The organism is Thomasclavelia saccharogumia DSM 17460 (genome assembly GCF_000686665.1).
GTDB classification, from domain to species: domain Bacteria; phylum Bacillota_I; class Bacilli_A; order Erysipelotrichales; family Coprobacillaceae; genus Thomasclavelia; species Thomasclavelia saccharogumia.
Window position 1 is genome coordinate 1 of the sequence record NZ_JMLH01000012.1, and the last position, 57,671, is coordinate 57,671.

The 57,671-nt window shown below is 30.5% G+C and carries 39 protein-coding genes and 1 pseudogene (1 of these 40 running past the window's edge); 5 read left to right on the forward strand and 35 right to left on the reverse strand.

Going from position 1 to position 57,671, the window contains the following annotated elements; all coding sequences use genetic code 11:
* From BR82_RS0104160 to epsC, 4 genes are all read right to left on the reverse strand, one after another.
* Positions 1-4,695, reverse strand: a 4,695-nt coding sequence (locus tag BR82_RS0104160; protein ID WP_027089140.1) for a family 20 glycosylhydrolase, incomplete at its 3' end; no start/stop codon positions are given.
* Between the two features lie 359 nt (positions 4,696-5,054).
* The gene (locus BR82_RS0104165; protein WP_027089141.1) at positions 5,055-6,155 is read right to left on the reverse strand and encodes an AI-2E family transporter; all 1,101 of its coding nucleotides are present in this window, start codon (positions 6,153-6,155) and stop codon (positions 5,055-5,057) included.
* A 120-nt stretch (positions 6,156-6,275) separates the two neighbouring features.
* Positions 6,276-6,890, reverse strand: a complete 615-nt coding sequence (locus tag BR82_RS0104170) for a phosphatase PAP2 family protein (RefSeq protein WP_240474508.1) — start codon at positions 6,888-6,890, stop codon at positions 6,276-6,278.
* Complete coding sequence (gene epsC, locus BR82_RS0104175) at positions 6,850-7,392, reverse strand: serine O-acetyltransferase EpsC (RefSeq protein WP_027089143.1); 543 nt, start codon at positions 7,390-7,392, stop codon at positions 6,850-6,852. The genes BR82_RS0104170 and epsC overlap by 41 nt, the downstream gene beginning before the upstream one ends.
* A gap of 596 nt (positions 7,393-7,988) precedes the next feature.
* Here epsC and BR82_RS0104180 point away from each other — a divergent pair.
* Positions 7,989-8,282, forward strand: a complete 294-nt coding sequence (locus tag BR82_RS0104180; protein ID WP_027089144.1) for a hypothetical protein — start codon at positions 7,989-7,991, stop codon at positions 8,280-8,282.
* A gap of 22 nt (positions 8,283-8,304) precedes the next feature.
* On the opposite strand, the gene BR82_RS0104185 is transcribed toward BR82_RS0104180, so the two are convergent.
* From BR82_RS0104185 to BR82_RS0104225, 9 genes are all read right to left on the reverse strand, one after another.
* The gene (locus BR82_RS0104185) at positions 8,305-9,519 is read right to left on the reverse strand and encodes a pyridoxal phosphate-dependent aminotransferase (protein ID WP_034864138.1); all 1,215 of its coding nucleotides are present in this window, start codon (positions 9,517-9,519) and stop codon (positions 8,305-8,307) included.
* A gap of 8 nt (positions 9,520-9,527) precedes the next feature.
* Positions 9,528-10,760 carry a M24 family metallopeptidase gene (locus BR82_RS0104190; protein ID WP_027089146.1) on the reverse strand — a complete coding sequence of 411 codons (1,233 nt, stop codon included), beginning with the start codon at positions 10,758-10,760 and terminating at the stop codon, positions 9,528-9,530.
* 57 nt (positions 10,761-10,817) lie between these two features.
* Positions 10,818-12,482, reverse strand: a complete 1,665-nt coding sequence (locus tag BR82_RS0104195) for a peptide ABC transporter substrate-binding protein (RefSeq protein WP_027089147.1) — start codon at positions 12,480-12,482, stop codon at positions 10,818-10,820.
* Between the two features lie 17 nt (positions 12,483-12,499).
* Entirely contained in the window at positions 12,500-13,474 is a 975-nt protein-coding gene (locus BR82_RS0104200; RefSeq protein WP_027089148.1) for an ABC transporter ATP-binding protein, read from the reverse strand.
* 3 nt (positions 13,475-13,477) lie between these two features.
* Entirely contained in the window at positions 13,478-14,488 is a 1,011-nt protein-coding gene (locus BR82_RS0104205) for an ABC transporter ATP-binding protein (RefSeq protein ID WP_027089149.1), read from the reverse strand.
* A gap of 15 nt (positions 14,489-14,503) precedes the next feature.
* Positions 14,504-15,439: an ABC transporter permease gene (locus BR82_RS0104210; protein ID WP_027089150.1), complete on the reverse strand. Its 936-nt coding sequence runs from the start codon at positions 15,437-15,439 to the stop codon at positions 14,504-14,506.
* Positions 15,440-15,450: 11 nt separating this feature from the next.
* The gene (locus tag BR82_RS0104215) at positions 15,451-16,368 is read right to left on the reverse strand and encodes an ABC transporter permease (protein WP_027089151.1); all 918 of its coding nucleotides are present in this window, start codon (positions 16,366-16,368) and stop codon (positions 15,451-15,453) included.
* A 229-nt stretch (positions 16,369-16,597) separates the two neighbouring features.
* On the reverse strand, positions 16,598-17,131 hold the full coding sequence (locus BR82_RS0104220; RefSeq protein WP_027089152.1) for a thermonuclease family protein: 534 nt from the start codon (positions 17,129-17,131) through the stop codon (positions 16,598-16,600).
* Entirely contained in the window at positions 17,124-17,711 is a 588-nt protein-coding gene (locus tag BR82_RS0104225; RefSeq protein ID WP_027089153.1) for a ribonuclease H1 domain-containing protein, read from the reverse strand. Before BR82_RS0104225 ends, BR82_RS0104220 begins: the two co-directional genes overlap by 8 nt.
* A 122-nt stretch (positions 17,712-17,833) precedes the next feature.
* On the opposite strand from BR82_RS0104225, the gene pepT reads away from it, so the two are divergent.
* Both pepT and BR82_RS0104235 read left to right on the forward strand, forming a co-directional pair.
* Positions 17,834-19,042 (forward strand): peptidase T, encoded by a 1,209-nt coding sequence (pepT, locus tag BR82_RS0104230; RefSeq protein WP_027089154.1) that lies wholly within the window; start codon positions 17,834-17,836, stop codon positions 19,040-19,042.
* Positions 19,043-19,046: 4 nt separating this feature from the next.
* Entirely contained in the window at positions 19,047-19,946 is a 900-nt protein-coding gene (locus BR82_RS0104235) for a diacylglycerol/lipid kinase family protein (protein WP_027089155.1), read from the forward strand.
* Between the two features lie 17 nt (positions 19,947-19,963).
* Here BR82_RS0104235 and BR82_RS0104240 read toward each other — a convergent pair whose 3' ends face one another.
* The 9 genes from BR82_RS0104240 to BR82_RS0104285 form a co-directional block, all read right to left on the reverse strand.
* A complete protein-coding gene (locus tag BR82_RS0104240) occupies positions 19,964-20,695 on the reverse strand; it encodes a class I SAM-dependent methyltransferase (protein WP_027089156.1) in 732 nt (243 codons plus the stop codon).
* Positions 20,696-20,879: 184 nt separating this feature from the next.
* Positions 20,880-21,071 (reverse strand): hypothetical protein, encoded by a 192-nt coding sequence (locus BR82_RS0104245; RefSeq protein WP_027089157.1) that lies wholly within the window; start codon positions 21,069-21,071, stop codon positions 20,880-20,882.
* Positions 21,072-21,200: 129 nt separating this feature from the next.
* Complete coding sequence (locus tag BR82_RS0104250) at positions 21,201-23,873, reverse strand: amidohydrolase family protein (RefSeq protein WP_027089158.1); 2,673 nt, start codon at positions 23,871-23,873, stop codon at positions 21,201-21,203.
* A 5-nt stretch (positions 23,874-23,878) separates the two neighbouring features.
* Complete coding sequence (locus BR82_RS0104255; RefSeq protein ID WP_027089159.1) at positions 23,879-26,905, reverse strand: hypothetical protein; 3,027 nt, start codon at positions 26,903-26,905, stop codon at positions 23,879-23,881.
* Positions 26,906-26,932: 27 nt separating this feature from the next.
* A complete protein-coding gene (locus BR82_RS0104260) occupies positions 26,933-27,748 on the reverse strand; it encodes a hypothetical protein (RefSeq protein ID WP_027089160.1) in 816 nt (271 codons plus the stop codon).
* A 195-nt stretch (positions 27,749-27,943) separates the two neighbouring features.
* Positions 27,944-28,123, reverse strand: coding sequence for a PspC domain-containing protein (locus BR82_RS0104270; RefSeq protein ID WP_027089161.1), 180 nt, complete (start codon positions 28,121-28,123; stop codon positions 27,944-27,946).
* 2 nt (positions 28,124-28,125) lie between these two features.
* Positions 28,126-28,902, reverse strand: a complete 777-nt coding sequence (locus tag BR82_RS0104275; protein ID WP_027089162.1) for a DUF4097 family beta strand repeat-containing protein — start codon at positions 28,900-28,902, stop codon at positions 28,126-28,128.
* Positions 28,899-29,585 carry a DUF1700 domain-containing protein gene (locus BR82_RS0104280; protein ID WP_027089163.1) on the reverse strand — a complete coding sequence of 229 codons (687 nt, stop codon included), beginning with the start codon at positions 29,583-29,585 and terminating at the stop codon, positions 28,899-28,901. The genes BR82_RS0104275 and BR82_RS0104280 overlap by 4 nt, the downstream gene beginning before the upstream one ends.
* Complete coding sequence (locus BR82_RS0104285; protein ID WP_027089164.1) at positions 29,575-29,904, reverse strand: PadR family transcriptional regulator; 330 nt, start codon at positions 29,902-29,904, stop codon at positions 29,575-29,577. The genes BR82_RS0104280 and BR82_RS0104285 overlap by 11 nt, the downstream gene beginning before the upstream one ends.
* A 175-nt stretch (positions 29,905-30,079) precedes the next feature.
* On the opposite strand from BR82_RS0104285, the gene BR82_RS0104290 reads away from it, so the two are divergent.
* Complete coding sequence (locus BR82_RS0104290) at positions 30,080-31,732, forward strand: aryl-sulfate sulfotransferase (RefSeq protein WP_027089165.1); 1,653 nt, start codon at positions 30,080-30,082, stop codon at positions 31,730-31,732.
* A gap of 56 nt (positions 31,733-31,788) precedes the next feature.
* On the opposite strand, the gene pflA is transcribed toward BR82_RS0104290, so the two are convergent.
* Both pflA and pflB read right to left on the reverse strand, forming a co-directional pair.
* Entirely contained in the window at positions 31,789-32,538 is a 750-nt protein-coding gene (gene pflA / locus BR82_RS0104295) for a pyruvate formate-lyase-activating protein (RefSeq protein ID WP_027089166.1), read from the reverse strand.
* 100 nt (positions 32,539-32,638) lie between these two features.
* Positions 32,639-34,891 (reverse strand): formate C-acetyltransferase, encoded by a 2,253-nt coding sequence (gene pflB / locus BR82_RS0104300; RefSeq protein ID WP_027089167.1) that lies wholly within the window; start codon positions 34,889-34,891, stop codon positions 32,639-32,641.
* A 422-nt stretch (positions 34,892-35,313) separates the two neighbouring features.
* Between pflB and BR82_RS0104305 the strand changes: the two genes are divergently transcribed.
* Positions 35,314-35,994 (forward strand): BglG family transcription antiterminator, encoded by a 681-nt coding sequence (locus BR82_RS0104305; protein ID WP_027089168.1) that lies wholly within the window; start codon positions 35,314-35,316, stop codon positions 35,992-35,994.
* 110 nt (positions 35,995-36,104) lie between these two features.
* Here the strand turns inward: BR82_RS0104305 and BR82_RS0104310 are convergent, their stop codons facing one another.
* The 11 genes and pseudogenes from BR82_RS0104310 to BR82_RS0104360 form a co-directional block, all read right to left on the reverse strand.
* The gene (locus tag BR82_RS0104310) at positions 36,105-42,698 is read right to left on the reverse strand and encodes a family 20 glycosylhydrolase (RefSeq protein ID WP_027089169.1); all 6,594 of its coding nucleotides are present in this window, start codon (positions 42,696-42,698) and stop codon (positions 36,105-36,107) included.
* Positions 42,699-42,911: 213 nt separating this feature from the next.
* The gene (locus tag BR82_RS17870; RefSeq protein WP_335324202.1) at positions 42,912-45,992 is read right to left on the reverse strand and encodes an FIVAR domain-containing protein; all 3,081 of its coding nucleotides are present in this window, start codon (positions 45,990-45,992) and stop codon (positions 42,912-42,914) included.
* Positions 45,981-48,251 (reverse strand): annotated as a pseudogene (locus BR82_RS17875) (glycoside hydrolase family 88 protein); the annotation flags it as partial. The gene BR82_RS17870 and the pseudogene BR82_RS17875, both read right to left, overlap by 12 nt.
* 308 nt (positions 48,252-48,559) lie before the next feature.
* A complete protein-coding gene (gene deoC / locus BR82_RS0104325; protein WP_027089172.1) occupies positions 48,560-49,219 on the reverse strand; it encodes a deoxyribose-phosphate aldolase in 660 nt (219 codons plus the stop codon).
* On the reverse strand, positions 49,209-50,669 hold the full coding sequence (locus tag BR82_RS0104330; RefSeq protein WP_027089173.1) for a UDP-N-acetylmuramoyl-L-alanyl-D-glutamate--2,6-diaminopimelate ligase: 1,461 nt from the start codon (positions 50,667-50,669) through the stop codon (positions 49,209-49,211). Before BR82_RS0104330 ends, deoC begins: the two co-directional genes overlap by 11 nt.
* Entirely contained in the window at positions 50,669-51,955 is a 1,287-nt protein-coding gene (gene mtaB, locus BR82_RS0104335) for a tRNA (N(6)-L-threonylcarbamoyladenosine(37)-C(2))-methylthiotransferase MtaB (protein WP_027089174.1), read from the reverse strand. Before mtaB ends, BR82_RS0104330 begins: the two co-directional genes overlap by 1 nt.
* Positions 51,956-51,964: 9 nt before the next feature.
* On the reverse strand, positions 51,965-52,732 hold the full coding sequence (locus BR82_RS0104340; protein ID WP_027089175.1) for a hypothetical protein: 768 nt from the start codon (positions 52,730-52,732) through the stop codon (positions 51,965-51,967).
* Positions 52,729-53,469, reverse strand: coding sequence for an RsmE family RNA methyltransferase (locus BR82_RS0104345; RefSeq protein ID WP_027089176.1), 741 nt, complete (start codon positions 53,467-53,469; stop codon positions 52,729-52,731). Before BR82_RS0104345 ends, BR82_RS0104340 begins: the two co-directional genes overlap by 4 nt.
* A gap of 124 nt (positions 53,470-53,593) precedes the next feature.
* Positions 53,594-54,403, reverse strand: coding sequence for a YihY/virulence factor BrkB family protein (locus BR82_RS0104350; RefSeq protein ID WP_027089177.1), 810 nt, complete (start codon positions 54,401-54,403; stop codon positions 53,594-53,596).
* Between the two features lie 88 nt (positions 54,404-54,491).
* Positions 54,492-55,274 (reverse strand): nitrilase-related carbon-nitrogen hydrolase, encoded by a 783-nt coding sequence (locus tag BR82_RS0104355; protein WP_027089178.1) that lies wholly within the window; start codon positions 55,272-55,274, stop codon positions 54,492-54,494.
* A gap of 132 nt (positions 55,275-55,406) precedes the next feature.
* Positions 55,407-57,671, reverse strand: partial view of an ATP-dependent Clp protease ATP-binding subunit gene (locus BR82_RS0104360; RefSeq protein WP_027089179.1) — the 3' portion only. It continues 300 nt past the right edge of the window; 2,265 of the gene's 2,565 nt are visible here — the last part of the coding sequence; its start codon lies off the right edge, out of view — the gene reads right to left on this strand; the stop codon is at positions 55,407-55,409.

Consider the following 57,671-nt stretch of genomic DNA (forward strand, 5'->3'; position numbering starts at 1 on the left):
TTTATTTGGTTTCAATCTTAATTCTAAGAACGCCTTGATTAATTTAGTATAACTTTCTTCTACTTCATTTTGCATTGCATTTTCATCAGCTAATACATCTTTTGCTTCAGTCAATACTGGTAACATTGCATTCCATGATCCTTCACTATAATCAGCTCTATTTAATGCATCTATCTTGTTTACTAGATCTTGTAATAATGTCTTATCACCTTTGTAGAACTCTAATTTCCACATCACTTGAGCCAAACGATCAAATGCGTTATCTACTGCTTCTTGAGCAGCTTCTTCATCTGCTAATACCGTTTTTGCTTCATCTAAAGCAGCTCTAAATTCATTTACAACAGCAGGAACAACTTTATCCAAATCAGCTTCACTAACTTGACTGGCAATATCTACTGCTATTTCTAAAGCCCCTTTGTTTACTTGATCTTCAATTTTTATTTTTTCAAGAGCTGCCATTGCTGTATTAAGAGCTTTTATAGCTTCTTCTACTTCTTGTAAAGTTGCACTTTCATTTTCATAAACAGCTTGAGAGTTTAATAATACTGTCTGCAAATTTTGATATGATTCTTGAGTATAAAGAGTCTCTTCAATATCTAAAGCTCTTTGAATAGCGGCTTTTAAATCACTTTTATCTATTAATACTTTTTCTAATTTTATAATAGCTTCTTTTAAATTCCATGTTGCTATATCAATATCTGTTTGTGCAATATCATCCTGTTTTAATAATTCTTTTGCTCCATTTAAAGCTTCTAAATATGCATCATAGCTTTCTTTTGTATAGCCATCTTGATCCATAACTTCATTAACAAGATTTTGTAATTCTGTTTTATCAGCTATAATTTCTAATGATTGATATGCTTGACGTAATTGATCGATTATTTGATCAATTTCATTTTGACTAACATCTTTTTCATAAATGTTTTGAGCCATCTGCTTGATTTTTAAATAGTTTTGATAACTTTCACTTGTATATAATTCTTGATTAACTTCTTTATTTAGTTCATTTTCTAAAACCTTTTTATCAATGATAGCTTGCGAATTAACAATTACTTCATTTAAACGCCACCATGCTTCATCATTATCTTGTGTTGCTAAAACTTTTATTCCAAATACATCAACTGGCTGTTGTAAAGTAATCGTTTCATCCGAAATTCCCTGTAATGTTTGAAGAGTTTCAAACGTTTTTCCATCTTTTGTAATTTGTAATTCACCATATTTTAAGATATCTCTATCAGAAATCAATCTAACCGTCTGCAAATTAATTGGTTCTCTAAACATAATTTGTACATAATCACCAGCTTTTTGATAATTATTTTTCCAATACGTTGTCGAAATATCATCATCAAAAGCATAATCAACGTTATAAACATAACCAGTATTAGGATCTTGATACGGATTACCATTAGTCGTTACAACTGCAAATTTTTTCATATATAAACTATTTCTAGCATTCTCTATTTGCAAAACAGCCAAATTAATCCTTGCTTGTGTTGCATAAGTATCATTATAAATAGACTGTCCAATTTGTTTTGCAATATCATAATTTCTCAATGCTTCACTATCATATATAGTTTTATCAATATTTTCACTAAGAAGTTCTTTTAATCTGCTTTTATCTGTCTTTTCTATATCTGTAATACCATTGTATAACTGTTCACTTTGTTGAACGATAATTGTCATCAATGATTTCACTTCATCATATGTACCATCTTGTAAAATAGTTTTTAATTCTTCAACATTCGAACTTAATAATTCTTTAAATACACGATTTGATTCTGTCTCTATAACATCATTTAATGCCTGCTCTGCCAAAACAATAACATCATTAACTTCTGTTTCACGCATTCCAAAAACTTCTAATTCAGAAAAGTTTCCTGAATAATATCCATTTCCAGCCCAAGTAGCACAAAACATCTTTGTTTGTTCGTATTTTACATATCTAATCTGTAAAGCCTTATCTATTTTACATACAACCTTATCACTTGTACCACCACTAAGATTTTCTTGGATATCAACACACTGCCAAACTTCACCATCACTAGATACATACAATCTATAAGCTTCTGGCATTTCTTTAAAATGAATAGCAATGTTCTCTACCAAACACATTTCGCCTAAATCTACTTGTACCCAAGCACTATCATCGCGATTAAGAGAAATTCTATTACTATAATCACCATCAGTTGCATTTTGGGGATCAAATTGTGGATAAACCAAAGTTCCATCATCATTATAACCACCTTCAACACCACTAACTGTTACCGCTTTATCCAAAGCTAAGTTTAATGATGGTACTACTGCAGTAGTTTTGACTTCATTAAAGATAGACATTGATTTTAAATATCCTTTAATTCCTGATCCAATTTTTTCAACCGGCAAAACAAATGTACTGCTAGCTTGTTTACTAGCACTAACTTGATAATATTCACCAGTACCAATAAGTACATTATCTACATAAAGCTGTAAATCAGTATTATTACAAGTCAACGTAAAATTAATCATTGTGTTTTCTGGAATATTATAATCAAATAGATAGACATACCCTTTTCGTTGATATCCTATTTTACCAGTATTATCATAATTATAATACAGTGCCCCATCTTTTCCGCTAAACATTAGGGCATTAGCTGGCGTTGCTGATGAAATCATCATCTCAAATTCAATAGTATAAGGATATCCAATTGAATCAAATGGCAAAGATATATAACCATTACCATCTAATAACAGAGCTTTTTGATCTGAGTCAGTTTTCAAATTTATAATATTTGCATCATAATGATTTTCTGATAAATCTTTAGCTACATTATTTTCTACATTGGCAAAATCATATTTTACAACTACATCACTATTTGATTTAACATAACGCGCAGGATTAGCATTCGGTGCATATTGACCAAATTTTTCAACTCGAGTCATAAATTCTTCTCCAGTTTGGTCTGCAGTTTTTTCTCCATACCAATTTTTCTCAGCCATTAACATTATTTGATCACGATGGCGATCAAAAATATCAAACTGAGAAGCACCAACTTTAATATCATTCCATAAAGCTGCTTCTGTACCTAATAACAACGGATGCCCTGGTTTAATAATTTCATTAGCTGATATCATACCTGCTTCCCATGTATCATATAAATTCTTAATATTCAAGTAATCATGATAGCCAGCAGCTGGTACTATATATAAATATCCATCAATATTATTAATCATTGGATATTCTCCATCTAACATCAATTTTAAATTGGCAAAACTTTTTGACCAAAAATGAAATACAGCTTCATTAGATACTGGTGTTTCTCCACCATAACTGCTGCCTTCTACATTTAACCCTGACCAAAGTCGTGGCTGAACATTTTTTGAGTTTACATATTTGATCATCTCATCCATATAAGCACGCATTTCTTCATTATGACCTGATGGATATTCATCTGTTCCAATATTAAATTTTTGATTTTGAAATACTGGATCATCTCCATCTAAAAATTCATCATACAACGACTTCATAAATGCAATTGCATCACGATTAGATAAATCGATATGATTACCATCCAACATTATAGAAGGATCTACATAACTTATTGAACGACAGTGTGCAGGTGTATCAATCTCGGTTACAACTTCAACACCATATTGATATACTTCTTTTTGATACTGTTTATAAGCCTCTTGCGAATAGATTTCATCTTCTGGTATTCCAGAATTAATAGCTGGATACTTTTTACTTTCTACTCTAAATGCTGTAGATTGTTCTCCACCATCATCATTGATATGAACATGAATCTCATTTAATTTAAAAAATGCTGCGTATTTTGTAATTTCTTCTAAATAATCTAATGGCATATAAAATCTTGCTACATCTAACATTGTAGATCTAACTTGATATTGTGGGTAATCTCTCATTAAGCCTCTAGGCAATGTCAAATTCTGACTGTCCATAAACATTTGAGCTAATGTTGCTCCAGCATATAATAATCCTTTTTCTTCAGGTGCTGTTACTGTTACACTATCAGCTATTTCCATTGAATATCCTTCATTACCAACAGATAAATTTTGATCTAATTCTAATAAAATATCTCCAGCTTGACCCTCACCTGAAATGATTGAAACTTTAGTTTGCGTCATTTTTTCAATATAAAATACTATTTTAGCTGCAACATTTTGCAACGTCTCATCATTTAAAACTATATTACCACTAAATTTAAATGTACCTTGGTTCCCTTTCCATTCCCGAATACCTGGTAAAACTTGTGGTCTATTAATTTGACCATCATCGTATTGACCATTAACTTTAACTATAATAGGATCATCCATATGCAAACTTTCTTTTGTATCTATATTTTCCACCTGATAATATAAGTAAACGATCATATCTTCTAACGGCTGCGTAATTTGACCATCTTTACTGATAACTGCACTATTGCTTGTTCCATATAATGAAATACTGTATTGATCGTCTTCTATTACCGGTAAAATAATTTTTTGACCATCGGAAGATAAAGTTGGCGCTTTATCTTTTACGCTATTAAATATTTCAAGCAGTTTACTATCAGAAGTTATTTTTTCTATCTCGAGTTTAGAATCACTATTCTCTACTTTTTCAATTGAGAGCGACTCTTTTTGGACTGCTGAAACATTTATTATTCCTAATGAACATAACATACTTATACATATTATTACAGCAAATATCTTTTTCATATATCCTCCTTCTTTTTCATATTTAATCTAAGATCCTATTATAATAATTTCAAATTGTTACTTATCATTTATTTTCTTTAATTTTTGCTATTATATTTTTTACCTCCTTTCTTTTTTATTTATCATTTTCATAATAAGCAAAAAAAGCAAGACTCAAAAGAACAAAATGTCCTCTCGAGGTCTTGCCTAATTAAATAGTAACAATCCTATATAACTATATTAACCCCATAATCTAAAAAAAACAAACATTTTTTAACGATTTATGTTAATAATAAACCAACTAAAATTATTTACTTAAAAATATTTTATATCATACTGCTTTTACACAAATAAACTATCATGTTTTAAATATGATGATATCATTTATCCACCATTCTATTTTTTCGATACTTGAGAAAATCATTAAAAAACATTCTAATTATACAAATTAAAGGCACTCCTAAAAACATTCCAATAAATCCAAATAAACTACCAAAAACTGTAATTGAACAAATGATCCAAAACGGTGAAATTCCCACACTATCACCTAAAATTCTAGGTCCTAAAATCAAACCATCAAATTGCTGTAAAGCAAAAATAAAAATTGCTGATGTCAATGCCGGCATAAACCCTTCAATTAATAAAACAATAAAAACAACTGGTATTCCGCCAATAAAAGGCCCAAAATAAGGAATCATATTAGTAATAAAAACAACAAAAGCTAACAATGGGAAAAAAGGCAGCCCCATTAAACCAAAACCAATCAAAGCAATTAATCCAATAATCACTGAATCAACAAATTTACCATAAATAAACTTCCCAAAAATATTGTGTGATTTAAATGCATATTCATGAATTAAATCAAGATTATCTTTTTTAATAAAAGATAACATAAAACGATCAAATATATTTGCAAGTTTGTCTGCTTCAATCAATATATAAGGACAAAATATTAATCCTAATAAAATAGTTAACAATGTACTACCAGTTTTACCAGCAAAAATTATTATTTCTATAAAATCATTACTACTAAAACCTTTTAACGAATCTACAAAAGTACGCTCAAACTGGATAATTGCTTGTGCTATATTAGGATCATCAAAAGTTTTATTAATAGAACTTTCAAATCCTTTTACGTATATATCAATATTCTTAATAAATTCAACTGCATATTCCATTATCATTGGAATCAACCAGGTAAGAAATAATACTACTAACAATACTACAATCAAACTCACTAATAAAACACTAATAATTCTCTGATGTTTAACAAGAAAACTATTTTTACTATTAATAAACAATTTAGAAATCATCTGTACTAAAGGTTCTAAAAAATAAGCTAATATTCCACCAAGTATAATTGGAAAAAAAGCATTTAGTAGAATCGAAAACCACGACGCATCAAACATCTTATAAATCACTATTAAAATAATACCAATTATTAATAAACCACTATACTGTTTCAATTTATTTCCCTGCATGATAATTCTCCTTAAATAACTACTACAATTATACCACAATTATCATTACATTACCCTTTTACGCTAAAAATATTATCATCTTTATTTTTACCAAAACTAAATAACCCCTGCTTTAACATTTTATGCTGCAAAGAAGGGTTTATTACAAAAATATAAAACTATACTTATTGATAGCATCGTTCCACCAAGTACATCACTAAAATAATGCACTCCAAGATATATACGACTTAAATCAACTGCAATAATAATTAATAATGATATTGCAATTAAAACATAACGAAAAGAATAATTACTATGATATAAATAATATATAATCATCGCATACAAACAGCTAACAGCCATTGCATGTCCACTAGGAAAACTATAATTTGTTTCCACAACCAAATGAACGACATCAGGTCTAGGTCTTTTAAAAATAAATTTTAATCCCCTATTTATCAACTGCTGCAATAACGAAAGAAGCAAACAATTAAATGCAATCTTTTTATTAAAAAGGAAAATTAATGCAATTACAGCAATAATTCCCAAAAAACTTCCTAAATTAGTGATCACAATAACTATTTTAGTTATTTCTAAACTCTCAAAACTATGAAGTCCCTCATATATCAACAAGTCTAAAGGAGCAATAAAACCAGTTTGTATTAAAAAACAATCAATTATAAATACTAATAGCGGTATTAAATACAGCCATCGCTTATAATTCTTTATTAACTCTAATGCCATTTTCTTTAACAATAAATGCTGGTACCCCTACAACCGTACAATTATCAGGTACATCAGCTAATACTACTGTTTGTGCTCCTACAATACTATTATTACCAATTGTTACATCTCCAATAACTTTAGCCCCCGCAGAAATCATAACATTATTCAATAAAGTAGGATGACGCTTAACTTTATGTTCACCGGTTCCAACTCCACCTAATGTTACCCCTTGATATAAAACACAATCATCACCGATGATAGTAGTTTCACCAATTACTACTCCCATACCATGGTCAATAAATAACCTTCTACCAATTGTAGCCCCAGGATGAATTTCAATTCCAGTAAAAAATCTTGCAATCTGACTCAATAGTCGCGCTAAAAATTTTAAATGAAGCTTTTTCCATAGAAAATTATTAATTCGATAACAAAACATTGCATGAACCCCAGGGTAATTAATAATTACATTTAAAGCATATCTTGCAGCTGGATCAGTTTCTAAAACTTTTTTTATCAAACTTTTCTCTCTCATATTTTCACTCCTTCTAGTTAATATAACTATTATTTATAAATATTGCAACTAATATATTAATAATTTATGATCATATTTAACTTTGATATAGGTCAAAATATCATGTTTTTATAAAAATTAATCATAAAAATAAACAGAACCCATCCCCTTTGGATCCTGTTTAAAAATATTAGATACTATTTTGTTATAGTGTGTATCTTTCTTCCCCCTATAAATCATTAAATGATTTATAAATAGATTATAATCATTAATTCGTATATGTCAATAAAATAATTGAAATAATCTAATTTTTTATTATTTTTTTAGTATATCGCTAAAGAACATAAAAAAAATATCATATTTGTATACAATTTATTTTATTAATAAAAAACAGTAAATAGCTATTTAGAACAAATAATAAAAGATCAGGCAGCTAAAAAAATTATTGCTTAAAAGTCATGAAAACTACAAAATAAGAAATTATCGACCAGCAAACAAATATTTATTCAAAAAATATTATTAAATGAAGCAAAAATGCAAAACTCAAAGATAGTTGATATTGCATTTAGGACAAATTTATGTTATTTTATTATGGTAAACATTAAAGGAGAATGGGTATGTATTTTGTAATAAATTGTTTTATTAGTGCAGTATGTATTGTTTCATTAATACTATTTACTGAAGTTTTTCCTAAATGGATCAAATTATTGATTGGAGCAGTCCAAGTTGTTACTACTTCATATGCAATAGCTATTTTGATCAAAAAAATTGGTGAATGGACTTCGATATGGTCTGGAGATTATAAGTACATTAATTCTAACTTTTTATGGATTTTACCAATTGTAGCAGTAATAACTATTTTAATTGCATACATCTGCAACAGAAAAGCAAAAAAATCAAAGAAAAAATAAAAACATGAATCAATTCATGTTTTTATTTTATTCCTTTTTCCATACTGATCTGTCTAAGTGTTTTAGCCATCCGCTTTAAAGCATCGACAACCAAATTGTTATCACGATAAACACCCAAAACAATTCGTATGTAACCCATACCGCCAGGACCATAATTTATCCCATCATTTACAGCAACTTTTGCTTCACTTACTAACCTTTTACATATAAGTGCACTATCACCTAATCTACTAACATCCACCCAGGCTAGAAAACCAGACTCTGGCAATTTCATTTTAACGCCTGGAATATCATTTAATATTTCATAGGCAGCATGTCGCCTAAAATCATAGGCCTTTTCAAACTCTTCCATAAATTCTGGATGTTTAAAAGCTTCGATTGCTGCAATTTGACTAACCGTATTTGTTGCTCCAATAACACTTACAGCACAGCCATACATTACATCCATAATTTCATCGCTTGCAATAATATATCCAACACGATATCCACTTAATCCCATTCCTTTTGAAATAGAACAAACTGTAATCGTGTGCTCAAACATATCTGGTAAACTCATTGGTGCAATAAATTCATTTTTAAAAGTAAAATCTTCAAATGCCTGATCACATACAAGAACTAAATTGTATTTTAAAACAACGGTCCTAACTGCTTCTAAACTTTCGCGATTATAAATAGTTGTTGTAGGATTATTAGGATGAGTCAAAACAATCATTTTTGTCTTATCAGTAATCAAAGCTTCTAAAATATCTAAATCAATTTGATAATTATTTTCATCTTTTAGTTCTAAAATCATCGGTGTAGCCTGCATCATCTTAATATTTTGTAAATTATTAGGATAACTAGGACAGGGAATGATAACCTCATCATCTCTTTGCAAAAATGGAAACATTGAAAAAAATAATCCACTATCACTTCCTGGGGTAATAATTATATTACGATCAGGTTTTAATTCCACCCCGTATTTTTCTTTCGCTCTTTTACAAATTATCTCTCTGAGCTCCATATTTCCCGTAGGAGCTGTATAATGACTAGAAACAGGTGAATGTATAGCTTCTATTGTTTTCTCCATTATTGGCTCAGGAATAGAAAAATCAGGCATAAAAGGATCCGCCCATCCCATTAATGCCACCCCATTTTCAGCCATCTTAGTATAACTATCTCCAACATCCGCTTTTTCTACTTCACTAAATAATCCGCCTTCATAGTTTAAAAACTCTTTTTTCATTTTACTTTTCATAATTTTACCTACTTTATAAAATATATATTCTTACGACCAGGATATAAATAAATCAATCCTTTTTTAGTAAATGCCACAGTCTCTTCAGTATAAAAATAATAATCCTGACCAAATACTGTTGCTTTTGTATTCAATTCTAAAGCATACGTTGTATTATATGATATTAAAACATCACCCTTTATAGGAATCTCGCTTTGATTATTCCATAAACCAATTGTTGGTCCAGGTCCATGACCATAAATATTACATGGATGCGAATATAAAACAGCCTCAATTCCTTCACTTTCAGCCTGTTTTAAAGCTTCTTTTAAAACTTCATTACCGCTTTTATTTTCCGCCATACAATTAGCTACGATGTCTTGAAAACGATTATTGATCTTCATCCCTTTCACTAAATCATCAGGTAAACGATCTTCATCATCTCTAGCAATATAAGCTAATCTTTGTGTATCAGTACAAATATTTAAATATTTGATTCCAAAATCACAATGAAGTAAATCCCCCTTTTCAATAACTCCAAAATATCTAGGATCATCTAGACCAGGTCTTTGCAAATCAACAGTAGGTTCAAACCAATAATCTAATCCCAAATCCTTAACCTTTTGCATCATTAACCATTGTAGATCCTCACAAGTCGTAGTACCAGGAATAATATTATCTTTACTAAATGCTGTTTCAATAATTGAAAATGCAACTTTCATTACTTCAGGATGAAGTTCTAATTCAGTCGGAGTTCTTAATTCCATTAATTTAATTGCCAGCATATCATTACGAACAATCCGCTCAACATACTTTTTATCCATTTTACTTGTTATCATTTCATATAATCCCTGGGTCAATCCATCACTGAAGGCAAAATTATCAGAGACATTGACAGCTATACTTTGGGGATCAAATTCTTTACACAAACGATTTAAACAGGACATTTGATCTTCATGATTAAAATCTGTCCAATAACTTACATAATATGGCGCTAACTCATCACTAGGCATACACAATGAAAAACGATGAATATCATCATTATCCTTTACAAACGCAAATAGTGATATTCGTCTAGCTGTAGGATAATCAGCAGGAGTGATTGCATGAAACAAAGGGTCTTCGTTATACTCTTTTGAAGCACTGATCCACATATCAACATTATTTTCTTTCATTACTTGTGGCAAAATAATATCTAAACGTTCTTTTAAGCAAGTATCTTTAATTTTATACTGCTCTTTTATCGATTTTATTTCAATCATTATTTCCCTCCTATTAAAATAAGGTACATTTTAGATGTACCTTATTTCAGTTAAATGTTAATCTGCAATTTTAGCATAAGCTAATTGATAATGACCTTCAGGTGAATGAGTAACTCCTGTTACTTTAGATGATAATAAATATGGTTCAGTATATCCAAATAATGGAATTACATAATGTTGTTCACCAACTAAATAGTTTTCAGCTTCATGTAAAGCATTCATACGTTCAGTTGCATCATCTAATGCATTTGCAGCATTTACCATACTTTCAAATGTTGCATCATCAACAGTATTTCCTAAAGTAGTCTTACCAACATACATTGATAAATAAGCCATTGGATCAATGAAATCAGCAGTCATTGCATGACGACAAATTTCAAAATCACCTTTATCACGTTCATCAAAGAAAGCTTCTTTTTCAGTTGCAACTAATTCAAGATTAATATAAGCTTCTTTCATAGATGCTTGTAATGCTTGAGCAACATTTTTATGCATTGTGTTATCGTTATATTTATATGTTAGATCTAACATATTATCTGCACTATAACCTTTAGATTCCATAATAGCTTTAGCTTCATCTAAATTGTATTCAGCTAATTTTTTAACTTCATCTTGTTCTTCACGGAAGTCACCAGTTGCTCCTGGAATTCCTTTAGGAATTAATCCACTTAATTCATATGCGTTATCACCATATCCTAATGCTTGTAAAACGTTTTCACGATTTACAGATAAACCAATTGCATTACGGATATCTTTATCTTTTAATACTTCATTTGTATTTTCATCACCAGCATTAATTAAAACATAGTAGTTACATACAAATGGATCAATTTTCCATGACTGATCACTTAATTCTTCTTTACTATTGATTGTATCAATGTTACAAGAAGTTGCAAAATCGATTTCTCCACTTTCAAATGCACTAGTTTGAGCATCCATATCAGCCATTACTTTAAATGAAATAGAATTAAGAGATACGTTATCAGCATCAGAGAATTCTTCATTCTTTTCCAATAAAACTTCATCTTTAGTATTTACAGAAGTAACTTTAAATGCCCCATTATAAGGAACATCACTGTTATTTCCCCAAGATGAATCAGTTATATCACCATCTTTAGCGTTATCTTTTAAATAATCTTCTCTAACTGGATAGAATACCGTGTTAGTTAATAAAGAAGTGAAATAAGCACATTTAGCTTTTAATTTAATTTCAATAGTAGTATCATCTAGTGCTTTAGCACCAAAATCTTTTAATTCATCCATAGTAGTATATGGTGTATCAACTTCTACACCAGTGTCTTTATCAGCTACCATGTGAGAAGTACCTTCGATATATTGCCAAATAAATTGTGTGTAGTATCCTTGAGTTGGAACTGCACGTTTCCAAGCATATACGAAGTCTGAAGCTTTAACAGTTTCACCGTCACTCCATTTAGTACCTTCTTTAATTTTAATTGTGTAAGTTAAACCATCTTCACTGATTTCAGGCATATCAGTAGCTAAATTTGGAATAACATTACCATCAGTATCAAGTACATATAACCCTTGATAAACTTGTGCTAAGATGTTAGCAGTGATTGAATCATCTACGATTGCAGGATCTAAATCTGCAGTATCCCCACCAACAGCAACTCTTAAATCAGCTTGGTCTGTACCACCACAACCTGTTAAACAAGTTAAAGCCATTAAGAAACAAAGACCATAAGTTAATAGTTTTTTCATGTTTTTTCCCCTTTCAACTATTTTTCATATAAGAAACATGCCACTTGACGATTACCAATATTTTTCAATACTGGTTTTTCTTTAGCACATCTCTCGGTTGCCTTTGGACAACGTGTCCTGAATACGCATCCACTAGGCGGATTTATCGGACTTGGAAGTTCACCTTCCAATACGATACGTTTTTTAGAACGGGCAGTATCTGGATCCGGAATCGGAACCGAAGATAACAATGCCTGTGTATATGGGTGTAACGGTTCATGATAAACATCATCCGCATTCCCAACCTCAACTATATTTCCTAAATACATTACTCCAATTCGATCTGAAATATGTTTAACCATACTTAAATCATGAGCAATGAACAAATAAGCAATTCCCATTTCTGCCTGGATTTTTTCAAGCAGATTGATAACTTGAGCTTGAATTGAAACGTCAAGAGCTGAAATCGGCTCATCACAAACAATAAACTTAGGATTTAAAGCTAATGTTCTTGCAATTCCAATTCTTTGTCTTTGTCCACCAGAAAATTCATGTGGATAACGTCGGATATGATCTGGTTTTAATCCGACAATTTCCAATAATTCTCGAACTCTCTTTTCACGTTCTTCTTTTGTATCATAAATTCCATGAATGTCCATTGGTTCACAAACAATTTCTCCAACTGTCATTCTTGGATTCAAACTTGCATAAGGATCTTGAAAGATCATCTGCATATCACGACGGAACTTTTTTAACTTAGCTCCCTTGATTTTTGTAATATCTTCACCTTCAAAAATAACTTTACCCGCTGTAGGTTCATATATTTTAACTAAAGCTCTACCTGTTGTACTTTTCCCACATCCAGATTCACCTACTAAACCAAATGTCTCACCTTTAGAAATTTCAAAATCAACACCATCAACGGCCTTAACAATTTGCTTTTTAGCTAAGAAACCGCCTGAAACTGGGAAATGTACTTTAAGCCCCTTTACTTTTAAAATTGGTTCACTCATTTTCTATTCCCCTTTCTTTAAAACTATAGGATTTCCAAGCCAACATGAACAAGTGTGAGTTTTAGAATATTCACGATATTCATCCATTTTAAGTGGGCAGATATTCATCGCATCCTCACAACGATCCACAAATGGACATCCATCAGAAATATTCAATAGATCTGGTGGTGACCCCGGAATTGGATGCAGTTCTTTTTTTTCAGTATCTTCTGGATTTGCAATACATGATAATAATCCTTTTGTATAAGGATGCTTTGGATTATAGAAAATTTCATCCGTAGTTCCCATTTCAACGATTTTACCACCATACATAATTGCAATTCGATCACATATACTAGCTACAACTCCAAGATCATGAGTAATCATGATGATCCCAGAATCGATTTCATCTTTTAAACCACTAATCAAGTCTAACACTTGAGCTTGAATAGTTACGTCTAATGCTGTCGTTGGTTCGTCAGCAATAATAATTTTTGGATCACAAGCTAAAGCAATAGCAATAATTATTCTTTGTCTCATTCCTCCTGAAAATTGATGAGGATATTGACGAATACGACTTTCTGGTGAAGGAATTCCTACCTTTTTCATTAAGTCAATTGCTTTGCTGCGCGCATCTGCTTTAGATATTCCAGGATTATGATTTATAATCGGTTCAATCAATTGAGTCTCAATCTTAAGCGTTGGATTTAAGAAAGTCATTGGATCCTGGAAAATCATCGCCATATCATTTCCACGAATATCATCCATAGTAGTCTCATATTTTTTATTGGAATCAAAACTCAATGGTGAGATTTCCTTACCATCAATTTTAATTGAACCTTTAGTTACTTTACCATTAGCAGCAAGTAATCCCATAATAGAGAACATCGTCTGTGATTTTCCAGAACCTGATTCTCCAACAATTCCTAATACTTCGCCCTTATCTACATAAAATGATACATCTCTTACAGCTTTTACTGTTCCATTTTCAGTACTAAATTCGGTAGTAAGGTCATTAACTTCTAACATTTTCATTTTATAACTTCCCTCCTACTTCTTTTTAGGGTCAAGGGCATCCCCTAAACCATCACCAATAAAATTCAAAGCTAACATTGTTAAACAGATTGCCAAAATTGGCCAAACAACCTGTAAAGGTTGTGAACTGATCATTGCTCTAGCATCATTAGCTAATGTACCCCAGCTTGCTTTTGGGGCTGAAAGACCAATTCCTAAAAAACCTAATGTTGCTTCATAAAAAATTGAACTAGGAACTAACATTGAAAACGATACAATAATTGGTCCCATACTATTAATGATCAAATGTTTTAATAAAATACGCGATTTACTAGCACCTAAAACAAAGGCTGCCAAAGAAAATTCCTGTTCTTTTAAAGTCATGACTTGAGCTCTAACCTGCCTAGCCATTCCCATCCACGATGAAATACAAATTCCAATAATAATCGATAAGAAATTCGATCCCATTACAACTGTGATCATGATCAAATATAACATATCTGGTATTGAATATAAAGCATCGACGATACGCATCATGACCATATCTACTTTGCCACCAATATATCCAGCGATTGCCCCATAAGTAACACCAACCAGCAAAGAAATGATTGCTGCTGAAAAACCTACTGAAAGGGAAATTCTACCACCGTACATAATTCTAACTAACACATCTCGCCCAAAGCGATCTGTTCCTAAAAAATGTTCCATTGATGGACCAGCAAAAGTGTTAGCCATATCCTGTCCATCATAAGTATATTTAGAAAATATTGGTATTAAAATACTGCAAATTGCCATTAACGCCAAGAAACACAATCCAATCAAAGCTAATTTATTAGCTTTAAAACGATTCCAGGCATCTGCTAAATAAGTCTTACTTTCATACGAAATTTTTTCACTATTCTTTTTTGAATCATCTAACTTCTCAAACATATCAGGAGTAAGTTCGATGTCCATAACTTTATTTTCTTCCATCTTGCTCCTCCTTATTTTAATTTAATTCTTGGATCAACTACTGCTGATAATATATCAGTAATAATATTAAATGTAATAACTAAAAAGCCTAAGAAAATCGTAAGTCCCATAATCATTGGATAATCACGAGTTTGAATACTAGAGACCATCTCTCTACCAATCCCCGGAATTGCAAACAATGATTCGATAACAAAGCTTCCTGTAAGCATATACGCAAACGCCGGTCCTGCATATGTAATAACCGGAATCATTGCGTTTTTAAGCGCATGTTTGAGTACCACTTTTTTATATGATGTTCCTTTTGAACGTGCTAAAATGATATAATCTTGTTTCATTACTTCCAGCATACTGCTTCGTGTTAAACGACATATCATTGAAATCGGATAAAACGACAATGCCATTACTGGTAAAACATAGTTAGCTGGTGTAGATAATCCTACAAACGGGAAAAGCTTCAGCTTTACTCCTAAAACAATCATTAACAAAATACCTATCAAAAACGAAGGTACTGAGACACCGATAGTTGCAATAAACATACACAGATTATTTACCCATCGATGTTTTGAAAGAGCCGCTACAGTTCCTAAAGCTATTCCTACGATCAAAGCTGTAGCAAATGCTGTGGATCCTAATCTAGCTGTAACTGGAAAGCTTTGTGTGATCGTATCAGAAACTTCACGTCCTGAACGAACCATACTCTCTCCTAAATCACCATGAATCAAATCACTCATATAAATAGTATATTGCTCAAAAACCGGCTTATCTAAATTATACTTTTTAATTGCCAATTCTCGCTGTGCCTGATTTTTATATTTTTCACCACTAATTGGTGATCCTGGTGTTGCCTTCATCAAAAAGAAAGTTGCTGATGAAAGTAAAAACAGGGTTACAATTCCAATAAGCACACGTTTTAAAACATACCTAAACATCTAATCACCTATTCCTTTACTTTATATACTTATTAGGATACCTTAAAATGTCACAAATTTCAAATACTTTTTTACACACAAACTCCGCATTTATCAATGACTTTAGCCCAAAAACCGCTAATTGTATACGATTATACAGATTTACAAAAAATAAAATTTTTTTTATTTTTTTCTTAAAATCTATTAATTTCGATAAAAAAAATCAAACATGTATTAAAATAAATACAATTTATTCACCCTCATAAATGCCTTTTCCAGTGAGCTTTGCCTCATCATTTGCAACAATTATTTCATTTTTATAAGTATAATCATAACCATAATCATAAAACTTCTCAACCAGTCCCGCTCGCGCCAATTTTTCCTGTAACAACTCACCATCAACAAATACCCACGCAAGCATACGACCATATTTATCCTCCGTCTCACCATCTTCATTTAGTTCCAATTCTATTTTTTTGGCATTAGTCAATTGAGTTTGCGTATAATCACTAGCCTCTTTACCATAAGGCTCTACTTGGTTGGTCGATTCAGGCGTATCAATATACAAAAATCGCACCTTGGTACTTTCACCATCAATATTAAACCACGCTGTATCCCCATCAACACACTTATCCAATGTTACTTCAAAACGCTCGCCTGGAGAAATAGTTTTATGCTCCTGATAAAAATTATATCCAAAAACTATTAAAATCACTATTATTCCTAACCATGACTTAGATAATTTATTACGCTGTGCTTTTGTCATTTTAATTTTTTTAGCCATCTATTCCTACCGCCTTTTTAGCCAGTTTATCAGCTCTTTCATTATAAATATCACCACTATGAGCTAACACTTTAATAAATACAATATCTAATGATTCCCGATACTGAACCACTTTTTTTTGATAATCCTGAGTTTTTATTTTATTAGCTTTCCATGACCCATTAGCCCATTTTTCAATTCCTTCATAATCATAATAAATACATAATTGCAGATAACCATTATCTTTAGCAAATTCCATAGCATAAAGACTGCCCAATATCTCACCAGCTACATTTCGCATTGAAGCATAATCGATATCACTGCCTTTATCATACACTTCCTTGATTACCTGTCCTCCTTCAATCAATACACAACCAAATCCATATTCTTTAGTTTTAGCGTTATAGCTTCCATCAACATAAGCAATCAATCCTTGCTCAAAAACGACCTGCTTTTCCTCGATAAACATTTTTGCCTCATTTTCATTACTAAAAGATTTATAAACTGCCCCGCTATATCTATCAACCTGCATTTTACATTCATCCCACGATAAATAGATTCCTGGTTTTCGTCCTACTTTTACTGCATAATATTTCGTCATAACTACTCCTTATATAAAAATATAATCTATTTTAAACTAGAAAAAATAAATAGTAAAGAGATTGGTTGTCTAATTAATAATAATGAGTATAATTAAATTATTAGAACTAAAGGAGATACGATATGAATATTGAAGAAAGATTTTTGAAATATGTTAGTTTTGATACTCAATCAGACGAGTATTCAAAAACTACTCCATCTACTTTAAAACAATTAGAATTAGGAAAAGAATTGGTTAAAGAAATGTTGGAAATTGGCATCGAAGATGCTCATTTAGATGAATTTGGTATCGTTTATGGAACAATTAAAGGTAACAGCAAAAACGGTGATGTAATCGGTTTTATTGCCCACATGGATACTTCTCCTGATGCTAGCGGTAAAAACATCAAACCACAAAAAATTACAAATTATGATGGTTCTATTATTGAACTTAATAAAAATCTAAACTTATCTTTAGACCCAAAAGAATTCCCTAGTTTAAAGAAAATGATCGGTCATGACCTCATCACTACAGATGGTACTACATTGCTTGGCGGGGATGACAAAGCTGGCGTTGCAATTATCATGGATCTGGCTGATCATTTATCTAAACACCCTGAAATCAAACATAACGACATTAAAATAGCGTTTACTCCAGATGAAGAAGTTGGACGAGGAACTGATAATTTTGATGTAAAAAAATTTAATGCTAAATATGCTTATACATTAGATGGTGGAGATATCGAAGAATATAATTATGAAAATTTTAATGCTTACAGTGCTAAAGTAGAAATCACTGGTAAATCGATTCATCCTGGTGATGCTAAAAACAAGATGGTCAATGCTGCTAATATTGCTATTGAATTCGAAAATATGTTACCAGCTGATCAAAAAGCCTATTATACAGATGGTCATGATGGATTTAACCATTTGCATCATTTAGAAGGCAATTGTGAAAAAGCTGTTTTAGAGTACATAATTAGAAATCATGATTTATCTTTAGCCAAAAAACAAATTGATGATTTTAAAAGAATCAAAAACTATTTAGATGATAAATACGGCTATGAATTAATCAAACTCGATATCAATGAATCATATTTAAATATGGCTGAAGTGATTAAAGAAAATTATTATATTATTGAAAAATTAAAAAGTGCGATGAATAAAGTAGGCATTGAAGGTCATGCCAGTCCAATCAGAGGGGGCACAGATGGAGCAAGATTAACATTTATGGGATTACCATGTCCAAATATTGGTACTGGCGGAGCTAATTTCCATGGTCCATTTGAATATGTTTCACTTACAATGATGAAACAAGCAGTAAAAATATTAACAGAGATCATAAAAGTATAAAATTATGAAACGCTGTTTATTTATTATAAATCCTTCATCTGGACAACGTTCTTTACAAAACAGTTTAGATAAATTAATTGGTCAACTAATTATCAAACAACTAGTAAATCATGTAGATATTTTTTATACCGCTAAAAAAGATGACGGTTACTATAAAGCATTAAAATGTGATGAAAAAAATTATGATTTTATCGTCGTTGTCGGTGGTGATGGTACAATCAATGAAGTAATAAGTGGAATGGTTGAAAGTCATAAAACTATTCCTTTATGTATTTTAGCTGCAGGAACCGTTAATGACTTTGCAAACTATTTAAATTTACCAACCAGCATTAATGATATCTGTGATATGATCAGCAATTTCCATACTGTCTGCTGCGATGTTGGTAAAGTTGATAATCATTATTTTATGAATGTAGCTGCTGGCGGAATGTTTAGTGATGTCTCTTTTACAGTTAGTAAAGCCGATAAAAAAAGACTTGGTCCTTTAGCTTATTACCTTAGTGGATTAACTAATTTACCAAGTCAATTAAATACTAATATTAATCTCAAGATCATCCTTGATGATGTAAATGTAATTGAAGAAGAAGCTAAAATGTTTATGATTACTAACACTAATCGAGTTGGCGGCTTTGAAAACATTATTCCATTAGCTGATATCCAAGATGGATTATTAGATTTAATTATTATCAAAAAATGCTCTGTTACCGATTTAGTTGCCCTATCTAAAGATTATATTTTAAAAAAGCACGCTAATAGCCCATTTATCTCATATTTTCAAGCTAAAAAAATTGAAATATACAGTAAGCAAGAGGTATTGCTCGACATTGATGGTGAACAGGGTTCACCACTTCCAGCAACTATTCAAGTTGTTAGTCAAGCCGTTAATATTTTAATTCCAATTTAAGGGGATTTCCCCTTTTTTTATTTCTTTTTAGCAGAAACTAATAACATCATTGGCCGTCTCATTTCATCTTTCATCCCAGGAAGTTCAATCATTTCTGATGATGGCTGAGGTTCTATAACATGTTTTAATTCAAAACCTTTTGATAACAAACAATTTAAATAAGTAGTTAATGTTCGATGATACTTAATAACCTTTTCGCCAAGAAAAACAGCTTCACGTTTTCCTTCATAATAATAATTATCAACAGGGAAATGAAGAATATTACCATTTTCATCATAATACCAGTCCTGACTGCCATAACTTGTAAAAACCGGATGTTCGACCGAAAAAACAAATTCACCGTTTTCTTTTAGCCACATTACAATTTTTTCTACCAATCCTGCAAAATCTTTTATATAATGAAATGCTAATGAACTGATTATAATATCAAATTTATTTTCTGAAAATTCTAAATCTTCCATTGCTTGACACCGATACTCGATCTTCGTATCGGCATTTTTTGCTTTAGCTGCTTCTAACATTTTTTTTGAAATATCAACACCTAAAACATAATCTGCTCCCTGCTTTATGGCATATGCACAATGCCAGCCGTAGCCGCATCCTAGATCAAGGACTGTTTTACCTTTAAAATCAGGTAAAATCTTTTTTAATTCATGCCATTCTCCAGCACCTTCTAACCCTTTTTTGGAGCGCTCCATCATTCCATATTTTTTAAAAAACTGTTCATTATCATATTTATTTTCTTTCATCTTTTCCTCCCTTTTCATCTAAACTTCAAGTATATAATATTAAAATGATAATTTGTTATTATCCTAAAATGTTTAATATCACTATAATATCTATTTTAACACTTATTTCTTTAAATAAAAACTCTTAAACCAATGACGAAAATCATTAATTTAAGAGCCAATCCTTCTCTAAGTTATTTTAAAATTAAAAAGCCTGCTTCGTTATCCTCTTAGAAACCTTTTTTCGCCGTTCCTGCAAGGTAAAATAATCAAGAACATAATCACCTGTAGCAGTATGAACACTTTGTTTTCTTTTATTCAAAGCAATATTTTTAGATCTTGAAACATCAATTTTTCGACAACTTTTTTTCGGAGGATTTGTATAAAATCTAGTCACTATTATATTGCCTCCTTCCATTATACTATATGAAATAATTAAAAAATCAATTAATGAATTTGAACTATGCAATCTAAAATCAACAATATTATAGCATAATTTATTCAATTCGTTCAATAAATATTCATTTTATGAACTTAAAATATTCGCTCTTAGCAACTTTAAAACTTCGATTTCCTGTTTACCACTAGTTTCTACCGTTGATAAAAATGTTGAAAAATTGCTATTTTTTCTTACAAAATCAAGCCATTCAATGATTTCTTTTTTTGAATAGCCCATGTCTGTAAACTGTGCTTCTAACAGCGCAAATTGGAAAAGTAAATCAGTATTAAAAATTGCTGGATCATCCGTATTGATTGTCAATAATACTTGTTTACTATGATCATCATTAAAACCAATTGCATCTAAATTTAAATACGGTAATAATGTAACATCATCAATATCACCAATCAAACTATTTGATACTGGATTTATTTCTACAATAATACCTTTGTTAGCAACCTTGTTTCTAACATATTTTTGCAATCTATCATATAATTCATAATCATCGATATTTTCAACAATCAAAATAGATTCATTCATTTTGTCTATAAAATAACTACAATGATCAGCTACTAATAATTCTTCAAGCGTCCATCTAAAATCTGCTTTATTTAAACTTTTTTTCTTGCAGGCATATGAAAAATAACAGCACTTTTTACTCATCTTTAGTACTTTTTTATCAATACAGCTAAAATTATAGTTATACCAGTCAACTAAAACATGGATATCAACTGTATAATCCTCATTTTCTGAATAAATTTCTCTAAAAGTACTTAAAATCTTATCTCTTAATAAACTCTCGCTAATATTTAATTTTAAATCTTTCTTAGATATCTGAATATAGATCCAAAGCAAATTTTTTAAATAATCGATTTTTTTTATCTGCGTAACTTTTTTGTCTCGAAGATAGCGTTTTAAATCCAAGGCTAATGCCAAGCCATGACCAATTCGATCGCCTTCCATATAGTTAAAATGTTCTATCACTTCATCAACATGTCGTAACCCACTGACAATACTAGAAAAAACCTCTCCGGCATGATATGTAAATCCTAATCTTTTAGCAGGAAAAATGTTATAATTATAGTATTTTTCAATTAATTGCGGATTCTGTGATTCTTCTACTATTTCATGATGAGGATTTCTTATTAATCGATACACCGGAGCATAAACATAGGGTTCACAATAATGCTCATTTCCAGCAACATCGATTCCAATAATATAATTTTCTAAACCTTCTATATTATTACGTAAATGCTGTAAAGCTATAACATTATTTATTAACTCATATTGTAAATAACCATGTTTTAAAAATTTATAATCATTACTTAAAGCAAATTCTTTATAACATATATGACTAACCGGCCTTTTCTTTTTAAACATTACAATAAAGCCTAATTTCATCGCGCGCCTAGTAATTTCTATTTTTTGATACCATTCAATATGATAATTAACTAACTCCAAAATCTTTTCCTTATAAGCACTAATTAATTCATCAAGATTCACACCATGAATATAAGCAATTTTAAGTTCTACGCCTTTGATCTTCTCTTGATGATAATAATGATCAAGAACTAAATTTAATTTATCTTTTAAACTGATACACTGATTAACATTTGCACGATAAAAATTACTAAAATATGATAATCCTTTAACCTCTTCAGTTTGTACTTTCAAAGCAAAAACACTATTTTTCACTCGCAAATAATTAAAAAAACACTGATTAAATAAAGTTTTTTGATACTTATTTTTCTTAATATATTTTATGCAGTGATGAATAAAAATATTTTCACTTTGATCCTCATTTTTTTTACCAATAAATAAACTAATATAATCGTTATAATTATTATCACAATTATTATAATCATCACGGTGATACATAATTATCTCCATATCAATATTTTCAATAACCTTATTTATCAAATCCCGATCATCATCATTAAGTTCACCTGAAGCATATTTTGTCAATAAGATATAATCCCTGTCATAAACTTCCTGATCAAAAAATATTATTTTCATCAAAATATAACGAACTGCAAGCGATGCTAAAGAAAACAATTCATAATCAAAATAACTGCTTTTGATCTTGTTAACTTTATTTAATTCACTAAGCGAACGACGAACATCATAATTTAACGGTCTTTTACCTATCATCGCCCACCATTGTAAATTAAAACCAATCGCACCCCCGAAATGAACATGCGTTTCATAAAAACCTTCTTTAAACACACTACTTTGATAATTGTTTAATACATGAATATGTAATCCCTCATTACTACATATAAAATCTTCAATAGAAGTAACAAATCTATTTAAATGATTAATAATTACTGGTGTCATTTCCATCCACCTTGAAATATAATACCAGATCAAGATTCTTTGATTTTCATTATATGCCGAAAATAAATCTTTTCGATTATTGATATACATCTGATTCAAATATATTTTATAATCCTCAATTCTCAATAAAGACGATCCTAACCTTCCTAACAATTCAAAATAAAATTCTGTTAACTGATCACCCTTATCACACTTGATATTTCTAAGCTGGCGTGGAAATATTTTTTCAAGTATTAAAATAAACTCATCCATATCCCTAATCGAAATCTCATTTTTTATAATACTAAAAATCACTAAAATAAACTCATCATACGTGATTTCACCATTTAAATATTTTGCATAATAATCATCCTTAATAAACCTAAAATGACGATATGGTAATGTAACAATTGCAATTGTCAGTATCAAATTATAAGTATTCATAATTATTACAACTCTTTATTAAAAACACTTAGTAAATTCAAGAAAAATCTACGTTCTTCATTATCACTGCATACTAGATCATATAAATACAGACTCATGACATAAATAGGAGTTATGTATAACAGTGCCTGAGCTTTAGCTAGCATTTTATCTCGATCAAAACTATTTTGATCATTTACCAAATTATAAAGGGCTCTTAGCTCCTCCATAATATAATCACAACATTTATTTCGTACTACCGTTTCATCACTTAATTTACTAATTAAATTCATTAATTTAGGTCTAAAATTATTCATCCAGTCGTTATTATCAACTACATCATAATATATTTGAACAATAATATTAAATACTTCCTGGCTTAACTCACTACTTTCATCATCCTCTATTTTAAGATAAATATCAGCGTTATTCATAATATTGCTATGGATATTTTCAACGTCAACAATATCATAACGATGGTAATTTTCGGCTTCTAAATAGTAATAATCAAAAACTTGTTTAGTTAAAAGATACATTCTTTCAATAAATTGTCTTTCATGACCTTCATAATTATCTTTATATTTTTCCACTTTTGTTGCATAAGCATTTATTTGCTGTTTAAAATATAGATCCTCTAGATGATCGATTCTTGGTGTATCATTATTATTTGAATATTTAGGACGAGTATAATAATCATCGATCATCTTTAAATAAGTGTTACTATTAGAAACTTCGCTATATTCAATATTCTTTAATTCAGGAATAAATGTATTAATAATGTTTATAAATGTTCCAATAACATTCATATCATCTCTGCCAAAAAAACGAATCATATTTTCATCATTAAATATAAATGTAAACCGTTCTAATAATTGTGATATATCAAAAAGTTTTCTATTTAGTTCTTCACTTACAAATAAATTCTTTATATCGTCAAATACAGGAATAATTTGATTTACATAATATTTTTTATATGGGTAAAGACCATTCATCAATGATAAATTATTCTTTATCATCTTTTCCAAATTATTTAACCAGTTATAATTACTATTTATATATTTTTTGATCAATAATGAGATTATACTTCTTTCATAATCTGATCTTTTTTTACCATCTTTTTTAATTCCATAACATAACACATCATAAACTTCTTTATTAGGGTCACTATCATTTTCTTCATTGAAAATATCACATGCTGCTTTCATAATTTGCACAAAATACTTTTTATCATTATTTTCATTATATAAGCGAACATTTATATCATAATTGATTACACGATCACCATTGATTGCATTAATGGCTTTCATTGACATTCTTGTGGTAATGTATGAATAAAATAATAAAGTATCTTTAATATCAGCATTATCAGGTAAAAATAATGTTATATTTTGATTAAAAGCTCGAACAAATACATGAACAAAAATATTTTTCAACTTATCTCTAACTCTTTTATAACGTTCATTATAATCATTTTTAAAAAAACAATTCAACAATTCATTCATAAATAAAGGCAAAATAATCAAAGCTTCTATTTCTTCTTTATAATCATCACGAAGATACTTTTTATTCTCATTATTTTCAGACTTAATTGCCTCATAATTTTCCTTTATCTTTTCTTCAACAATTTCCTTTAATTCCTCACAGTCAATTCTCAATTTATCATAACATTTATCTTCGCCATCTTCATACCTTTTTTCATTTTTAATATATAAATAACGATCAATATTATTCAAATTTTTTCGATACGTATTTTTTGAATTCAAAATAATTCCTAAAAATTCCTCAATAAAAATTATTTTATCTTTATTAGTTTGTAGTTTTTGATAATTTTGACGACATAAATATATATATACATTCATAAAGCCTCTGACATTAGAACTAAAAGTCGAATAATAAGAATAAATTACAGTATGACCCTTTTTAAAAAAGAAATCTTCATTACCATTATCAAGACAAATATTAGCTAATAATTCTTCCATTGTTTTATTTAGCAGGTCACTAGCGTCCCCATTGTTTACGTATGTCAGCTTACTTTTCTTGCGATTATCCAATGTTTTGATTTCAAAACGATATAATGGCGGTAATACTTTCTTTAAAAAAAACTCACTGCGGCTCTTAGCCATTTCTAAAGCCTGATATTGCTTTTCATTTTTTCCAAATGAATATATCTCTTTAATCTCACGATTATCTAGATTTTCCCCCTGTAACATTTTTAATGTTATCGACTGGCAAAAAAGATCATAATCACCACTAATAAATGTAACAATATGTGAATGTGATAAAAAAGTTAAAAAATCTTCAAATATCGTTCCACAATATTTTGCTGTCATATCAACATCATCAAAGAAAAAGAAAATCAACGGTTCTTCTTCATAACCATGTCTTTTATTAATTATTTTTTTATACTCAATCAAATAATCAATCAATGTTCTAAAAGTCTCCACAACATCAAAATCCTGGCTTTGAATTTCGGTTGAGCGATTAACATAATCAATAGTATTTTGATACTGTCGATTAATAATATTTTTATAATCAATTTTACGATGCTGATAATTCTTTTTTAATACATTAAACTGATTTTCAACCTTTTTTTCAATTTCTCGGGTATCATCTTCACGATTCAATAAACAAGCTGCTCTAGTATAACTTTTTATTTGATCATTATATATTTTTTCCAAAACAACAATTATCCAGCCTAAAATATCACTCGTCTCACTCATGTCATCAGGAACGATCAAAGAAGAAATGAGATCATAGTCATTAAAAGACATCTTTTTATGATTTTCAGAAAAATACTGATGACTTTCAATTTGTTTGATTATTGTCATCATGATCGATGTTTTTCCCAAACCGCGACCACCTAAAATAGAAATAAAATTATCATATTTTTCATAAGACAATCTTTTTAATTTAGTATCACTATTTCTAGCATTCTTGCGAAAATCACTAATAAAATCTTTAATATTACCAATATTAGGCAACATCAGCTTAACATTCTCTAATTCAAGTTCTCTTGCTCCAATATGATAATTTATTTTTTTAGCGTCATTCATTTAATTTTACCTCCCCTTAAAATTATCCTACTTCTTATTATCACGTTGTTTATTTTCTAAAAAATCTAAAAAATATGTCAAAACTAAAATTTTTAATTTATCAGAAAACATTAAATAGCGATTTTTTAAAACAAAATATCCACTAACACAAATAACGATTGCCATACTATAAATAACATCAAATTTAAAACCACCGACATTAGTAAACAAATGATAATTAAATACAAGCGCTAAAAATAAACTTACGCCCGATAAATTTTTAGAAAAAGATTTTGATGAATTATAATTATGAACGCGATTATATTTTTCATTCGTTTGAATCAGCATATAAGAACTAGTACTCATTGATTCAACCGCCTTTTTTAAACCGCTTTCATTTTCAAGATTAAAATTCTTATCAAAGCCCTCATATAGTTCAACTAAGTATTTATAACATTTCTTAATTAAAATCTTATACTCAATAGTATCATTTCTTTTCTTTACTTTACCTGCCAATGATATGAATACGACCCATACGATCAATGAAAATACTAATTTAATATTCTCTATTTTAAATATAAAAAATATAACAGTAATTATACATACAACTAAATAAAGACAATTTATATTTGTCTTTTTTTCAAAGAAACGATAAATATATTTGATCATTTGCGATAACATCCAGCCCACACAATAACTAAAAACAATAACTAATCCAAAAACAAACCACTCATTATTTATTTCACTAATAAGATTTTTGATCTCAGCTGGAATGATCGAACAAACACCAGTAAAAACCATTATTCCCGGTACAATCGTTGAAACAATATCATATAATGTTATCTTATTAATTATATTTTGCATATCTAACCTTATCTCCCTTCTTTAAAGAGATAACACAAAACTTCTTATCTCCAACCCATATTAAAAAAGCTGATTTAATCATATTTATTCAACCATTATAACTAATTATATCTTATCACAGAGCCAAAAATATATAAATATAATTGCAATAAAAATAATCAAAACAAATAAAAAAAGCCGATGAGATTTCATCGACTATCGGCGCGGAATTATTATTGCAGCAATAATATATGCCCAAAAACCACTACCACCTATGGCAAATAAAACAACCCAAGCCAATCTTACCAAAGTTGGATCTAAATCAAAATACTCAGCAATTCCACCACAAACACCACAAATCATTTTTTCTTCATCCGAACGATACAAACGTCTCATTTTTATACCTCCATTTTTATTATAATATTTCCAACATCACAATCAGCCTCAATCATCCGATCACCGCCATGATAATAATACTCATCGCTCACCCCTTCGCCACGATAGCTGCCTACTTGAATATCACCCAAATCACAATCCACATCATAACTATAATCACTTTCGGTTCCTGTCATAACAACTTTGATATCACCAGCATCTACGTTAAATTCACTTTTTTTACTATCCAGTAAATCAATTTTCGCTGATCCAGCATCAACATCAACAACTGTTTTTTCACTAATAATATTATCTGCTTTAAACTCTCCAGCATCAACATCAACCTCTAATGCTTCAGCTATCAAATTTGTCAGCTTTACACTTGCGGCATCTATTTCAATTTCTACTTTATTAAATCGATAATCTTTAGGTACATATATTTTTACCTCAGCATCATTAACAATTGGAAAACCAAATCTAAAACTTTCTTTAAAAACTAATGTCCTGCCATCTTGATATATCTTAGTACGATGACTAATATTATCAGCTTTTATTTCAATAACATCCCCACTATATTCAATGATTTCAAATTTACCTGTTGAAGCTTCAATATCTAGATTCTCAATATCTTCAAATTTACTTTTTACATCTTTTGTTTTAATAAATGGTAATGATATATTCAAATCATCCTGATGATAAGCATTTTTTAACTCTGTAAATCCATCTAACATTACACCTGATATAAATAAAACTGCTGCAATAATTAAAGATACTATTACTATCAAGGTTGTTTTTTTCATATCATTTCACCTACTTTATTTATAATTCTTTTTACTAGGTTTATTATTCCATTAACTGCCAATGGAACAGCTTTGATCAAAGCCTTTTCTACAACAAAAAAAACAACAGCTAAAGCAATCAAAGCAAAACCAGCGGCCAAAATAATCAGTCCCATGCCTGGTGTTGCTGATAATAAAACAAAACCATGAATAATACACGCTAGAGCCCCCGCTAAACATACCACTCCGCCAACTAATATTCCAATTCCCACAGCTAAGACAAACGCCAATGCACTTATCCCAACTCCAAAAAGGCCACTAAAGGCTAAGATCACTATTCCAATCAAAATTAAAATAATTAAAATCCGATTACGTTCAGGATTACCTTTAAAATTATTTTTTCTTTTTTCATGATGATTTTCATGATCAACTGCCTCAATTATCTCCCTTGCCTCTTTATAATAAGCATTATCCATGCCCTTTTCACTAAATTCAATATCATTATCAAATCTATTTTCCAAACCAGCTTTAATGATTGCAGCTATTCTTTCTGGAGACCCCAGATCATTGATTACTTGAATTTCATTTTCGGTTCCAGCTTCGTCAAAATAATTATCATAATACTGTAAGGCTTCATCTCGTTCAACATCTTCAATATCTTGTAACAAATAAGCTAACTTCTCAAGAAATTCCTTACGATTCATTAAATTTATCCCCCTCAATAATAATATTTATCCTTTGAACATATTCATGCCACTCACTACGATACATTTCTAATTGTGTCTGCCCCTGAGCTGTAATTTTATAATAGCGACGATTTCTCCCACCATATTCTTGATCATATGTTTCTAAACAGTTATCTCTTAATAATCGCCTTAAAACTGGATATAACGTTGATTCTGAAACATCCAAAGCAATTCGAACATCTTGAGTGATTTTATAGCCATACGTCCCCTTAGGCTCTCTTGAAACAACAGAAAGCACGATTGCATCTAACAAAGCAGCACCTGTATTAAAAATCATCAGTTCCACTCCTTCTATATTTATTATTCAATAATATTATATGATATATAATATTGTTTGTCAATCAATAATATACAATTATAAATCTTTTACTCCCAAAATTTGTTAATTATTTAATTTTTATAGATAATTTTCCCATATTTCTCATAAATAATTATCAAGTAAGGAGGTAATAATGAAGAAGGCAAAAAAATTATATATTCTTTTAGCTGTTGTGGTGCTTGTAATCGGTTTAGTTGCGATATTCCTATTTACAAATGATTCTCCACAAACGGTAGCATCAAGTGATGATAATAATAGTATTGATTATATTGAATTAGCAAATACTACAGATGATATTAGTAAAATTTATACTCTTGATTATCAATCTGGAATCAATGAACAAATAGAAACATTAAAAAATAAAAATAACTATACTATTAAAGAACCATTATTGATTGCTAATCCATATGGTACCAACACAACAGGTGTTTATATGTATTTTAAAACTGATGATGAATGCAATGTTTCTTATACAATCAGTGCTGAAGGCTATGATGATTTTTTAAAAACATTAAACAACAGTAATAACAATGGTTATACAACAGAACATGAGTATTTATTAGTCGGAATCGTTCCCGGAACAACTAACAATATTACTGTTACTTTAACTGATGCAAACGAAAATATCATCGATACACTAAATTGGTCTTATGATGCGCCAAAGCTTCTTGGTAGCGAAGATAACGTTCAATTAGAAGTTACTACCGGCAATAGTAGTGAACCCTTAAGCGATGGTCTTTATGCAATGCTTGGTAATCGTACAGCAGAAGACAATGAAGAAGTTGATTTCATTTTACTATATGATAATAATGGAACAATTCGTAGTGAAATACCTATTACAAGCTATCGAAGCTGTCGTATTATTTTTGATGACGATATGATGTATTATAGCATTTCGACTAGCAAGATTGCAGGAATGAACAGGCTAGGCCAAGTAACAGAAATCTTTAATACTGGTGATTATAAACTTCACCATGATTATATTTGGGGTGGCGAAAATGATTTATTAGTCTTAGCCTCTAAAAATGATGCTAAAACAGAAGAAGATATTATTATTAGTATTGATCGTGATACTGGAGATGTAAGTGAAATAATCGATCTTAAAGATCTTTTTACTAATTATTTTAATACTTTAAATATCGATGAAGATTCTGATGAAGCACTTGATTGGATGCATATTAATTCAATTCAACTAATCAACGATGATAGTATCATCATAAGCTCCCGAGAAACTTCATCAATCATAAAAATTGATAACATTTATGATCAACCAACTGTTGATTATATGATCGGTTCTAAAACATTTTGGCAAGAAAGCGGCTATAATGATCTAGTTCTTGAACAAATTGGTGATTTTTCTTTGAATGCTGGCCAACATTGTGTTACTTACCAGGAAGATGATTCTTTAGCTGATGGACAATATTATTTGTATTTCTACAATAACAATAATACTGTATGTTCAACCCGTGATTATGATTATTCAAATGAAACTAATTATGAAGGAGCAAGTATTGGTGTAAATGGTGAACAGTCTTATTATGACAAATATTTGGTTGATGAAAAATCAGGTACTTTTGAATTAGTTAATCGTATATCAGTAACTTATTCTGGTTATGTTAGTTCAGTACAAGAGTTAGACGATAATATCATTGTTGATAGTGGCAGTGCTTTTGAGGCTTCTGAATTTGACAGTAATAATCAGCTTATTCAAACTGTTATCGGTACAGGAGATACATGGTGGTATCGCGTATTTAAATATGATTTTAATAACTATTGGTTTCAATAATTATTTTGGTTATATCTTTCAATCTAAAAAGATACCTTTTATATCAAGGTATCTTTTTACTTATATTTCGCTGTATGTAATAATTTATTAGCATTATCTATTCTATCTTGTGTAGGTGGGTTGACACCTTCTAATTGATATGGAATATTTAATTCCTCCCATTTGAAAGTTCCTAAAGTATGATATGGTAATACTTCTACTTTTTTTACATTATCAAGACTGTTAATAAATTTATCTAATTCAATCAAGTATTCATCTTTATCACTAATTCCTGGCACTAAAACATGACGAATCCATACTGGCTGACCAATTTCGGAAAGATACTTTGCCATATCTAAGATATTTTTATTTGATTTACCAGTTAATTTTGTATGTTCTTCATCATTTATATGTTTAATATCTACTAATAATAAATCAGTATATTTCATTAATTCATTGAACTTACTAAAGAAAGGTTCTTCTCTAGTAAAATTAGCACCACTCGTGTCAATACAAGTATTGACACCTTCTTTTTTAGCTAATCTAAACAATTCTGTAATAAAATCGATCTGCAATAATGGCTCACCACCACTTACAGTAATTCCACCATCATTACCCCAATAACTTTTATATTTAATTGCTTTATCTAAAGCTTCTTGAGGTGTAAGTTCCATTGTTGCTTTAGCATTTGCCCATGTATCAGGATTATGACAAAATTTGCAGCGTAAAGGACAGCCAAGAAGAAAATATATATAACGAATTCCTGGCCCATCAACAGATCCGAAACTTTCAATCGAATGCACTGCTCCTATAATCTTATTATCCATTTTATTCTCCCTTTCATTATTTAATAATTATTTCCAATAATTATCTCATTAAAACAGCCTCTTGTTAAAAGAGGCTGTTTTGCTTAAATTTCAATAACTATTACATTGATTTATGGCAAGTTCTTGAAATAACATCCATTTGTTGTTCACGAGTTAAATCAATAAATTTAACAGCATATCCAGATACACGGATTGTGAAGTTTGCATATTCTTCTTTTTCTGGATGTTCCATAGCATCGATTAATTTTTCAGTTCCAAATACATTTACATTTAAATGATGAGCACCTTGATCAAAATATCCATCTAATACTCTAGCCAAAGTATTTTTACGTTCATCATCATCATGACCTAAAGTATCAGGACTAATTGTTTGTGTATTAGAAATACCATCTAATGCCCATTCATATGGTAATTTAGCAACAGAATTTAATGAAGCTAATAAACCAGATTGTTCAGCACCATATGCTGGGTTAGCACCTGGAGATAATGGTTCTCCAGCTTTACGTCCATCAGGTAATGAACCAGTAGCTTTACCATAAACGACATTTGAAGTAATTGTTAAGATAGAAGTAGTAGGTTCAGAATCACGATAAGTGTGATGTTTTTTGATCTTTTCTAAGAAAGTTTGTAATAACCATACTGCAATATCATCAGCACGATCATCATCATTACCATAACGAGGGAAATCACCTTCTGTTTCATAATCTACAACAATACCATCTTCATCACGAATTGTTTTAACTTTAGCATATTTAATAGCGCTTAAAGAGTCAACAACATGTGAGAATCCAGCGATACCTGTTGCAAAAGTACGTTTTAAATCAGTATCAATTAAAGCCATTTGAGCTGCTTCATAATAATATTTATCATGCATGTATTGAATCAAGTTTAATGTATTTACATAAATATCAGCTAACCAGTCCATCATTTGGTCATAACTTCTCATAACTTCATCATAATCTAAATATTCAGAAGTAATTGGACGATATTCAGGAGCTACTTGAGTCTTAGTTTTTTCATCAACACCACCATTAATAGCATATAATAAACACTTAGCTAAGTTAGCACGCGCTCCGAAGAATTGCATTTCTTTACCAGTTTGTGTTGCAGAAACACAGCAGCAGATTGAATAGTCGTCTCCCCATACTGGACGCATTACACAATCGTTTTCATATTGTACAGAGCTTGTGTCGATAGAAATCTTAGAAGTATATTTCTTAAAGTTTTCTGGTAATCTAGAAGAATATAATACTGTTAAGTTAGGTTCTGGAGATGGTCCCATGTTTTCCAATGTGTGTAAGAAACGGAAATCGTTTTTAGTTACCATTGGACGACCGTCAGATCCAATACCAGCTACTTCTAATGTAGCCCAAACTGGGTCACCAGAGAATAATTGGTTATAAGAAGGAATACGTGCGAATTTAACCATTCTACATTTCATAACGAAATGGTCGATCAATTCTTGTGCTTCTTCTTCAGTAATAACTCCAGCTTCTAAATCTCTTTCAATATAAATATCTAAGAATGTAGAAACACGTCCTACAGACATAGCGGCACCATTTTGAGTTTTAATAGCTGCTAAATATCCAAAATATAACCATTGAACAGCTTCTTTAGCATTTTTAGCTGGGTTAGAAATATCATAACCATAAATTTCAGCCATTTTTTTCATACCATGTAATGCTTTGATTTGTTCAGCGATTTCTTCACGACGACGAATAATGTCTTCTTTCATTGAACCACTTCCACAAACAGCTAAATCATGTTGTTTGAAAGCAATTAATTCATCAATACCATATAAAGCAACACGACGATAATCACCAACAATACGTCCACGACCATAAGTATCAGGTAATCCTGTAATGATCTTATTACGACGAGCTAATCTAATTTCAGGTGTATAAACATCGTAAACTCCTTGATTATGAGTTTTGTGATATTCAGTAAAGATTTTGTGTAATTCTGGATCAGGTGTATATCCATAAGTTTCACAAGCTTGTTCAGCCATTTTGATTCCACCATAAGGCATAAATGCTCTTTTTAATGGTTTATCAGTTTGTAATCCAACAACTTTTTCTAAGTCTTTAAGTTCTTCATCAATATATCCAGGACCATAAGCAGTTAATCCAGAAACTACATGAGTTTCCATATCTAAAACTCCGCCTTTAGCACGTTCTTCTTTTTGAAGTTCTTGTAATTTCCCCCATAATTTATTTGTAGCATCAGTAGGTCCAGCTAAAAATGATTCATCACCATAATATGGTTTGTAGTTATTTTGGATGAAATCACGAACATTGATTTCTTCTTTCCAAAGTCTACCTTTAAAGCCGTTCCATTGTTCTTTTTTTAACATGTCTTTTTTTCCTCCTTGAAATTTTAATGACCGTTAATTAAAGCTTTTACAAGGTTTTAAATAATAATCCGATGGATTTTGCAAGGGATGTCATCAAGACTAATATTCTACTTCTCTCGTAATAAACTTACTTAACAAGAATAACACACACTATATTCTGGAAAATGATTTTATTTCCTTTTGTTATCCACGCTTGCATTATATTATATTTTGTTTTTATAATTCAAGTAATTTGCACTAAAAAAACAAATTATTTTCAGCAAAATTCTCTTACCTTATAATATATAATGTCACGCCCGTAATAAAAGCGCTTACACAAAATATGTGATTATTAAATTTTATTAAAATTTAATCCAATTAATAGTAGATTTTTCCCTTTATTTATTATATAGTATTATCTAAAGTTATCAGGAGGTAAAATAATGAATTTAACATTCAACACAGATGCTGATTTTGATCAAATTAAAACTATTGTAATTGATATTATAAAAAATACCGCTAATGATTTTGATTTATTTCTTTCAACTAATTCAATCAATAATTTATCAATTCATCTAAGCATTGCGATTATAAGAATAAAATCAAACAACTACATTCCCTTAAGCAATGGACAAATCGCATCATACAAACAAGAATATAGTTATCCTTATGCAAAGATGCTATGCGATCGCCTCGCAAAAAAATTTGAAATTGAATTTCCTGAAGATGAGGTATCTTTAGTTTCAATGCATTTATCTAAAAATCAAAAATTAGATTTAGAAGTCAATTCTGGATTTGACTTACTAGATAATAAAGTTTTTAAAATCATTAATGAAGCAATGACTTTAATTTATCAAGAGTATCACAAAGACTTTAGAAAAGATGATAAATTATTAATTGCTATTGGTTTACATCTAGAACCAGCAATAGAGAGATTATCCCAAGGACAAACTATTGAAAATCCATTAAAAGATAAAATCATAGAACGCCACAACGAAGAATATAATTATAGTAGAATTTTAAACAATGTTATCAATCATGAAACAAATTTATCATTTAATGACGATGAACTTGCCTTTATTGCCCTTCACTTTGTAGTTGCAAATAATCGAATCAACAATTAATCATCATTATAAATTCAATATGATAATGAAAAAGACAATAAACCAAACACCTGGCAATATTGTCTTTTTTTATTCTAACTCTTCAATATAAAATTCAAACTATCTTTATATTACAATTTATTTATACTTCTTTTTTTACTTTTATAAAATATTATCGAAGCTAATGCTAACCCTGCAAACAAATATATTATATTTGTTGCATCACCAGTATCTACTGCCACTATTGTATCTCCTGCATTTACCGCTGTATTAGTATCTACTTCATTAGCTATTAGTCCAGCAATCGCTTTTGTTAAAACATCCTTGGCATTATCTACCTGTTCTTGACTTGCTTCTGGATCTTCTAATACTGCTTTGGCTTCATTTAAAGCATCTGTTACTACTGCCCATGACTCAGCACTATAATTAGCACTATTCAACGCTTCTGCCTGATTGATTAGTTCCTGTAATAAATCTTTATTTGGTTTTAATCTTAAATTTAAGAAGGCTTTGACTAATTTGACAAATACTTCATCGACTTCAGCCTGCATTGCATTTTCGTCGGCTAAAACTGCATTTGCTTTATCCAATACTGGTAACATTGCCTGCCATGATGATTCGATATATTTACTTTCATCTAAAGCATTGATATCATCTACTTGTTTTTGTAATGCTGTTTTATCACCTTGATAGAATTCCAACATCTGCATTACATTTGCTAGTCGATCAAAAGCACTATCTACTTCAACTTGTGTAGCTTTTTCATTACTATATACTTCTTTAGCGTTTGTTAAAGCTTCATTAAATTCAGTTACTACGGCTGGTACAACATTTTCTAAATCAGCTTTTTCCGCCATTTCAATAGCAATTTGTAAAGCTAATTTATCAGTTTCAACAATATTTTTAAATACTGGATAATTATTTTCACCACTTATCCATGCACAATATTCAGTATCTAAATTAGCATTCAATTCGTTTAATAATGTTCCATCTGTAAACTGATTAAGATTTAAGCTATTTAAATCTTCAAAATTATTTGTATTTCCAAAACCAGCCTTACCACTTTCATAATAAATATTTTGATAAGTAACTTGATATGATTCACCTGCAACAGATTCATCATATCCGGCCACTACACCACTAAATCGAGGTGCTGTTACATCAGCTTTAACATAACAATTCTTAATGATAGTTGGTGTGTTAGGATCAATACTGCGATTAGCTGCACCAACTAAACCACCTGCTGTTTCTACTGTTCCTACTACTTCACTCCATGCATAACAATTAACCATCGTTGAATTATTAAACATTCCGACGATTCCACCTGTATCATTGCTGCCGCTAACATTAGCTTCAACACCACAATTTATAATTGTCGCATACATCGTTCGTCCAACTAATCCGCCAACTTTAGCTTTACCAATTATATCAGCATTTCTGAGCTCAACATTTTTAATCGTTCCGCGTTCTAATAAACCAATCAATCCAACATTTTCTCCTTGTGGCTGATTTATCGTTAAATTAGAAATCGTATGTCCATCACCATCAAAAACACCATTGAATACAGCTGCTGGTGTATATTTATAATTTTGCATATCTAAATCATTAGTTAATTTAAAATATGATTGCATCTTTTCCCCACTATTGATTTCACTTGCAAACAATAATAATTCTTTTTCTGAGTTAATTAAATATGGATTCTCAACAGTTCCTGCACCTGTAAATTCATATTCTAAAGATGAATCAAGATTCTGATTATATTTATTTCCAATTGTTAAATTATCTAAATAACCATTAATACCGTTAAACATTTTATTTGCTGGTAAATATGATGTTGCTGAATGTGATGAAACACTCGCAGGTCCTTCAATTAAAGTAGGATTATAAGTAATACCATCAATTTTTAATAATGTTGTTGCATTAACACCATGAATATATGTACTTGTTAAAGTAATATTTAACCATTCATCTAGTGGTAAATCAACATTGTATGTATAAATATATTTACCAACTTTAAAACTAACGCCATTATTTTGATAATTCAAATAGAACGTACAAAAATCATCAGTAAATAACACAGCATCATCACTTTGTGTGCCATTTAAATATAAATCAAAATTGACTGTATAAGGATAACCAACACTTGCAAACGGTAAAGAAAGATTACTTTGTGGTTTAAGCTGTAATACTTTTCCATTAAGATATCCTTCATTCATTGTTGCAAGATCAGCAGCTTGTACTTGAGCATCATAACTATTTTCTAGATCACTAATTTTCAGATCAGTCATTTCTTCAAAATCATATTTAGCGATAATACTTGAATTTGTAGCCACATACTTTCTTGGATTAGCACCAGGGGCATAGTCACCAACTTGTTCAAATGCTGCTACAAAATCATTGCCGCTTTCAAAACGATCATCATCACCATACCAGCTCTTTTCACTAATTACACCGATATAAGATAAAACGAGATCCAAAACATCAAAATCATTAGCCCAAGAACGATCATTCCAATTACAGAAAAGCGTTCCAATGATTTGCGGATTTCCCCGTAACAAATCATATTGAGCATAATAATTACGTGAAGCTATATAAGTCGGATTACCAATTCGATGGGTATCAAAATCACTGCATCCTCTCCATGTATCATAGAAAGTTGCCATATCTACATAACCATTATGCAGACCATTACTATTACCTGGAATCAAATACATGCTATTAGAAGTTGAATTGATGATTTCAAAACCATCTGCTAAAGCTTGTTCAACCCGCTGATCAGCAGAATCCCAAATTTGATTAACAACATTCTTAGAATCAATTTCATTAGCCCCATAATAAACAGAAAGATTACCCCAAAAATAGACCTTATCAATATTATCTTTTGATAGACAATATTGAGCTAAATCATTAATGTAACGACGCATATTTTCGTTTGTATTAGATGATTCATCAGTTCCAATATGAACAGCAGCACTTTGGAATACCGGATCATCACCATCTAAAAATTCATCAAAAACACTACTGATCAAATCTAAACATTCATCGTAGTGATTACTTAAATCAAAATTAGAGCCGTTAACTATTTCTGGATCAATTAAATTAAAAATCGTTGCATGTCCAGGTGAATCAATTTCAGTAATAACATTAACACCAAATTGTTTCAAGTTCTTTTGCATCTGACGATAATCATCTTGTGACCATACATAATTGCCATTTTCTAAATTATATGTATTCAAGACCGGATATTTTTTACTTTCTACTACAAATGAAGAACTATACTCGCCACCAAGTCCACTATCTTCATTAATATGAAGATGGAATGTATTCATTTTAAACCAGGCCATATATTTACCCATCTCTTCAATGTAATCTAAATCAAAATAACGTCTAGCCACATCAAGCATTCCACCACGAACAGAATATTGTGGATAATCACGAATAATTCCCATTGGAATTGTATTATGATCTTCATCTTGATATAAAATCTGAGCAATAGAAACGCCACCATAAAGCATTCCCGTATCACTAGGTGCACTAATTACAACCTGGTCACCAATATTAATATAGTATCCTTCATCACCTAGTTCATTTAATTTATCTGGTGTATATTTAATAACGATATCACCACTTACAGAGGCACCTTCGCTTACTTCTAATGTTACTCCTATCATTTCAGTTAAATACATTTGCAGCATTTTGGCACTTGTTTTTGCCATTTGATCTTCATAAATGATCCGAGCTCCGTTTTCAAGTTTAAAATCACCATCTAAACCATACCATTCTTGAAGACCAGGAACAACATTTGGCATTTTATTAGTACCTGTATCACTATATTTACCAGTAACTGTAACTGTTATATTACGATCAAGCTGGCATACTATTTCATTGCTCAAAGTATCTAAAATATTATAAATCAAATATACTTTTTGCTTTGTTAAAGGCTGATAAACATGGCCATTTAAATCAACAACTTGTTCATTACTTGAACCAAATAATACAGCTTGATAGCGATTATCATCTGATTTTGGTAAAACTAACTGATCATCTATAATTTCAGGCTCATTTTTAATACCAGCCATAAACTTTTCTAATTCATTAGCATCATCAAAAATAGCTAATCTCGCTACATTATCTGTTCCTAATTTCCATTCACTATAATTTTCTTGACGATATTGATTCAATGTATCAACAAAACTTTGACTCATCATCTCAGTTTTTTTCATTCCTGTAATAGTTGAAACTGTGACAAGATTTCCAATTGCAACATCAGGTAAATTTTCTTGATTGTAATAAAGATGATCATAATTTGCAAGATTGTCATCTTGTTCAATAAAGCCGCCTATTTTACCTGAATAAGTTCCCCAATGAACTCGTCCTAAATTATAAGAATTAATTATATTTGCTGCTACTGTTGGATTAAGACTACGACAAATAGAACCTGCCAAACCACCTAATGATTTAGAACCACTGACAACACCATTATTGTAGCTGTTTAAAAGATCAGAATTATTTAACATTCCTACGATTCCACCAACATCTTCAAAACCTTTTATCGTTGCATTGTTATAACAATTTAAAATCGTTGCCTGCATACTTCGCCCAATCAATGCTCCAACTTTATATCCACCTTCAACTTTACCACTATCAATTCCCAGGTTTTTAATTGTGCCTCCTTCAACTTGATGGAATAATCCAATATTTTGGCCATTATCTACTTTAATATTAATATTTTTGATAACATGTCCATCACCATCAAAAGTTCCTTTAAAAGGAATAATAGAGCTAAAACCATTAAATTCAATTCCTTTCAAATCAAGATTTGCTTTTAACTGATAATAAGCTGTTGAAAATTCCGTGGCTATATTAACGACCCTTTCCATTTCCTTTAAATCATCAACCGTCTTGATCAAATAAGGATCCTCTAAACTACCATGTCCTGATAAAGTCGTTTTAATAAAAACCTTTCCTCTAAATCCCGGATATCCACTGTTATCTTCAAGCCATGTAAAATAATCAGCAGCTAAATTATTATTTAATTTTATAATCAAATCACCATTACTAAATTCTTCTAAATCAATTGGAATCAAACCAGTACGATTATTGTTATTTCCAATAGCTATTTGACTCTGTTCATAATAAAGATTACTCATGGTAATTTGATAATTATCACTAACCGCGCCTTCATCATAACCAGCAATAACTCCTACATGCTGATCACCACTAACAACAGCACGACTATAACAATTATCTATAGTTGCCATAAACTCTGGATCAATACTACGATTAGCACTTCCAACAATGCCGCCAACAGTTATTTTACCACTAATATTTCCCCAAACATAACAATTTAACATCGTCGAATTATTAAACATTCCAACTATTCCACCGGTATCATTAGCACCTTCAACATTGGCTTTAGAATAACAATTTAAAATCGTTGCCTGCATTGTTTTTCCCACTAAAGCGCCAGTGTGATTACCGCCAATAACAGTTCCACTTTCAATTCCAAGGTTTTTAATTGTTCCACCATCTAAAAAACCTATTAAACCTACATTTTCTAAATCAGGTTTATTGATATTTAGATTCAAAAGACAATACTGATCACCATCTAAAACCCCACTAAAACGAGTAATCGGCTGAAAATCAATTTCATTCATATCAATATCACTAGTTAATTTATAATAAGCATCACCATATAATGCATCATCATTAATGATTTGTGACATTAATACTAGATCTTCAGGAGTTTTGATTAAATATGGAACATCTTTAGTCCCTTGCCCGATCAAACCACATTCAGACATACCATCATTAAATTCTGGATATCCTAGTGCACCTTTGACCCATGGACTATATTCTTCTTCACAGCCACTGTTTAAAGCTTCTAGTAAACGTCCATCTTGAAAAGCAGCTGTCTCTATACCGTTTACACCTGAATGACTGCTATTACCAATTCCTGTTACCGAACTATCATAATAAATACTACTCATGGTAATTTCATAACTAGCTCCAGCAACACTTTCATCATAACCAATTGCACTACCTGCATATTGTTGACCAGTAACTGTAGCTAAACTGTAACAATTTTTTAACACTGTTGGTGTTGCCGGATCAATACTGCGATTAGCACCACCAACTATTCCCCCAGCTGTTACTCCACTACTATTTATTTCTCCCCAAACATAACAATTTAACATCGTGGAATTATTAAACATCCCAACTATTCCACCAACATCATTTTTCCCGTTTACATCTGCTTTACTGTAACAATTAATGATATTTGCATACATCGTTCTTCCAACAAGAGCACCAGTTCTATTGCCACCAGTAATCACACCGCTTTCAATTCCTAAATTTTTTACTGTTCCCCCATTTAAAAAGCTAATCAATCCAATCTGATCACCAGTACTATTGATTACTAAATTAGAAATTGCATAACCACTTCCATCAAGAACCCCAGAAAAACCGCTTGTACTTCCGATCGGTGCAAAATCAATTTCTGTCATATCAATATTTGTTGTCAATTTATAATGAGCATTTAAATAACCATCTCCATTATTTACAAGTGAAGACATTTTAATTAAGTCTTCTTTCGAACTAATTAAATACGGATCATCATTAGTTCCCTTACCCTCAAGATCATTATCTTCACCATGGACAACATAAATTGATATAGAAGCAAAAATAATGAATGTACTTAAAATAATTTTAATTATTTTTTTCATTTCTATCCTCCTTTCATACATCCATTAAGTTTTATTTCACCTCCTCTTTTTTTATTTATTATTAAAACAGTGATTTACTGTTAATAATCAAAAATTAAAAGGCAAGACTAAAAACATTTAGTTTCTGGTCTTGCCTAATTAAAGTAACAATCCTCTATTACTTTAATTATAATTTCTATTAATTAAATTGTCTAGACAATTTAATTAATTACATCAAAATTTTACTTTTTTTAATATAAACATCAAACTTAATAAAGCACTACAAGCAAATAATTCATAAACTGCTGCATTATCACCAGTAGCTACACTTACTGCAGCTTCAGTTTTAACAATATTTACTTCCTGTAATTTTGCCATAGCCTTTGCTAGTGCATATGAAGCATCATCCACCTCTGCCTGGCTGGCTTCTGGATCATTTAATACTATGACAGCTTTCGCTAATGCTTTTTCTACTGCATTCCATGTCTTTGCACTATAACTTGCTTTATTTGATTCATTTGCCAGTTTGATTAAATCATTTAACAAATCTTTATTTGGTTTTAATCTTAAGTCTAAGTATACTTTTGTTAATCCTTCTAACGCACTATCTACCTCTAATTGACTAGCTTCTTCATTCACTAAGACTTCCTGGGCTTTTTCTAAGACTGGTATCATTGCCTGCCATGATGATTCTGTATATTTATTTTCTTGTAATCCCGAGATTTTATTTACCATTGCTTCCAATAATGTTTTATCTGCTCTTACAACTAAGTTATTTATTGCTTCTTGCAACATTGTACAAGCTTCATCGACTTCCTGTTGATTAGCTGTTTCATTGTCCATTACTTCCCTAGCTATCTCTAATGCTTCCTGTAGTGTCTGCCATGAAATGTTAGTGAAATCTTTTTCCTGATATGTTTCTGCTTCTTTGATCAATACTTCTAACGTTGTTTTGTCTACTGCTTCTGTCTTTAATCTTAACTGCAAGAATGCATTTATTAATTCTAAATATATATTATCTACTTCTATTTGTGTTGCTTCTTCATTTGCTAAGACTTCCTGAGCTTTTTCTAAGACTGGTACCATCGCTTCCCAGGTTTGCGTTACATACTTGTCTGAATCCAATCCTAAAATATAATTTACCAATGTTGTTAAATATGTTTTATTTACTTCTTCAGCTTCAACTAAGTTATTCATTGCCTCTTGTAATGCTTCATAAGCATCATCGACTTCTTCTTGCATTGCATTAATATTATCATTTACATCTATTGCATTTTGTAATGCTTCATTTAACCCTTGCCATGAAGCAGCTGTATAATTATTTTCTACTAACTTATTAGCTGTTTCAATTAATTCCTGCAAAGCTGTTTTATCGCCTTTTTCAAATTCCAACATATGCATAGCTAGCGATAATCGGGTAAATGAAGCGTTGACTGTTTCCTGAGCTGCATTATCATCAGCTAAAATTGTTTTAGCTTCCGCTAGTGCTGCATTGAATTCATTTACTACTGCTGGCACTACTTTATCTAATTGTTCTTCAGTTACATTACTTGCCAAATCTACAGCTATTGATAACGCTAATTTATCAGTAGCTATAGTTCCTTTTTCTACTAAATTATCTTTTGCAGCTTGTAAAATAGTGCAGGCTTCATCAATTTCTTCTTGAATCGCATTAACATTATCATTTACTTCTTTAGCTGCAATTAAAGCTTCTTGCAACGTCTGCCATGAAGCAGCTGTATAATTATTTTCATCTAATTCTTCTACTTCATCAATTAATTCCTGTAAAGCACCCTTATTGACATCAGTAACTTTTGATTCCAAAGATATATTATCTAACCAATATTTTCCTGCTTCTTGATCATTATTAAATAGATAGATTTTTCCAATTTCACTAGGTACTTGAGCAGTTTTACGGAATGTCAGATTATCAGCGATCATTGTCTCTTCTTGATCAGGTACAGTAACAAAAACACTATATTTTTGAGCTTTTAAATCAACGGATACACGAAGATGATACATTTCCTTTTGTGTAAATTTAATACTACTTTGGTAATACCCAGTACCATTATAAACGCCAAAGCATCCATCCTTATACATTCTAATAATAATCGGTACTTGTGAATACGCACCATAATTAGAATCACTACTTCCAAGTCCTACGATTGCATTTGTTTGACTTGGCATTAAAGTTGTTATCATATCAAATTCGACATTTACTAAACTTCCTGTACTTGGTCCAAGTTGTTTACTAGCAGATATAGCTCCATTAGTATCTGACACTGTAGATATCAGCGCTTCTTTTGATGGGGCTAAATGTTCACCTAAATAAATGTCTTCTAACCAGTACTTACCGGCTGCCTGATCATTATTAAATAGATAAATTTTTCCAATTTCACTAGGTACTTGAGCAGTTTTACGGAATGCATAATTTTCGGCAATCATTGTTTCTTCTTGATCAGGTGCAGTAACAAAAACACTATATTTTTGAGTCTCTAGATCAATTGATACACGAAAATGATATTTTTCATTCTGAGTAAATTTAAAACCACTTTGTACATAGCCAGTACCATTATAAGCACCAATACTTCCATCTTTATACATTCTAATAATAATTGGTACTTGTGAGTATGCACCATAATTAGAATCACTACTTCCAAGTCCTACGATTGCATTTGTTTGACTTGGTGTTAAAGTTGTTATCATATCAAATTCGACATTTACTGAACTTTCTGTATTTGGTCCAATTAATCTACTAGCAGATATAGCTCCTGAAGTACTTGCCTCAGTAGAAATGAGAGCATCAGCCGCAGGTTTTGGCACTTCTACTGGTGTTGTATAATTAAATCTAATTTCATAGTCTGGACGTTCTGGATATTTACCATCAGTTAATCCAGTATTCAACAAATCAATCAACTTAGAATCTATAGTTGGATTAAATAACTCTGTTTTATAACTAATAATCGAAATGCCATTAGCTATACTAGATAATTTTCGATTACTTCCTTCTAAAATAATGCCATCTAATGCCACATATGATACTCCACCATTAACTATGGCATCAGTAATTTCATTAGCTATATCTTCACCATAGACTTCTTGAACAAAATCTTTTGGTACATAAATTTTATTATCCTGTTTAATTGTCGTTAATTCAGTTCCCCCAACTAATTCCCTAACTCGAGAATTTACTACTGCATATTTTGAATCTTCTTTTACTGCAATACTACCAATCATTTTTTTATTTAACGCTGGTTCTACATCATCAGTTACATATCCTTGTTCAACTAATTTAGATAACTCAGAAAGAAACATAACTGTTGCTGCAGGCGCATAACTTTGTGAAGATCCAATTCCTAAAGAACAACTTGGATTAGGATAAGCACTAATTAATTCAGAACGTCCAACTAATCCATCAGGACGAATAGCATTTGCATTCAATCCTAAAAATGCTTTTTTCACTGCTGGATAATAAGTTTCTTTGTCTAAAAGACCATTATTAATTCCCCATGCTAGAGCATATGCAAAGAAAACCGTGCCACTAGTTTCTGGGCGAATATCATGATCATAATCATCTAGATTCATTCTCCAGAATCCATCTTCACCTTGAACCTAAATCAATGTTGCTGCCATTTTTTTAAATACAGTTTCATATTCTTTACGATCATCAATTCGATCGTCTGGTAGATCTTGTAAAATTTTTGTTAAAGCTGCTATTGCCCAGCCATTTCCACGAGACCAAAGAATTTTTTTACCATTAGGGCTGATCTTTTGATTATTTCCATTACTATCTGGATTATAAGTTGCATTAGGATCATATACATAATTTTTATCTCGATAGAATAAACCAGTTTCTTCATCATAAAGTTCAGCTTTACGATCATCATATAAAGCTCTTAGTTTATCCAGCCACTTATCTTCTCCAGTCAAAAGATACATTTTAGTCCAGTTTGGTAATTCCATATAAAAGAAATCTATCCTGTCCCAATAACCATTTTTATTTTTTAAATCACTAATACTCATTTGTTCCATTTCATTCATAACTGGAACTACATTTTGAATCTTTTCATCACTTGCATCAAAGCCACCTTCAGCAGTTATTGCGTACATATCTAAATAAGTCTGAAAACTAGTATGATTATCAGGAAAATATTTTCCAGTTCTTCCACTATCTGCTTTTGTATTCCATGCAGTATTATTATAAATATTATTACTTCCCCAGCGGTTAGCATAATCGGTATAATTTTCATCACCTGTTAAATAATAAGCTTCCATATTTCCAGTATAAAATACTGATGGAGCCCAAAATTCACTAGTCACTGAATGTCCATGATTATAATTAGTTGCATCATTTCCAGTATTTCCACCTGTTTTGATCCAGTAATCATTTACTTTTTTAGCTAAATCTACTAAAGATTCTGCAGATGGTAAATCAACACTAGAATTATCAATTTCTGTTCCCCAAACTTTAAATTCCGTTAAAGCTGAAAATTTCTTACGTCCATCTACAGGAATTGTCTCTTCACTAACGGGAAGATCTTTTAAACGAACCCATGAAACTACTTTCTTTTCAGGTAATTTAATTGTTTGTGGTGAAGCTAATTTTTCTAAAGTTATTGGCATTTCTGTTCCATCTGAAAATTCTAATGTAGCACTTGGCCAATTTATATCATGGTCATTAGCATTATTGGGTTGTGGTGGATTCCATTGGGCTCTTACAGTAATATCAATTTGATCGATTTCAACATAACGTCCAAATAAAATAGAAAATTCTGAATCAGCTGCTTCATTTCCACAACCCCAAGCTTGATAAGGGAACCCTACATGTGATGAATTGTATTCAAATCCGTCAATTGCATTACGAGCTTCAAATTCACGTTTATTATCAGTTGTTCGATTTGCATAAGCATGAGGGAATACATTGATATCTCCTTTTTGGTTGGGACTTGTAAGTCCATTATCATTTCCATGTAAATCAAAAGGATTTAAAGCAAGATTTCGCCGTTGATTAATTTCTTCTTCTGTGGCAACTCTTGCTGTAATTACTTTTTCTGTATTTCCCGATGTTGAAAATGCGCGTGAATCATAAGGCCAGTTTCCACCACCTAAAGTAGTTCCTCCCGCATCTGTTCCAGTTAAACCTGGAATAACAAAATGAAATTCATTATTTACCAAATATACCAAAGTTTCTCCATATTCAACTGCTGACATATTTGCTGGTTTGCTACTACCTTCTACCCGTTCTTCTTCCAGCATTCCCGTATAATTTGGTACTCCACAATATTTATCTAATTGCACCATTAAATAGTGTACTCCCTCAGGAGCAGTGATAACAATTTCATCCCCATTGGTTTTCGTACTTGAGCGAGTATAGTTTCTTGTGTGTGTTAACACATTTGTCCCAGTTTCTACGACTGTATTATTTTGAATTAATTCAATTTTTACATCTGTATCTGAAGTTGCAGCAGTATCATCGGTTTGTGCATTTAAAATACTAAGGGCATTAACTTCAGTTGATGTAAAAACCATTGCAATAGTTACGATAACTAAGAATGTTTTTTTTATTATCTTCATACTTTTACCTATTTCCCTTCTTTGATTTTTAACTATAACTATTTATTATCTGTTTTTATTTCACCTCCAGTTGATTTATGCAGAGCCTATATAATTTGTCCCAATCATTTATGTAAGCCCTTTCTTTAATAATTATAGATTATTTTTCTCTATTATATTTATATTTATTAAAAAATATTTTATGTTTTTTAATAAATAAGGTTAAAAATATGACTTATTGTCTATTTTTAATCTTAAATCCGTTAATAACAAAAAGCATGATAAAGCAAAATAAGAGGTGATTTCATTAACCAACCTCTTATCTTAAATTAAAAATCCCTTTGATCAATTTTTTTCACTAATTTACATCCTGCACTAGTTCCTATTCTTGAAGCACCTGCTCTAACTACACTAGCCATTTCTTCAAAACTATGGATTCCTCCAGAAGCTTTAACCTCTAATTCATCCCCAACAGTCTTTTTCATCAGCGCAACATCTTTAACTGTTGCTCCACCGCTAGAAAATCCTGTCGATGTTTTAACAAAAGCTGCCTTAGCTTCTTTAGCTAACTGACAAGCCAAAATAATCTCTTCATCACTCAACAAACAGGTTTCAATAATGACTTTTACACATTTATTTCCTGCTGCCTTGACAACTGCTTTGATTTCATCTAAAACCAACTGTTTATTTCCATCTTTTAAAGCACCAATATTAATTACCATGTCAATTTCATCAGCTCCATTATCAATCGCATCCTTAGTTTCAAAAACTTTTACCGCCGTGGTATTAGCACCTAATGGAAAACCAATCACAGTGCATACTTTAACATCACTATCAGCTAACTCTTCTGCACAAAAACTAACCCAGACAGGATTAACACACACTGAAGCAAAATGATACAACTTTGCTTCATCAATAACAGTCTTGACCATCTTTTTAGTTGCATCAGCTTTTAAAATCGTATGATCGATCATTTTATTATAATTCATCATCATTACCTCCATATATTCGTTCAATAGCTTCTTTTACAATAACACTATCCCCAAGATAATCAGCATGACCTACTTCTAGTGAGATAAACTTTTCATGTCCTTTGCCTAAAACTAAAATAATATCATCTTTACAAGCAATTTCAATTGCCTGTTCAATTGCAATTTGTCTTGAAGGAATGATCACACTATTAATATCAACGATTTCAGATTGAATCGTTTTACAAATATCATAAACATTTTCACCACGATCATCTAATTGGGTCAAAATCACATGATCTAAATATTTATTAGCAACCTGTCCTAATTCTTTACGCAATTTATAATTACGTTTCCCTGGAGCACCTAACACAGCAATCAGTCGGCCCCGATTTTGGCGCACACTTTCAACAAATTCAAAAATATCTTCATAATTACTAATATGCTGGCAATAATCGACAATTACTGAAAATTTTTGTTCCGTTTGAATCAGTTCCATTCGCCCTTCAACTGGTTTTACATTTTTTACAGCCTCTAAAACCATATTATCATCACAGCCCATAGCAATTAAAACACATACTAAAGCTAAAACATTATATATATTAAATTTAGCTAATACTGGTGAAGAAACATGAAAAACATTTCCTTTGAAGAATAAATCAAATTCACTATGGTCTAAATACAAACGAATATTTTTAGCCATGACATCACTATTAATTTCAATTCCATATGTCAATATCTTTCCTTTAGTATTATTTCTTATCTGAGAAAAATTGATATCATCACTATTTAAAATTGCCCAATCTGCTGGTTTGATCATTTCAAATAACTTCTGTTTTGCTAAAACATACTGCTCTCTAGTACCATGGAAATCCAAATGCTCAGCACCAATATTAGTCATTACAGCGATACTAAAATTTACACTATCGACTCTTCCTAAAGCCAAACCATGACTCGATGCTTCCATTGCTACAACTTTTACCCCACCACGATTCATCTCATATAATTTACGTTGTAAATATAAAGTTTCGGGGGTGGTATATGGGCAGTCTTCTTTACGACCATTATATTCTAATGAAATAGTTCCAATATAACCAGTATTACAATATCTTGACATCGCATCTTTGATCATTGAAGCGACAATAGTTTTTCCATTACTTCCCGTAACCCCAATGATTTTCATTTTACTGCTGGGATAATCATAAAAAATATTAGAAACTCTATTTAACTCCTCTAACGTATTATCTACTAAAATATAAATAATATTATCATGATAATATGGCAAAGTCTTAGAATAAACAATTACTTTAGCCCCTTGAAAAATCGCATCTTCAACATATCGATGCCCATCAACACTTAATCCTTCAATACAAAAGAAAATTGAATATGGTTTAACATAACGTGAATCACTATGAATTGAATATATTTTCATATCATTATCAATATCATATAATTCATTTAAACGTTTCATTAACCAGCACTTCCTTCCAATATTCCATCATATTTATCAATTTTAATATCAACGATCTCACCAATTAAATCAGCATCTGTCTTAACTTTCACTTTCAAATAATCACTTGCATGACCAATCAGATAATCACCTTCACGTTTTTCAAACAATACCTTGAGTGATTTCCCTATTTGTTTTAAAGCAAAATTTCGATTTAACTCTTTAGACAGCTCTAACAGACGATTTGCTCGCTCATGTTTTATTTGATCCTTTACCTGATCTTTCATTTTAGCAGCTGGGGTATTTTTACGTGGTGAATACGGAAAAACATGTAATTCACTATAATTAACTTTTTTAATAAAATTGTATGTCTGTTCGAATTCTTCATCAGTTTCCCCTGGAAAACCAACAATTACATCAGTAGTAAAAGCAATATTAGGTAAATAACTTCGTATTTTATTAATTTTTTCTAAATATTGAGCTGTTGTATATTTACGATTCATCCGCTTTAAAGTTGCATCACATCCAGATTGCAAAGGAACATGTAAATGATCCACGATTATTTCATTTGAACCAATTAAATCAATGATCTCATCACTGATCTGGCTAGTTTCAATTGAAGAAATTCTTAAACGCATGAGCCCTTCAATTTTTACTAAATCAACTAACAAATCATAAAAACTATATCCCTGCAGATCTTCACCATAACCAGCAGTATGAATTCCAGTCAAAACGATTTCAACATAACCGTTAGCTACTAAACGTTTGGCCTGATTTAAAACACTATCTTTATCTCGGGAACGAACTCGACCACGAGCATAGGGAATAATGCAGTATGTACAAAAATTATTACACCCATCCTGAATCTTTAAAAAAGCTCGAGTATTTTTAAAACGATCAATATTTAAATCTTCAAACTTTCTTAAATTCATCACACTATCAACTTTTACTATCATCTGACCAGTTTTTATATATTCATCTACATATTTAACAATATCTTTTCGATATTGTGTACCTAAAACAACCCCTACCCCTTCAATCTGTCTTATTTCTTCAGGAGCTATTTGACTGTAACAGCCTACTACACATATCGTAGCCTGGGGATTTTTACGAATTGCCTTCCGGATCATCTGTCGTGATTTACTATCTCCGGTATTAGTAACTGTACATGTATTTATAACATAAACATCTGCAGCTTCTTTAAAATCAACTTCTTGATAACCAGCTTCGTTAAATATTTTTAACATTGCATTTGATTCATATGTATTTACTTTACAACCTAATGTATGGAATGCTACTGTTTTCATTTATTCTCCTTATCCTATTTTTTTGATAATTTTCTTATAAGTTTTTTCACCAATAAATTTATGTTCATATAAATATTCTAAAATTTCTGGATCATTTTTTTGATTGATTATTTTTGTTATAACATCCTTGATTAATTGTAGATCGGGATATTCTTGGGTATATTTATCGATCAAACAAATTTCATTAACTAGTTTTTTATTATTAAATTGATAAACTACTTTGAAGTCATCGTGATAAAAATAATCATTTTCTAAGTCGTGACCAACTAACTGTAAAGTAGAAAAAGCTGATCTATATGGCTGCATCCCATATAATTTAATAAAAATATCGATTTCTTTGGAAAAATTTTTTATATAAGATTTGTGATGCTTTAATGTCACCAGCAAATAATCGTTTAGATAGTATTTATTTATAAATGATTCTAAATAAGGTATATAAATGTATTCTCCACTATCAGTATCTTTAAAATTAACTAGTGAAGCTGTTACTTTCTCTATATCATGAAAAAATATTTTTTGTCTTTGTTCATAACTTATATGTTCAAACAAATCATAATTATTAGTTACAAATTTATTATAACATTCATTGATCGTCCTTTTAGCCCTTATTCCTTTCAAAATGACTTCATATGCAAACAAATCCCAAGGATTTTTTACTTTATAATCAAATCCCTCATCGATGATCTCTTTACTTCCATCATTAACAAAACAAAATAAATTAGTTTTATTCAATTTCACTTCATAACGATACTTATATAACAATTCTAATATCTTCATTTACCAATCTCCCTAGCATAACCAATTACGCTTAACATATACAAGGGCGCTGTTTCACTTCGCAAAATTCTTTTTCCTAAAGAACATGAACTGATTTTCAACGCTTCCATCATCTCAATTTCTTTTTCTTCAAAACCGCCTTCACTACCTACAATAATTGTTATTTTATCATTAGATTCCAATTTATCCAAGCATTGTTTTAAAGCTGAATGCTCTCCTCTTTTGGCTTTTTCTTCATAAGCGACTAAATTATATGTCCCTAGATACTCACTGATTTCAGCCAATTTAATAACATTTACAATTTGGGGAATCTTATTTCTCCTTGACTGCTGAGCAGCCTCTTTCAATATTTTTTGATAACGAGCCAGCTTTTTTTCAAACTTTATTTTATCTGTCTTAACTACACAACGCTGTGTTAATAAAGGAACTATCCGACTCACACCCAATTCTGTTGCTTTTTGTAAGACCAATTCAAATTTATCGCCCTTGGGTAAAGCATAAATTAAAGTTATTTCTACATCCAGTTCATTATTTTCACCTATTTCTTTAATAATTTTAATCGATCCTTGTTCAACATCATCGATCAAACAAGAATATACTTGTCCATTTATATCAATACAAGTGATTTCATCACCATTTTTACTTCTCATCACATTTTTTAAATGATGTAAATCATCAGCAGATAAAATCAAATCTTTTTTATTTTCTAAATCTTCATTTATAAAATATCGCTGCATAATAATCCTCCGGTACCATTCTAACATGAAATCACGACTGAGAAAAGTAATAAACGATATCGATTAATAATCATCCAAATTACTTTGATCATAATAAAAGCAAGTACCTAAATACTTACTTTTATTACTTAAATCTCTTTACTATTTTATCTATATACTGATTGGCTATGCTATAAAATATTTGATGTTTATAAACCTTTTTAGAAAAAGATCTTCCATACTCATGATTTAAACAATATCCAAAATAAATAACATTAGAAATCAAGTAAATAGAAATCACCATTATTACCAAACTAGCCAATGGTCCATATAATGTATTATAACGGCTATAATGTTCAACAACATAAAAAAAACCTCCCCCAATCAAAACAATACAACTGCTTGTAAACACAGAACCAATGAGACCATATGAAAGAGGTCTTTTTTCAAATGATAAATAACGATAAAAATAATAAAAAACGATCAATAATCCTAGTAACATTATAATCGGCTTATTAATTAAAATAATATAGTTTATAAAAATCAAACCAGCAATAGCTAAAATCATTAAAACAAATAGAACAACTGCTTTGACCCTCAATAAAATCATATAAGTATCAAATTCTTCATCTGTCTTTGAAATCAACATAAATGAATAAAAAGCATTGCTCGCTAGATAAATTGAAAAACCAGTTGAAATTATCAAAGAAGTAAGATTCCCATAATACTCCTGAGATAAAATATATTCAATAAATGGAGCTAAAATCATCTCTGGAATATAATCATACAGTAAATCAATTAAATTCGGTGAATTTAAAATATCACTTTGAAAGATTCTTAAAAATATAATTAAAGTAGGCAGCAAAGCTAATAGTATACAAAAGCTCAATGAATAGCGTGATAAATTACCTTGGGGTGAAATGAATTTCAATATTACATTATAAAATCTTCTCATATGTCACCTTCCTACTATAATTGTTAACGATAAATTTAAGAACATACTAAAACATCAAATAAAAAGAGGTAAATACTACCTCAATTTACTACAATTTATCATTATACTCTTTCATTAATTTATAATACAATTCTTCTCTACGACCATTTTTTAAATTCCGATTTTTTCTTACATGATCAACTAAAGTATGTTCCATATAAACATAGATCAAGCCTTCCTGCTCACTCATTTCATTAACCTGCATGCCCCATGGATCAAATAAAACACTATGACCAACATAACTTTCATTTGGATCATGACCAACACGATTCACCCCTAAAACATAACATTGATTTTCAATTGCACGAGCTTTCAACAATGTTATCCAATGTTCATCTCTTTCTTTAGGCCAAGATGCAATTACAACGATCATATCACTTTTTTTAGATGCTAATTGAAAGATTTCTGGAAATCTTAAATCATAACAAATAAAACCACTAATATCATATCCATTGATATTACAACATGGAATTTCATTACCGCAATGATAATAATTTCTTTCTTTTAAAAATGGATGAATTTTATCATATCTAAGTAATTCTTTCTGCCCATCAACTGCTATTAAACTATTATAATATAAATCATCTTTTTTACTAATTGCACCATAAATAATTTTAATAAAATATTTTTGTGATAATTCTTTGAAAAAATCATCGATATTTTCATCATACATTTCTTTACATTTCATTGTAAATCCAGTTAAAGTCATTTCTGGAAAGACAATTAAATCAGCATGATTTAATTTAGCAACCTTAATAATATCTTTTACTTCTTTTTTATTTGTTTCTATATCTTCAAAAAACATATCAAATTGTGATATTGCTATTTTCATATTAATCACCCCATCTTTTTTTATTATTATAACAAATTATTATTAGTTTGTTAAATGTTTTATTACATAAAAAAACTAGTAAAATGTAATTCCTATCTATTATAAGATAAGAATACATTTACTAGTTATTTATTAACTTAATAATTTAAAACCATTATCATAGTCTACGATTACGCTACTACCATTCTTGATCGTTCCTTTAATCATTTCACGAGCAATTAAAGTTTCAATATTAGACTGAATAAATCTCTTTAATGGACGCGCTCCAAATGTTATATCATAACCTTGTTCACTAATTACTGCTTTAGCACGATCACTAACAGAAATGACAATCTTTTTATCACTTAAACGATCTGATAATTGCTTAATAAATTTATCAATTATTTTATTAACAACACTTTGATCAAGTGAATTAAAGTAAACGATCTCATCGATACGATTTAAAAATTCAGGTTTGAAATGAGCTTTCAATTCACTGTCAACAGCATTTCTAGTATCCTCATTATTGCCTTCAAGTAAATAATTAGAACCGATATTTGAAGTCATGATAATAATCGTATTTTTAAAGCTTACTAAATTTCCTTTAGAATCAGTGATCCGACCATCATCTAATACTTGCAATAGAATATTAAACACTTCCACATGAGCTTTTTCAATCTCATCTAATAAAACGATGCTGTATGGATGCCGCCGGACTGCTTCTGTTAATTGTCCACCTTCTTCATATCCTACATATCCTGGTGGCGCCCCAACTAATCTAGACACACTGAATTTTTCCATGTATTCTGACATATCAATACGAACAATATTTCTTTCGGTATCAAATAATTGTTCAGCTAATGATTTAGCAACTTCAGTTTTACCAACACCAGTAGGTCCTAGGAACAAAAAGCTTCCAATTGGTCGATTTTCATCATTGATACCGGCCCGTGATCTAAGGATCGCATCAGTAACCTTTTCAATTGCATCATCTTGACCAATTACTCTTACTTTTAAAGCATCATCCAATCGCAATAGTTTTTCACGTTCTGATTCCATTAATTTATTAACAGGAATTCCTGTCCAGCGTGCAATCACTTCACTTACTGTTTCAACCGTTACTTTTTCTTGTAATAGATCATCTTCTTGTTTTGAAGCTTCAAACTGCTGGATTTCTTTTTCAATTTGTGGTAATGTCTGATACTTGATTTTAGAAGCTTCTTCTAAATTACCTTCAGTTTGATATTTTTCCTTTAATGCTTCTAAACGAACCTTTTGATCTTTTAATTCTTTTACATGATCTAAAGATTTTTTCTCTTCTTTCCACTTATCACTTAATCCTTTAACCTGTTCATCCAATGAAGCTATCCGTGCCTTAATTTCATTTAAACGTTTTTCATTATCCTCATTTTTATCTTCTTTTTCAATTGAAATACGTTCCATTTCTAATCGATTCTTCTCACGAGTAATAGCATCTAGTTCTTCTGGTAAAGAATCAATCTCCATTCTAATTGAAGCACATGCTTCATCAATTAAGTCAATTGCCTTATCTGGTAAAAAACGATCTGTAATATAACGCTGTGACATATTTACTGCCCCAATAATCGCACTATCAGTAATCTGAACACCATGATGTGATTCAAATGAATCTTTTAATCCGCGCAAAATAGCAATTGTATCATCCTGGTCTGGTTCATCAACCTGAACTTTTTGAAAACGACGTTCTAAAGCAGCATCTTTTTCAATATACATACGATATTCATCCAAAGTAGTAGCTCCAATACAATGTAATTCACCACGAGCTAACATTGGTTTTAACAAATTGGCTGCGTCCATTGCCCCATCAGTTTTACCAGCACCAACTAATTGATGGATTTCATCGATGAATAAAATAATTTCACCTTCAGCTTTTTTAATCTCATTTAAAACAGCTTTTAATCTTTCTTCAAACTCACCACGATATTTAGCTCCGGCTACTAAAGCTCCTAAATCAAGCTCATATAAAGTCTTATTTTGCAAAGAAACAGGAACGTCATTTTTGAAAATTCGCCACGCTAAACCTTCTACGATTGCCGTTTTCCCAACCCCTGGTTCACCAATTAAGATTGGGTTATTCTTTGTTTTTCGTGATAAAATTTGGATTACTCGACGAATTTCCTCATCACGGCCAATAACTGGATCAAGTTTACCATCAGCGACATCCTTAGTTAAATCACGACCATACTTTTCTAATACTTCGTATTGATTTTCAGGGTTTTGGTTATTAACCATATTATCGCCTCGCATTTCATCAATAACTTTCTTAACATCTTTTCGATTCAAATGATATTCATTTAATAAATCTTTGACCCATGAGCTATTCAATTCAAATAATGCCATAATCAAATGTTCAACACTTAAATACTCATCTTTAAACTT

Coding starts and splice junctions, on each gene's coding strand:
- BR82_RS0104165 (WP_027089141.1), bottom strand. CDS start 6,155: ATGCAGGGAAATAAATTGAAACAGTATAGTGGTTTATTAATAATTGGT.
- epsC (WP_027089143.1), bottom strand. CDS start 7,392: ATGAGAGAGAAAAGTTTGATAAAAAAAGTTTTAGAAACTGATCCAGCT.
- BR82_RS0104180 (WP_027089144.1), top strand. CDS start 7,989: ATGTATTTTGTAATAAATTGTTTTATTAGTGCAGTATGTATTGTTTCA.
- BR82_RS0104185 (WP_034864138.1), bottom strand. CDS start 9,519: ATGAAAAGTAAAATGAAAAAAGAGTTTTTAAACTATGAAGGCGGATTA.
- BR82_RS0104190 (WP_027089146.1), bottom strand. CDS start 10,760: ATGATTGAAATAAAATCGATAAAAGAGCAGTATAAAATTAAAGATACT.
- BR82_RS0104195 (WP_027089147.1), bottom strand. CDS start 12,482: ATGAAAAAACTATTAACTTATGGTCTTTGTTTCTTAATGGCTTTAACT.
- BR82_RS0104200 (WP_027089148.1), bottom strand. CDS start 13,474: ATGAGTGAACCAATTTTAAAAGTAAAGGGGCTTAAAGTACATTTCCCA.
- BR82_RS0104205 (WP_027089149.1), bottom strand. CDS start 14,488: ATGAAAATGTTAGAAGTTAATGACCTTACTACCGAATTTAGTACTGAA.
- BR82_RS0104210 (WP_027089150.1), bottom strand. CDS start 15,439: ATGGAAGAAAATAAAGTTATGGACATCGAACTTACTCCTGATATGTTT.
- BR82_RS0104215 (WP_027089151.1), bottom strand. CDS start 16,368: ATGTTTAGGTATGTTTTAAAACGTGTGCTTATTGGAATTGTAACCCTG.
- BR82_RS0104220 (WP_027089152.1), bottom strand. CDS start 17,131: ATGGCTAAAAAAATTAAAATGACAAAAGCACAGCGTAATAAATTATCT.
- BR82_RS0104225 (WP_027089153.1), bottom strand. CDS start 17,711: ATGACGAAATATTATGCAGTAAAAGTAGGACGAAAACCAGGAATCTAT.
- pepT (WP_027089154.1), top strand. CDS start 17,834: ATGAATATTGAAGAAAGATTTTTGAAATATGTTAGTTTTGATACTCAA.
- BR82_RS0104235 (WP_027089155.1), top strand. CDS start 19,047: ATGAAACGCTGTTTATTTATTATAAATCCTTCATCTGGACAACGTTCT.
- BR82_RS0104240 (WP_027089156.1), bottom strand. CDS start 20,695: ATGAAAGAAAATAAATATGATAATGAACAGTTTTTTAAAAAATATGGA.
- BR82_RS0104250 (WP_027089158.1), bottom strand. CDS start 23,873: ATGAATACTTATAATTTGATACTGACAATTGCAATTGTTACATTACCA.
- BR82_RS0104255 (WP_027089159.1), bottom strand. CDS start 26,905: ATGAATGACGCTAAAAAAATAAATTATCATATTGGAGCAAGAGAACTT.
- BR82_RS0104260 (WP_027089160.1), bottom strand. CDS start 27,748: ATGCAAAATATAATTAATAAGATAACATTATATGATATTGTTTCAACG.
- BR82_RS0104270 (WP_027089161.1), bottom strand. CDS start 28,123: ATGAGACGTTTGTATCGTTCGGATGAAGAAAAAATGATTTGTGGTGTT.
- BR82_RS0104275 (WP_027089162.1), bottom strand. CDS start 28,902: ATGAAAAAAACAACCTTGATAGTAATAGTATCTTTAATTATTGCAGCA.
- BR82_RS0104280 (WP_027089163.1), bottom strand. CDS start 29,585: ATGAATCGTAAGGAATTTCTTGAGAAGTTAGCTTATTTGTTACAAGAT.
- BR82_RS0104285 (WP_027089164.1), bottom strand. CDS start 29,904: ATGATTTTTAATACAGGTGCTGCTTTGTTAGATGCAATCGTGCTTTCT.
- BR82_RS0104290 (WP_027089165.1), top strand. CDS start 30,080: ATGAAGAAGGCAAAAAAATTATATATTCTTTTAGCTGTTGTGGTGCTT.
- pflA (WP_027089166.1), bottom strand. CDS start 32,538: ATGGATAATAAGATTATAGGAGCAGTGCATTCGATTGAAAGTTTCGGA.
- pflB (WP_027089167.1), bottom strand. CDS start 34,891: ATGTTAAAAAAAGAACAATGGAACGGCTTTAAAGGTAGACTTTGGAAA.
- BR82_RS0104305 (WP_027089168.1), top strand. CDS start 35,314: ATGAATTTAACATTCAACACAGATGCTGATTTTGATCAAATTAAAACT.
- BR82_RS0104310 (WP_027089169.1), bottom strand. CDS start 42,698: ATGAAAAAAATAATTAAAATTATTTTAAGTACATTCATTATTTTTGCT.
- BR82_RS17870 (WP_335324202.1), bottom strand. CDS start 45,992: ATGTTTCTTTCTGAGTTATCTAAATTAGTTGAACAAGGATATGTAACT.
- deoC (WP_027089172.1), bottom strand. CDS start 49,219: ATGAATTATAATAAAATGATCGATCATACGATTTTAAAAGCTGATGCA.
- BR82_RS0104330 (WP_027089173.1), bottom strand. CDS start 50,669: ATGAAACGTTTAAATGAATTATATGATATTGATAATGATATGAAAATA.
- mtaB (WP_027089174.1), bottom strand. CDS start 51,955: ATGAAAACAGTAGCATTCCATACATTAGGTTGTAAAGTAAATACATAT.
- BR82_RS0104340 (WP_027089175.1), bottom strand. CDS start 52,732: ATGAAGATATTAGAATTGTTATATAAGTATCGTTATGAAGTGAAATTG.
- BR82_RS0104345 (WP_027089176.1), bottom strand. CDS start 53,469: ATGCAGCGATATTTTATAAATGAAGATTTAGAAAATAAAAAAGATTTG.
- BR82_RS0104350 (WP_027089177.1), bottom strand. CDS start 54,403: ATGAGAAGATTTTATAATGTAATATTGAAATTCATTTCACCCCAAGGT.
- BR82_RS0104355 (WP_027089178.1), bottom strand. CDS start 55,274: ATGAAAATAGCAATATCACAATTTGATATGTTTTTTGAAGATATAGAA.